This is a genomic window from Mycolicibacterium aurum (assembly GCF_900637195.1).
Taxonomy (GTDB): Bacteria; Actinomycetota; Actinomycetes; order Mycobacteriales; family Mycobacteriaceae; genus Mycobacterium; species Mycobacterium aurum.
Genome location: NZ_LR134356.1, coordinates 5,720,660 through 5,777,295, shown reverse-complemented (window position 1 = coordinate 5,777,295; position 56,636 = coordinate 5,720,660). Strand labels below are relative to the sequence as shown.

Annotated in this window: 55 protein-coding genes (2 of these 55 running past the window's edge); 28 read left to right on the top strand and 27 right to left on the bottom strand. The window is 68.3% G+C overall.

The window, feature by feature from the left end; translation table 11 throughout:
* Positions 1-847: the 5' portion of an LLM class F420-dependent oxidoreductase gene (locus tag EL337_RS27415; RefSeq protein ID WP_048630781.1), read on the bottom strand. Its footprint begins 20 nt before the window's first position; only the first 847 of its 867 coding nucleotides appear in the window; the start codon lies at positions 845-847; its stop codon lies off the left edge, out of view.
* 23 nt (positions 848-870) lie between these two features.
* On the opposite strand from EL337_RS27415, the gene EL337_RS27410 reads away from it, so the two are divergent.
* Positions 871-1,581, top strand: a complete 711-nt coding sequence (locus EL337_RS27410; RefSeq protein ID WP_048630780.1) for a beta-phosphoglucomutase family hydrolase — start codon at positions 871-873, stop codon at positions 1,579-1,581.
* Positions 1,581-3,941 carry a glycoside hydrolase family 65 protein gene (locus tag EL337_RS27405; RefSeq protein ID WP_048630952.1) on the top strand — a complete coding sequence of 787 codons (2,361 nt, stop codon included), beginning with the start codon at positions 1,581-1,583 and terminating at the stop codon, positions 3,939-3,941. Before EL337_RS27410 ends, EL337_RS27405 begins: the two co-directional genes overlap by 1 nt.
* Here EL337_RS27405 and EL337_RS27400 read toward each other — a convergent pair.
* Positions 3,924-5,894 carry a potassium transporter Kup gene (locus EL337_RS27400; RefSeq protein WP_083442958.1) on the bottom strand — a complete coding sequence of 657 codons (1,971 nt, stop codon included), beginning with the start codon at positions 5,892-5,894 and terminating at the stop codon, positions 3,924-3,926. The two genes, EL337_RS27405 and EL337_RS27400, sit on opposite strands and share 18 nt — an antisense overlap.
* On the opposite strand from EL337_RS27400, the gene EL337_RS27395 reads away from it, so the two are divergent.
* The 4 genes from EL337_RS27395 (at position 5,893) to EL337_RS27380 (ending at position 9,387) form a co-directional block, all read left to right on the top strand.
* Positions 5,893-6,714: a TolC family protein gene (locus EL337_RS27395; RefSeq protein ID WP_048630779.1), complete on the top strand. Its 822-nt coding sequence runs from the start codon at positions 5,893-5,895 to the stop codon at positions 6,712-6,714. The genes EL337_RS27400 and EL337_RS27395 overlap by 2 nt on opposite strands.
* Before the next feature lie 95 nt (positions 6,715-6,809).
* Entirely contained in the window at positions 6,810-8,108 is a 1,299-nt protein-coding gene (locus tag EL337_RS27390) for an MFS transporter (RefSeq protein ID WP_048630778.1), read from the top strand.
* Positions 8,109-8,145: 37 nt separating this feature from the next.
* Positions 8,146-8,421, top strand: coding sequence for a hypothetical protein (locus EL337_RS27385; protein WP_048630777.1), 276 nt, complete (start codon positions 8,146-8,148; stop codon positions 8,419-8,421).
* Positions 8,422-8,481: 60 nt separating this feature from the next.
* Positions 8,482-9,387 (top strand): DMT family transporter, encoded by a 906-nt coding sequence (locus EL337_RS27380; RefSeq protein WP_048630776.1) that lies wholly within the window; start codon positions 8,482-8,484, stop codon positions 9,385-9,387.
* Here EL337_RS27380 and EL337_RS27375 read toward each other — a convergent pair.
* Positions 9,363-9,965, bottom strand: a complete 603-nt coding sequence (locus EL337_RS27375) for a sigma-70 family RNA polymerase sigma factor (RefSeq protein WP_048630775.1) — start codon at positions 9,963-9,965, stop codon at positions 9,363-9,365. The genes EL337_RS27380 and EL337_RS27375 overlap by 25 nt on opposite strands.
* 119 nt (positions 9,966-10,084) lie before the next feature.
* Positions 10,085-10,513 carry a TIGR03668 family PPOX class F420-dependent oxidoreductase gene (locus EL337_RS27370; protein WP_048630774.1) on the bottom strand — a complete coding sequence of 143 codons (429 nt, stop codon included), beginning with the start codon at positions 10,511-10,513 and terminating at the stop codon, positions 10,085-10,087.
* A 119-nt stretch (positions 10,514-10,632) separates the two neighbouring features.
* Here EL337_RS27370 and EL337_RS27365 point away from each other — a divergent pair, with 119 nt between their 5' ends.
* The 4 genes from EL337_RS27365 to EL337_RS27350 are packed head-to-tail and all read left to right on the top strand — an operon-like array spanning position 10,633 to position 14,433.
* The gene (locus tag EL337_RS27365) at positions 10,633-11,760 is read left to right on the top strand and encodes an ABC transporter substrate-binding protein (protein ID WP_109519760.1); all 1,128 of its coding nucleotides are present in this window, start codon (positions 10,633-10,635) and stop codon (positions 11,758-11,760) included.
* On the top strand, positions 11,760-12,611 hold the full coding sequence (locus EL337_RS27360) for an ABC transporter permease (protein WP_048630772.1): 852 nt from the start codon (positions 11,760-11,762) through the stop codon (positions 12,609-12,611). Before EL337_RS27365 ends, EL337_RS27360 begins: the two co-directional genes overlap by 1 nt.
* On the top strand, positions 12,608-13,393 hold the full coding sequence (locus EL337_RS27355) for an ABC transporter permease (protein WP_048630771.1): 786 nt from the start codon (positions 12,608-12,610) through the stop codon (positions 13,391-13,393). Before EL337_RS27360 ends, EL337_RS27355 begins: the two co-directional genes overlap by 4 nt.
* A complete protein-coding gene (locus tag EL337_RS27350) occupies positions 13,390-14,433 on the top strand; it encodes an ABC transporter ATP-binding protein (RefSeq protein ID WP_048630770.1) in 1,044 nt (347 codons plus the stop codon). Before EL337_RS27355 ends, EL337_RS27350 begins: the two co-directional genes overlap by 4 nt.
* On the opposite strand, the gene EL337_RS27345 is transcribed toward EL337_RS27350, so the two are convergent.
* Positions 14,430-15,008, bottom strand: a complete 579-nt coding sequence (locus tag EL337_RS27345) for an orotate phosphoribosyltransferase (RefSeq protein WP_048630769.1) — start codon at positions 15,006-15,008, stop codon at positions 14,430-14,432. The two genes, EL337_RS27350 and EL337_RS27345, sit on opposite strands and share 4 nt — an antisense overlap.
* Positions 15,009-15,013: 5 nt before the next feature.
* Positions 15,014-15,826, bottom strand: coding sequence for a HugZ family pyridoxamine 5'-phosphate oxidase (locus EL337_RS27340; RefSeq protein WP_048630768.1), 813 nt, complete (start codon positions 15,824-15,826; stop codon positions 15,014-15,016).
* A 222-nt stretch (positions 15,827-16,048) separates the two neighbouring features.
* On the opposite strand from EL337_RS27340, the gene EL337_RS27335 reads away from it, so the two are divergent.
* Together EL337_RS27335 and EL337_RS27330 are read left to right on the top strand one after the other, a co-directional pair.
* On the top strand, positions 16,049-17,074 hold the full coding sequence (locus EL337_RS27335) for a hypothetical protein (protein WP_048630767.1): 1,026 nt from the start codon (positions 16,049-16,051) through the stop codon (positions 17,072-17,074).
* 50 nt (positions 17,075-17,124) lie between these two features.
* Complete coding sequence (locus tag EL337_RS27330; protein ID WP_048630766.1) at positions 17,125-18,450, top strand: maltokinase N-terminal cap-like domain-containing protein; 1,326 nt, start codon at positions 17,125-17,127, stop codon at positions 18,448-18,450.
* Between the two features lie 3 nt (positions 18,451-18,453).
* Here EL337_RS27330 and EL337_RS27325 read toward each other — a convergent pair whose 3' ends face one another.
* The 11 genes from EL337_RS27325 to EL337_RS27280 form a co-directional block, all read right to left on the bottom strand.
* The gene (locus tag EL337_RS27325; RefSeq protein WP_048630950.1) at positions 18,454-19,200 is read right to left on the bottom strand and encodes an ABC transporter permease; all 747 of its coding nucleotides are present in this window, start codon (positions 19,198-19,200) and stop codon (positions 18,454-18,456) included.
* A 67-nt stretch (positions 19,201-19,267) separates the two neighbouring features.
* Complete coding sequence (locus EL337_RS27320) at positions 19,268-20,095, bottom strand: ATP-binding cassette domain-containing protein (RefSeq protein ID WP_048630765.1); 828 nt, start codon at positions 20,093-20,095, stop codon at positions 19,268-19,270.
* Positions 20,092-20,547 (bottom strand): MarR family winged helix-turn-helix transcriptional regulator, encoded by a 456-nt coding sequence (locus EL337_RS27315; RefSeq protein ID WP_048630764.1) that lies wholly within the window; start codon positions 20,545-20,547, stop codon positions 20,092-20,094. The genes EL337_RS27320 and EL337_RS27315 overlap by 4 nt, the downstream gene beginning before the upstream one ends.
* 263 nt (positions 20,548-20,810) lie before the next feature.
* Positions 20,811-22,985 carry a glycogen debranching protein GlgX gene (gene glgX / locus EL337_RS27310; RefSeq protein ID WP_048630949.1) on the bottom strand — a complete coding sequence of 725 codons (2,175 nt, stop codon included), beginning with the start codon at positions 22,983-22,985 and terminating at the stop codon, positions 20,811-20,813.
* A 217-nt stretch (positions 22,986-23,202) separates the two neighbouring features.
* Positions 23,203-23,778, bottom strand: a complete 576-nt coding sequence (locus EL337_RS27305) for an isochorismatase family protein (protein WP_048630763.1) — start codon at positions 23,776-23,778, stop codon at positions 23,203-23,205.
* Positions 23,775-24,452, bottom strand: a complete 678-nt coding sequence (locus tag EL337_RS27300; protein WP_048630762.1) for a PAS and ANTAR domain-containing protein — start codon at positions 24,450-24,452, stop codon at positions 23,775-23,777. The genes EL337_RS27305 and EL337_RS27300 overlap by 4 nt, the downstream gene beginning before the upstream one ends.
* 26 nt (positions 24,453-24,478) lie before the next feature.
* Positions 24,479-25,765, bottom strand: a complete 1,287-nt coding sequence (locus EL337_RS27295; protein ID WP_048630761.1) for a hypothetical protein — start codon at positions 25,763-25,765, stop codon at positions 24,479-24,481.
* A complete protein-coding gene (locus EL337_RS27290) occupies positions 25,762-26,175 on the bottom strand; it encodes a sporulation protein (RefSeq protein WP_048630760.1) in 414 nt (137 codons plus the stop codon). The genes EL337_RS27295 and EL337_RS27290 overlap by 4 nt, the downstream gene beginning before the upstream one ends.
* Positions 26,172-26,321, bottom strand: a complete 150-nt coding sequence (locus EL337_RS28850; RefSeq protein WP_170216940.1) for a hypothetical protein — start codon at positions 26,319-26,321, stop codon at positions 26,172-26,174. Before EL337_RS28850 ends, EL337_RS27290 begins: the two co-directional genes overlap by 4 nt.
* Positions 26,318-28,174 carry a hypothetical protein gene (locus EL337_RS27285; protein ID WP_048630759.1) on the bottom strand — a complete coding sequence of 619 codons (1,857 nt, stop codon included), beginning with the start codon at positions 28,172-28,174 and terminating at the stop codon, positions 26,318-26,320. The genes EL337_RS28850 and EL337_RS27285 overlap by 4 nt, the downstream gene beginning before the upstream one ends.
* 141 nt (positions 28,175-28,315) lie before the next feature.
* A complete protein-coding gene (locus EL337_RS27280; RefSeq protein ID WP_048630758.1) occupies positions 28,316-29,710 on the bottom strand; it encodes an acyl-CoA dehydrogenase family protein in 1,395 nt (464 codons plus the stop codon).
* An 84-nt stretch (positions 29,711-29,794) separates the two neighbouring features.
* Between EL337_RS27280 and EL337_RS27275 the strand changes: the two genes are divergently transcribed.
* Positions 29,795-30,319: a hypothetical protein gene (locus EL337_RS27275; protein ID WP_048630757.1), complete on the top strand. Its 525-nt coding sequence runs from the start codon at positions 29,795-29,797 to the stop codon at positions 30,317-30,319.
* On the opposite strand, the gene EL337_RS27270 is transcribed toward EL337_RS27275, so the two are convergent.
* The gene (locus EL337_RS27270; protein ID WP_048630756.1) at positions 30,259-30,897 is read right to left on the bottom strand and encodes an FMN-binding negative transcriptional regulator; all 639 of its coding nucleotides are present in this window, start codon (positions 30,895-30,897) and stop codon (positions 30,259-30,261) included. The genes EL337_RS27275 and EL337_RS27270 overlap by 61 nt on opposite strands.
* A gap of 53 nt (positions 30,898-30,950) precedes the next feature.
* Positions 30,951-31,259 carry a hypothetical protein gene (locus tag EL337_RS27265; protein WP_048630755.1) on the bottom strand — a complete coding sequence of 103 codons (309 nt, stop codon included), beginning with the start codon at positions 31,257-31,259 and terminating at the stop codon, positions 30,951-30,953.
* 48 nt (positions 31,260-31,307) lie between these two features.
* Between EL337_RS27265 and EL337_RS27260 the strand changes: the two genes are divergently transcribed.
* The 4 genes from EL337_RS27260 (at position 31,308) to EL337_RS27245 (ending at position 34,969) form a co-directional block, all read left to right on the top strand.
* Entirely contained in the window at positions 31,308-31,763 is a 456-nt protein-coding gene (locus EL337_RS27260) for a PPOX class F420-dependent oxidoreductase (RefSeq protein ID WP_048630754.1), read from the top strand.
* Between the two features lie 185 nt (positions 31,764-31,948).
* Positions 31,949-33,184 carry an MMP alpha-(1->4)-mannosyltransferase gene (locus tag EL337_RS27255; protein WP_048630753.1) on the top strand — a complete coding sequence of 412 codons (1,236 nt, stop codon included), beginning with the start codon at positions 31,949-31,951 and terminating at the stop codon, positions 33,182-33,184.
* Positions 33,178-33,903, top strand: a complete 726-nt coding sequence (locus EL337_RS27250; protein ID WP_048630752.1) for a class I SAM-dependent methyltransferase — start codon at positions 33,178-33,180, stop codon at positions 33,901-33,903. Before EL337_RS27255 ends, EL337_RS27250 begins: the two co-directional genes overlap by 7 nt.
* On the top strand, positions 33,896-34,969 hold the full coding sequence (locus EL337_RS27245; RefSeq protein WP_048630751.1) for an MMP endo-(1,4)-3-O-methyl-alpha-D-mannosidase: 1,074 nt from the start codon (positions 33,896-33,898) through the stop codon (positions 34,967-34,969). Before EL337_RS27250 ends, EL337_RS27245 begins: the two co-directional genes overlap by 8 nt.
* On the opposite strand, the gene EL337_RS27240 is transcribed toward EL337_RS27245, so the two are convergent.
* Positions 34,966-35,640 carry a class I SAM-dependent methyltransferase gene (locus EL337_RS27240; protein ID WP_048630750.1) on the bottom strand — a complete coding sequence of 225 codons (675 nt, stop codon included), beginning with the start codon at positions 35,638-35,640 and terminating at the stop codon, positions 34,966-34,968. The genes EL337_RS27245 and EL337_RS27240 overlap by 4 nt on opposite strands.
* Before the next feature lie 65 nt (positions 35,641-35,705).
* Here EL337_RS27240 and EL337_RS27235 point away from each other — a divergent pair, with 65 nt between their 5' ends.
* Entirely contained in the window at positions 35,706-36,275 is a 570-nt protein-coding gene (locus EL337_RS27235; RefSeq protein WP_048630749.1) for a TetR/AcrR family transcriptional regulator, read from the top strand.
* 2 nt (positions 36,276-36,277) lie between these two features.
* Here the strand turns inward: EL337_RS27235 and EL337_RS27230 are convergent, their stop codons facing one another.
* On the bottom strand, positions 36,278-36,871 hold the full coding sequence (locus tag EL337_RS27230) for a TetR/AcrR family transcriptional regulator (RefSeq protein ID WP_370737119.1): 594 nt from the start codon (positions 36,869-36,871) through the stop codon (positions 36,278-36,280).
* A 57-nt stretch (positions 36,872-36,928) separates the two neighbouring features.
* On the opposite strand from EL337_RS27230, the gene EL337_RS27225 reads away from it, so the two are divergent.
* The gene (locus EL337_RS27225) at positions 36,929-38,284 is read left to right on the top strand and encodes a cytochrome P450 (protein WP_083442956.1); all 1,356 of its coding nucleotides are present in this window, start codon (positions 36,929-36,931) and stop codon (positions 38,282-38,284) included.
* Between the two features lie 19 nt (positions 38,285-38,303).
* Here the strand turns inward: EL337_RS27225 and msrA are convergent, their stop codons facing one another.
* A complete protein-coding gene (gene msrA, locus EL337_RS27220) occupies positions 38,304-38,813 on the bottom strand; it encodes a peptide-methionine (S)-S-oxide reductase MsrA (RefSeq protein WP_048630747.1) in 510 nt (169 codons plus the stop codon).
* Positions 38,810-39,289 (bottom strand): peptide-methionine (R)-S-oxide reductase MsrB, encoded by a 480-nt coding sequence (msrB, locus tag EL337_RS27215; protein WP_048630746.1) that lies wholly within the window; start codon positions 39,287-39,289, stop codon positions 38,810-38,812. The genes msrA and msrB overlap by 4 nt, the downstream gene beginning before the upstream one ends.
* Positions 39,290-39,357: 68 nt before the next feature.
* Between msrB and EL337_RS27210 the strand changes: the two genes are divergently transcribed.
* The 3 genes from EL337_RS27210 to EL337_RS27200 are packed head-to-tail and all read left to right on the top strand — an operon-like array spanning position 39,358 to position 41,387.
* Positions 39,358-39,771, top strand: a complete 414-nt coding sequence (locus EL337_RS27210; protein ID WP_048630745.1) for a hypothetical protein — start codon at positions 39,358-39,360, stop codon at positions 39,769-39,771.
* A gap of 45 nt (positions 39,772-39,816) precedes the next feature.
* The gene (locus EL337_RS27205) at positions 39,817-40,323 is read left to right on the top strand and encodes a YybH family protein (RefSeq protein ID WP_048630744.1); all 507 of its coding nucleotides are present in this window, start codon (positions 39,817-39,819) and stop codon (positions 40,321-40,323) included.
* A complete protein-coding gene (locus EL337_RS27200; protein ID WP_083442955.1) occupies positions 40,293-41,387 on the top strand; it encodes an NAD-dependent epimerase/dehydratase family protein in 1,095 nt (364 codons plus the stop codon). The genes EL337_RS27205 and EL337_RS27200 overlap by 31 nt, the downstream gene beginning before the upstream one ends.
* A gap of 40 nt (positions 41,388-41,427) precedes the next feature.
* Here EL337_RS27200 and EL337_RS27195 read toward each other — a convergent pair whose 3' ends face one another.
* Entirely contained in the window at positions 41,428-41,895 is a 468-nt protein-coding gene (locus EL337_RS27195) for a DUF4262 domain-containing protein (RefSeq protein ID WP_048630742.1), read from the bottom strand.
* Positions 41,896-41,977: 82 nt separating this feature from the next.
* Between EL337_RS27195 and EL337_RS27190 the strand changes: the two genes are divergently transcribed.
* The 4 genes from EL337_RS27190 to EL337_RS27175 all read left to right on the top strand — a co-directional run bounded on the left by EL337_RS27190 (position 41,978) and on the right by EL337_RS27175 (position 45,355).
* Complete coding sequence (locus EL337_RS27190) at positions 41,978-43,360, top strand: NAD(P)/FAD-dependent oxidoreductase (protein WP_048630741.1); 1,383 nt, start codon at positions 41,978-41,980, stop codon at positions 43,358-43,360.
* Positions 43,361-43,399: 39 nt separating this feature from the next.
* Complete coding sequence (locus EL337_RS27185; RefSeq protein WP_048630740.1) at positions 43,400-43,774, top strand: DUF427 domain-containing protein; 375 nt, start codon at positions 43,400-43,402, stop codon at positions 43,772-43,774.
* A gap of 9 nt (positions 43,775-43,783) precedes the next feature.
* Positions 43,784-44,728, top strand: a complete 945-nt coding sequence (locus tag EL337_RS27180; RefSeq protein ID WP_048630739.1) for a DNA-3-methyladenine glycosylase family protein — start codon at positions 43,784-43,786, stop codon at positions 44,726-44,728.
* Positions 44,729-44,806: 78 nt separating this feature from the next.
* Positions 44,807-45,355, top strand: coding sequence for a Dps family protein (locus EL337_RS27175; protein WP_048630738.1), 549 nt, complete (start codon positions 44,807-44,809; stop codon positions 45,353-45,355).
* A gap of 4 nt (positions 45,356-45,359) precedes the next feature.
* Here EL337_RS27175 and aqpZ read toward each other — a convergent pair whose 3' ends face one another.
* The gene (gene aqpZ / locus EL337_RS27170) at positions 45,360-46,139 is read right to left on the bottom strand and encodes an aquaporin Z (RefSeq protein ID WP_048630737.1); all 780 of its coding nucleotides are present in this window, start codon (positions 46,137-46,139) and stop codon (positions 45,360-45,362) included.
* Between the two features lie 110 nt (positions 46,140-46,249).
* Positions 46,250-47,053: a PaaI family thioesterase gene (locus EL337_RS27165; protein ID WP_048630947.1), complete on the bottom strand. Its 804-nt coding sequence runs from the start codon at positions 47,051-47,053 to the stop codon at positions 46,250-46,252.
* Positions 47,054-47,672: 619 nt separating this feature from the next.
* On the opposite strand from EL337_RS27165, the gene gltB reads away from it, so the two are divergent.
* Together gltB and EL337_RS27155 are read left to right on the top strand one after the other, a co-directional pair.
* On the top strand, positions 47,673-52,262 hold the full coding sequence (gene gltB, locus EL337_RS27160) for a glutamate synthase large subunit (protein ID WP_048630946.1): 4,590 nt from the start codon (positions 47,673-47,675) through the stop codon (positions 52,260-52,262).
* A complete protein-coding gene (locus tag EL337_RS27155; protein WP_048630736.1) occupies positions 52,255-53,721 on the top strand; it encodes a glutamate synthase subunit beta in 1,467 nt (488 codons plus the stop codon). The genes gltB and EL337_RS27155 overlap by 8 nt, the downstream gene beginning before the upstream one ends.
* Before the next feature lie 642 nt (positions 53,722-54,363).
* On the opposite strand, the gene EL337_RS27150 is transcribed toward EL337_RS27155, so the two are convergent.
* Positions 54,364-56,636, bottom strand: partial view of a putative Ig domain-containing protein gene (locus tag EL337_RS27150; RefSeq protein ID WP_126316706.1) — the 3' portion only. It continues 2,044 nt past the right edge of the window; 2,273 of the gene's 4,317 nt are visible here — the last part of the coding sequence; the start codon falls outside the window, past its right edge; its stop codon occupies positions 54,364-54,366.

The following is a 56,636-nucleotide window of genomic DNA, read 5'->3' as shown; positions in this document are numbered from 1 at the left end:
CGGCGACGGCCCCCAGCACCGCAAGATGGTCGTCGACGGTGCGCAGGCCGGCGCCCATCGTGTTGACCGACAGGTGGGTCGCACCGCGCTCGGACCAGCCGCGGATGTCGTCGGCGATGCGGCCGAGATCGCCGCGCCAACTCACGCGGCCCTCCATGCCCACCTCCGACGGATCGCGGCCGGCGTCGCGGGCCGCGGCGTCCACGATCGCCTTGGCCTCATCCAGTGCGGGTCCGGGCGGGTGCATCGGGAACCAGCCGTCGGCCAGCCGCCCCGCCCGCTCATAGCCGCGGGCCGCCGCGGCGCCGATCCACAGCGGGATGGGCCGCTGCACCGGAAGCGGGGCGATGCCCGCCCCGGTGAGTCGGTGGTGGCGACCGTCGAAGGACACCGACCGCTGCGTCCACAGCTGCCGCAGCACCGCGATCTGTTCCTCGGACCGGCGGCCACGGTTGCCGAACGTCTCGCCAAGAGCCTCGTACTCCACGGCGTTCCAGCCCAGCCCGATGCCGAACCGCAGGCGTCCGCCGCTGAGCAGATCGACCTCGGCGGCCTGCTTGGCAACCAGAGCGGTCTGCCGCTGCGGGAGGATGATCACGCCGGTCACCAGCTCCAGCGTCGTCGTCACCGCGGCCAGGTAGCCGAACATCACCAGCGGTTCGTGGAACGTGGTGTCGACGTCGTACGGACCCGACCAGCCTTCGTGCACCGCGGGGTCGGCGCCGAGCACGTGGTCGTAGGCCAGCACGTGCGCATACCCCAGCTCCTCGACCCGCTCGCCGTAGGCGCGGACGGCGCCCGGGTCGCCGCCGAGTTCCGTCTGGGGGAAGACCACACCGATGCGCATGCAAAAAAGGGTATGAGTGGAACATGCTCGGACTACCCGCGGGGATACGCGCGTGCCTTTTCGACCTGGACGGCGTGCTGACGGATACGGCAAGCGTGCACCGGCGTGCGTGGAAGGCGATGTTCGACGAGTATCTGCAGGACGCCGCAGGCGAAGGGGAGCAGTTCGTCCCGTTCGACTCAGGGGCCGACTACGAGAAGTTCGTGGACGGCAAGCCCCGCGAAGACGGGGTCCGCTCGTTTCTGCAGAGCCGCGGAATCAGCGTCGACGACGCGATCGTGACCGAGCTGGGGGATCGGAAGAACGAGATGTTCCAGCAGACACTGCACGAGGACGGGGTCGAGGTGTTCGACGGCTCCCGCCGCTACCTGGCCGCGGCCGCGGATGCGGGACTGCGGCGCGCGGTGGTGTCCTCGAGCGCCAACACCAGGGAGGTGCTGGAACTGACCGGGCTGGACTGGTACGTCGAGCAGCGGGTCGACGGTGTGACGCTGCGTGAGGAGAACCTCCCGGGCAAGCCGGCGCCTGACTCGTTCCTGCGCGCCGCGGCGCTGCTCGACGTCGCGCCGGCCGAGGCGGCCGTATTCGAAGATGCCCTATCCGGGGTGGCCGCCGGCCGCGCCGGTAAGTTCGGCGTTGTGGTCGGTGTGGATCGCGTGGGCCAATCAGATGCCTTGCGGGACAACGGTGCCGATATCGTCGTGACCGACCTCGAGGAGCTGCTCGACCGATGATGATCACCGACGACGCCTTCCCGGTGGAGCCGTGGCGGGTGCGCGAGACCGAGTTGCGGGCGGATCTGCTGCCGCAGACGGAGTCGTTGTTCGCGCTGTCCAACGGCCATATCGGGTTGCGCGGCAACCTCGATGAGGGCGAGCCGCACGGCCTGCCCGGCACCTACCTGAACGGCTTCTACGAGATCCGGCCGCTGCCCTACGCCGAGGCGGGCTTCGGGTATCCCGAAGACGGTCAGTCGATCGTCAACGTCACCAACGGCAAACTGATCCGGCTACTGGTCGACGACGAACCATTCGACGTGCGCTACGGCGAATTACATTCGCACGAAAGAACTCTCGATCTCAGAGCCGGCACTCTCACGCGTACCGCGGACTGGAGCACGCCGTCGGGCAAGCGGGTCACGGTGAACTCCACGCGGTTGGTGTCGCTGGCGCAGCGGGGTCTGGCCGCCATCGAGTACATCGTGGAGGCGGTCGACGACGTGCTGCTGACGGTGCAGTCCGAGCTGGTCGCCAACGAGGACCAGCCCGACGCGTCGGACGACCCGCGCGTCGCCGCGGTGCTCAGTCACCCGCTGGAGGCGGTGCAGCACGAGGTCAGCGAGCGCGGGGCGATGCTGATCCACCGGACCAAGGGCAGCAATCTGACGATGGCCGCGGCGATGGATCACATCGTCGAGTTCGACGACCGGGTGGACATCAGTGGCGACGCCGGCGAGGACTGGGCCCGCACCACGGTGGTCTGCGAGCTCAAATCCGGTGAACGCCTTCGCATCGTGAAGTACCTCGCGTACGGCTGGTCGAGCCTACGGTCTCGGCCGGCGCTGCGGGACCAGGTGGCGGCCGCCATCGCGGGTGCCCGGTTCACCGGCTGGCATGGCCTGCTCGACGCCCAGCGCGAGTACCTGGACGACTTCTGGGACAGCGCTGACGTGGAGGTGGAGGGGGACGCCGACTGCCAGCAGGCGGTGCGGTTCGGGCTCTTCCATGTCATGCAGGCCAGTGCGCGGGCCGAGCGGCGAGCCATCGCGGGCAAAGGTCTGACCGGGACCGGTTATGACGGCCACGCCTTCTGGGACACCGAGGGTTTCGTTCTGCCCGTGCTCACCTACACCGCGCCCCGCGCGGCGGCCGACGCGCTGCGGTGGCGTTCGACGACCCTCGACCTGGCGCGTGACCGGGCCCGCGAGCTCGATCTCAACGGCGCGAGCTTCCCGTGGCGGACCATTCGCGGCGAGGAGTGTTCGGCGTACTGGCCGGCGGGCACGGCCGCCTTCCACGTCAACGCCGACATCGCGATGGCGTTCGAGCGCTACCGCGTGGTGACCGGGGATGACTCGCTGGAGCGCGACTGCGGTCTTGCCGTCCTCGTCGAAACCGCACGGCTGTGGCTGTCCCTGGGCCATCACGACCGGCACGGCAGGTGGCGCATAGACGGGGTCACCGGACCCGACGAGTACACCGCGGTGGTACGGGACAACGTGTTCACCAACCTGATGGCGGCGGCCAACCTGCGCATCGCCGTCGCCGCGTGCCTGCGCCATCCCGAGGCCGCACGGGAGCTGGGTGTGAACACCGAGGAGGCCGCCGCCTGGCGGGACGCCGCCGACGCCGTGCACATCCCGTACGACGAGGAACTGGGTGTGCATCCGCAGTGTGAGGGCTTCACGACATTGCGGGAGTGGGACTTCACCGAGAACACGGAATACCCGTTGCTGCTGCACGAACCGTACGTACGGCTCTACCCCGCCCAGGTGGTCAAGCAGGCCGACCTCGTTCTCGCGATGCAGTGGCAGAGCCACGCCTTCACCCCGGAGCAGAAGGCGCGCAACGTCGACTACTACGAGCGCCGCACCACGCGGGATTCCTCGTTGTCGGCGTGCACCCAGGCGGTCATGTGCGCCGAGGTGGGACATCTCGAGCTGGCCCACGACTACGCCTACGAGGCTGCCCTGATCGATCTACGCGATCTGCACCACAACACCGGTGACGGACTGCATCTGGCGTCACTGGCAGGCAGCTGGACCGCACTGGTCGGCGGGTTCGGCGGTCTGCGCGACGACGAGGGGATGTTGTCGCTGGACCCACACCTGCCGTCCGGCATCAGCCGGATGCGATTCCGGTTGCGCTGGCGCGACTTTCGGGTCACGGTCGACGTCGACCACGAGCACGCCTGCTACACCCTGCGCGACGGGCCGCACTCGGCGCTGACCATCCGGCACGCCGGCGAACCCCTGGACCTCAGCACACACGGCCCGACCCGGGTGGCAGTGAAACCCGTGGTGCCCCTGCTGCGTCCGCCGCGACAGCCGCCTGGCCTGGAACCGCTGCGTCGGCACTCAGACCTGCAGTCGTGACCCGATGATCACCGTCCGGTCCAGCGGCAGACCGAAGGACGCCGCCGCATCGGCGGTGATGTAGGACGTCGCGATGAACAGGCGCTTGCGCCACGGCGCCATCGTCGGTGCATCGCCCTGGCACAGCTCAAGTTTGGACAGGAAGTAGGTGGCCCGGTCCAGATCCAGCGGGCCCTCGGTCTGCGACGGATCGAGCAGGCTCAGCGCGCGGGGTACGTCCACGCGGTCCATGTAGCCGAAATGGGCGAGCACGTGCACGATGCCGTCGTGTGCGGAGCCGAGCTCGTCGACGGTGACGCGCTCGGCGTCCGGCACCCGCGGGACAGGCTCGGTGTTCAGCGAGACGATCACCACGTGCTCGGCCAGCACGTGGTTGTGCTCGACGTTGGCTCGCATCGACAGCGGCGCGGTGTCGTCGCCCCTGTTGAGGAACACGGCCGTTCCCGGTAGCCGGATCAACGGCGGCTCCCGGGTGCTCAGCGAGTCGATGAACTCCCGCATCGGGCCCTCGGCCCGCCGCCGCGCCCGGGTGACGATCGCGCGTCCGCGCTGCCACGTGGTCATCACGGTGAAGGCACAGACCGCGATCAGCAACGGCAGCCACGCACCGTGCACGAGCTTGGTCATGTTGGCGGCGAAGAACATCAGGTCCACGAACAGCAACGCACCGCCGCCGATGACCACCAGCCACAGCGGCGCCCCGGCCCTGGTGCGCGCCAGATACAGGAAGAGCAGGGTGGTGATGGTGATCGTGCCCGTCACCGCCATGCCGAATGCGTAGGCCAGCGCCGACGAACTACGGAAGGCGAACACCAGGATCAACACCGCCACCAGCAGGACACCGTTGATCCAGGGGACGTAAACCTGCCCGATCGTCGACGCCGAGGTGTGCTGGACGCGCAGCCGGGGCAGATAGCCGAGCTGTGCTGCCTGCGAGGCCACCGAGAATGCGCCGGTGATCACGGCCTGCGATGCGATCACCGTCGCCGCGGTGGCCAGCAGGATCAGCGGGATGCGCGACCACTCCGGCATGAGCAGGAAAAACGGTGCGCGGACGGCGGATTCGTCGCTGAGCACCAGGGCGCCCTGGCCGAAGTAGTTCACCGTGCATGCGGGAAGCACCAGGCCGAGCCAGCCCAGTGTGATCGCCTTGCGTCCGAAGTGGCCCATGTCGGCGTAGAGGGCCTCGGCGCCAGTGACCGCCAGGACCACCGCGGCCAGGGCGAAGAAGGCGATGTGGAAGTGCCCGGCCAGGAAACCGAGGGCGTAGGTGGGTGACAGGGCGCGCAGGATCTCCGGCTCGCGGGCGATGCCCCCGACGCCGAGGGCGCCGATCGAGAGGAACCACAGGATCATCACCGGCCCGAAGAACCGGCCGACCACGGCGGTGCCGCGGCGTTGGACGGCGAACAGTGCGACGATGATCGCCGCCGTCACGGGCACGACGAAGTCCTTGAAGTCCGGGTCGACAATCTCCAGCCCCTCGACCGCGGACAGCACCGAGATCGCGGGCGTGATCATGCTGTCGCCGAAGAACAGCGCGGCGCCAAACACCCCGAGCGCCGCGAGGATCATCGAGGTGTGCCGGGTTTTCGGGGCGGACCACCTCCTGACCAGCGTGATGAGCGCCATGATCCCGCCCTCGCCGTGGTTGTCGGCGCGCATCACCAGTGTGACGTAGGTCAGCGTCACGATCGTCATCACCGACCAGAAGATCAGCGACACCACCCCGTACACGTTGTTCGGCGACACGGGCACCGGGTGCGCATCGTGGGGGTCGAACACGGTCGCCAGCGTGTAGATCGGGCTGGTTCCGATGTCGCCGAAGACCACCCCGAGTGCGCCGACCACGATCGCGGGTCGCAGCAGGTGTGTGCGTCTGGTGCCTGGGCTGTCGTCTATGCGGTCATTCTCGCTGACGCGACCAGGATTTCGCGTTAGAACTGACGTCATGGGGTTTGCGGTGGAGGAGGCGCTGGACCGGCTCTACGCTGCCAAGCCCGAGGACTTCACCGCGGTGCGCGGTGAGCTCACCGCCGCGGCCAAGGATGCGGGGGACCGCGACGCGGCCGCGCGCATCGGCGGCGCCCGCAAGCCGACCGCGGCGGCGTGGGTGGTCAATGCCCTGACACTGGGCGGGTCGGCCAAGGACACGCTGTCGGATCTGGGGTCCCGGCTGCGTGAGGCCCACGGGGCGATGGACGGCGAGGCCATCAGGGCGCTGACCGCCGAGCAGCGCAAGGTCGTCGACGATCTCACCCGTACCGCCATGAAACAGGCGGGGATCCGATCGCCGTCGGCCGCGCTGCGCGACGACGTCACCGCCACGCTGCAGGCCGCGATCGCCGACCCCGACGTCGCCGGGCGCCTCGGCCGGCTCACCAAGGCCGAGCAATGGTCCGGATTCGGTGAATTCGTGTTCACCGCATCGGTTTCCACCGCTGCCAAGAAGAAGGCGGCCGCGCCCAAGCCGGAACCGCCTGCGCGGCCCCCCGCGACAGACCGGCAGGATCAGAAGGCCCGCGCCGCCGTCGCGGCTGCCGAACGGGCCAAGGCGGATGCGGACCGGGCCCTCGGTGAGCTGCAGTCCGATCTGTCCACCGCCCGGCTCAGGCGCCAGGACGCACAGCGCCGGCTGGCCGCCGCCGAGCAGGCCATGGCCGCCGCCGAGCAGGCATTCACAGCCGCCGACGACGCCTACACCGCGGGAAAGAAGGCGGCCAAGGAGGCAGCCGAGCAGCTCAAGACCGCGAAGCGGGGCCTGCGCACCTGACCCGGCTGCCGCGCGCTATGTTGCCCACAGCGCCGCGATAACCGTCGCGCGATAAGCGAAATGCTCAGCGCCACGCTTAATTTCGGGAGTTCGACATGCACACGGGGCAGGAATCCGACATTCGCCGGGTGGTGACCGGGGCGTCGATCGGCAACGCGGTCGAGTGGTTCGACTTCGCCATCTACGGCTTCCTCGCGACGTTCATCGCCGCCCACTTCTTCCCGTCGGGCAACGAGACCGCCGCCCTACTCAACACGTTCGCCATCTTCGCCGCGGCGTTCTTCATGCGCCCACTCGGCGGCATCGTGTTCGGGCCGCTCGGCGACCGCATCGGCAGGCAGAAGGTGCTGGCGATCGTGATCCTGCTGATGTCGGCAGCCACGCTGTGCATCGGTCTGTTGCCCACCTACGACGCGATCGGCCTGGGCGCCCCGCTGTTGCTGCTGCTCTTCCGGTGCCTGCAGGGCTTTTCGGCGGGCGGCGAGTACGGCGGCGGCGCGGTGTACCTGGCGGAGTTCGCCGGTGATGCGCGCAGGGGCCTGACCGTCACGTTCATGGCGTGGTCCGGTGTCCTCGGCTTTCTGCTCGGCTCGGTGACGGTCACCGTGCTGCAGGCTGTGCTGTCCACGGAGGCGATGGACAGCTACGGCTGGCGGATCCCGTTCCTGATCGCCGGGCCGCTCGGTCTGGTGGGCCTCTACATCAGGCTCCGGCTCGGCGACACCCCGCATTTCGCCGAACTGGACGAGGCCGACGAGACCGCCGACTCACCCCTGCGGGAAGCCGTCACCACGTCCTGGCGGCAGATTCTGCAGGTGATCGGCCTCTTCGTCGTGTTCAACATCGGCTACTACGTCGTATTCACCTTCCTGCCAACATATTTCATCAAGACGCTGAAGTTCACGAAGTCGGACGCGTTCGTGTCCGTCACGCTGGCCTGCCTGGTGGCGCTGATCCTGATCCTGCCCATGGCCGCACTGTCGGACCGGGTCGGCCGACGGCCGCTGCTCGTCGGCGGCGCGGCGGCGTTCGCGGTGCTCGGCTACCCACTGTTCGTGCTGCTGAACTCCGGGTCGCTGACCGCGGCCGTCATCGCGCACTGCGTGCTCGCCGCGATCGCGTCGGTGTACATCTCGTCCGCGGTGTCGGCCGGGGTGGAGCTCTTCGCCACCCGGGTCCGGTTCAGCGGGTTCTCCGTCGGCTACAACGTGTGCGTCGCGCTCTTCGGCGGCACCACGCCCTACGTCGTCACCTGGCTGACCGCCGGCACCGGCAACCCGATCGCGCCCGCCTTCTACCTGATGGGGGCGGCCGTCATCTCGCTGGTCACGGTCCTGACCGTGAAGGAGACCGCGGGGCGCGCACTGGTGCAGGTTGCGCGGGCTCCCCGCTAGGCTGGGCGCAGGCATCCACGAAGAGGGGGACGCGCACATGAAGCTTCAGGTGTTGCCCTACGTCAGCGTCGAGATCGACGACCGGCTCCGTCGCAGGTTGCGCATCGCGGGCGAACGGCTCCGGGTCAACGTCCGCGCCTACCTGCGCAGCGCCGCCGACGACGTGGACGCCGCGGGGGACCGGGTGAGTGGCCTGTGTGACCGTGCCGTGCACCGGGTGGACTCGGCGGTGGCCCGGGTCAACGACAAGATCGCGCCGACGAGCGCTCCGCAGCCCACCTCGCCCCCGCATCTGCGCGTCGTCGGGCAGTGAGCCTGCCGCGCTGACCGGCCGGACTGGGCGAGGCACCGCGATGTGTGCTGTCCTTGTCGGGTGATCGGCCATGGTCTTACCGTGCTGCTGGCGTTCCTTGCCGCGGTCTTCCTCGCCGTCGGCATCGTGGTGCGGCAGCGGGCGACACTCGACGTACCCGCCGAACTCGGGGTCAGCCCGGTGATGTTCACGACCCTGGTGCGCAGGCCGTTGTGGTGGGCGGGTACCGCGTCCGCGATCGCCGGGTTCGTGTTCCAGGCACTGGCGCTGGCCAACGGGTCGTTGCTACTGGTGCAACCCATCCTGGTGTCGGCGCTGCTGTTCGCGCTGCCGCTCAGTGCCCGGCTGGCGCACCGGCGGGTGACGCGCGCCGAGTGGGGCTGGGCCGTGCTCCTCACGGTCGCGCTCGCCGTGTTCGTCCTCCTCGCCAAGGCGAGTCCGGGCGATTACGAGGCGTCGCTGTCCACCTCCGCGGTGGTGGCGGTGGTGTGCACCGCCGCGGTGGCGGCGTGCGTGATCGTCGCGACCCGGATCGTGGGGTGGATCCGCGCGGTCCTGCTGGCCGTCGCGGTCGGCGTCCTGTTCGGCGTGGTGGCGGTGCTGACCAAACTCGTCATGCACGTGCTGACCCACGAGGGCCTCGGCGCCGTGCTGGCCACACCGGTGCTCTACCTGCTCGCGCTCCTGGGCGTGGTGGCCATGCTCTTGCAGCAGTCGTCGTTCCACGCCGGCTCGTTGCAGACCTCGGTGCCGACCATGCTCGTGCTCGAACCGATAGTGGCCGTGGTTCTCGGGGCGGTGGTGCTCGGCGAACACCTCAACGTGGGGACCTGGGACGCGGTCGCGATCGGGATCTCGACGCTGGCGATGGCGGCGGGAACGATCGCGCTGGGGCGTGACGAGGGCGCCTACGAGGAGCAACTCAGCGCGGCCGAATCAGCTCACGCCGCCTCGGGGAGCAAGTAGCCCCGGTCCTTGGCCACGTCGGTCAGCACGCTGCGCAGCTGCTTGCGGCCCCGGTGCAGCCGGGACATCACCGTGCCGATCGGGACGTTGGTCAGCGCGGCGATCTCCTTGAACTTGCGGCCCTCGATATCGGCGTAATACACCGCGGTCCGGTACTTCTCCGGAAGGGCGCGCATCGCGGACACGATCGCCGGGTCGCTGGTCCCGGCGAGCGCGATGTCTTCGGCGGCGCCAGCGGTCCCGGTGATCCCCGCGCCGCTGGAGCGGCGGCTGTGGGCCAGCAGCTGTCCGTCGCTGAACTGGTCGGTGAACTGCAACGCGGGACGGTGCTGCTGCTTGCGGTAGGCGCTGATGTGGGTGTTGAGCATGATCCGGTACAGCCAGCCGGCCAGGTTGGTGCCCACGCGGAAGCTACCGAACGCCGCGTACGCCTTGGCGGCGGTCTCCTGCAGCAGATCCTCGGCGTCGGCGTGGTCGCGGGTCAGTTTGAAGGCGTGGCGGTACAACTCGGCGATCAGGGGGATGGCGTCGCGTTCGAAGCGGTCGGTGAGCTGGTCGTCATCGGGGTCGGTGATCATGAGTGGCTCCTGCAGAAGGGGGGGCGGCGAGGTGCTTCAACTGTCGCCCCGGGCGGGCCGGTGAGTCTGCCCGGCTGGCCCCCAGATGCATTCCGGAGAACCGCAGCGCCGACTACCGGTTAACCCCCATGCCAGGACGACCAGCGGCGTATCTCGACGGTCACCACCGGGCCGTCGAGCTCGACGCGCCGGTACTGCGGGTACTTCGCGCGGAGGAGGGCGTACCCGGTCGCCATCTCGACGCCGTCGTGGTGGATCGACGCCGCGCCGTCGGCGCGCACCCACCACAGTTTCGTCCAGTCGTCCTCGTAGTGGTCGACCATGAGGCTGACCGCGGGGTTGTGCTCGATGTTGGCGAGCCGGCGCAGCCGCTGGGTGGTCTTGGGTTTGGCGTCGACGGCCGTGTACAGGATGTCCGTGCGGTGCTCGGGCATCGCGAACACGACCGGAACCAGGTGAGGCACCCCGTCGGCGCCTGCCGTGGCCAGCATCGCCACCGGAGCGGCCACGAAGGACAGGAAGGCGTCGAAGCTATCCGGTACAGCCATGTCGCCAGGGTATGTTTCAACCGCTGGCTGGATTCATTCACTCCTGAGTCGCCATCCGGTAAACGTTGGGCTACCGGACGGCCTCCTCCTCATCGGAAGGTTCGGCAATGACGTCGGTAATGACACTGTCCCGAGCTCTGACCGCGGCGACGACCGCACTGCTGGTCGCGTCCGCCGTGGCCTGCGCGCCCCCCGAACAGAAGAGCTCGGGCGGCGAGACCGAATCGGGCGTGAACGCGGCGGAGGCCACCTCGGCGCAGGACTTCGGTGGCCTGGAGGGCCTCGTCGAGGCGGCCAAGGCCGAGGGCGAGCTGAATGTCATTGCACTGCCCCCGGATTGGGCCAACTACGGCGCGATCATCACGGCGTTCTCCGACAAGTACGGCATCAAGGTCAACTCGGCGCAGCCGGATGCATCCAGCCAGGACGAGATCAACGCCGCCACTCAGCAGAAGGGCCGCAGCACCGCCCCCGACGTCTTCGACCTCGGGCAGTCCGTGGCGCTGGCCAACACGTCGATGTTCGCGCCGTACAAGGTCGAGACGTTCGACGACATCCCCGCGGCCTTCAAGGATGCCGACGGCACCTGGGTCAACGACTACGGCGGCTACATGTCGATCGGCTTCGACTCGTCCAAGGTTCCAGCGGTGACGAACGTCAACGATCTGCTCAAGCCCGAATACCAGGGCAAGGTGGCACTCAACGGCGATCCCACGCAGGCCGGCGCAGCGTTCTCCGGCGTGCTGATGGTGGCACTGTCCCAGGGCGGGTCGGCCGACGACATCGCGCCCGGCGTCGAGTTCTTCCGCAAGCTCAAAGAGGCGGGCAACTTCCTGCCCGTGGACCCGACGCCGGCCACCATCGAGTCCGGGCAGACGCCGGTGGTGATCGACTGGAACTACACCAACGCCAGCGAAACCAAGAAGCTGCCGTCCTGGCAGGTCCTGGTTCCGCCGCAGAGCGCTGTCGCCGGGTACTACTACCAGGCGATCAACAAGGACGCGCCGCATCCCGCGGCGGCCCGGTTGTGGCAGGAGTTCCTCTACAGCGACGAAGGCCAGAACCTCTACGCCCAGGGCGGGGTACGGCCGGTGCGCGCCGACAACATGCTCGCCGACGGCACCATAGACGAAGCCGTTGCCGCGGCCCTACCCGTGGTCGACGGGCCGGTGACCGTGCCGACGCCGGAGCAGACCGAGGCGGCATCGAAGTACCTCGCGGAGAACTGGGCTGCGGCGGTGGGCTGATGCGTGCCGGCCGCCGACTTCGTGAGGCGCTGCCACTGCTGCCGTTCCTGGCCGTCGTCGTCGTCTTCCTGATCATCCCGACGGTCACCGTGGTGGTGAGCTCGGTGTATCTCGACGGGGTCTTCACGCTGGATCGGATCGCGGCGCTGTTGCGCGGCACCGCACTGTCGGCGCTGATCGACAGTGTGCTGCTGTCCGGGGCGACGGCGTTGCTGGGCGCGTTCCTCGGCGCGGTGATGGCGTGGCTGATCGTCAGCAGCCCGCCGACGTCGATGGTGCGGCGCGCCGTGCTGTCGCTGTGTAGCGTGCTCGCCCAGTTCGGCGGCGTCGCACTGGCATTCGCGTTCCTGGCGACCATCGGGCTCAACGGCGTGCTGACCCTGTGGGTGCAGCAGGCCTTCGGCTTCAACCTGGCCGGCTCGGGCTGGCTGTACAGCCTGTCCGGGCTGATCCTGGTGTACACGTACTTTCAGATCCCGCTGATGGTCATCGTGTTCATCCCCGCGCTGGAGGGGCTGCGGGAGCAGTGGCGCGAGGCGGCGGTCAGCCTGGGTGCGTCCACGTGGGCGTACTGGCGGGAGGTGGCGATCCCGCTGCTGACACCGGCGTTCCTGGGATCGGCACTGCTGTTGTTCGCCAACGCGTTCGCCGCGTACGCCACGGCTGCGGCCCTGGTCAGCCAGGGCAGCCCGATCCTGCCGCTGTTGATCCGGGCGTCGCTGGTCAGCGAGGTGGTGCTGGGCCAGGCCGGGTTCGCCTACGCGCTCGCGCTGGAGATGATCGTGGTGGTGGCGCTGGTGATGCTCGCCTACAACCTGCTGGTGCGGCGCACCGCGCGGTGGCTGTCATGACCCCCAGAACGCTTGTGCGCGGCACACTCTGGGTACTGTTCGGCCTGTTCTTCCTCTTCCCGCTGTATGCCATGGCCGACTTCTCCACCCGGAACCTGCTCGCCGGCGGGCGTACCGGGCAGGCCTGGGCCAACCTGGTGGCCGACGAGGCGCTGTACCGGGCGATCGTGGTGTCGCTGTTGCTCGCCGTGTTCACCGTGATCGCGATGCTGGTGCTGCTGGTCCCGACGATGATCTGGGTGCGACTGCGGGCCCCCTGGGCGAAGGGACTGGTGGAGTTTCTGTGCCTGCTGCCCTTGACGATCCCGGCCCTGGTGATCGTGGTGGGGCTGCGCAACGTCTACCTGTGGGTGACGTACCTGCTCGGTGAATCCGCGCTGACGCTGACGTTCGTCTATGTGATCGTCGTGCTGCCGTTCGCCTACCGGGCGCTCGACGCCGCGCTGTCGGCGATCGACCTGCAGACGCTCTCGGAGGCGGCCCGCTCGCTGGGCGCAGGCTGGCTGACCACGATCGCCCGCGTGGTGGTCCCCAACATCTGGTCGGGAATCCTCTCGGCCGCTTTCATTTCCATCGCGGTGGTGCTCGGTGAGTACACCATCGCATCGCTGTCCGGCTACGACACCCTTCAGGTCCAGATCGTCCTGATCGGCAAGAGCGACGGACCGACCTCGGTGGCAGCGTCGCTGGCCACCCTGCTGTTCGGTTTCGTGCTGCTGCTGATCCTGTCGCTGGCGACCCGGGGGCGCAGGGGCGGACGAACACCGGGGGTGACTACGTGAGCAGTCCAGGTGTGGCTGTCCAGTTGACCGATCTGACCCGGGTGTACGGCACCACCCGTGCACTCGACGGGCTGACCCTGCACATCGAACCGGGCGAGCTGGTGGCGCTGCTCGGCCCGTCGGGGTGCGGGAAGACCACGGCGCTGCGCATCCTGGCGGGGCTCGACGAGGCCACGTCGGGCACCGTGTCGGTGGGCGGCGTCGACGTCGGCAGGATGCCTGCCAACAAGCGCGACATGGGCATGGTGTTCCAGGCCTACAGCCTGTTCCCGCATCTGACGGTGCTCGACAACATCGCTTTCGGCCTGAAGATGCGCGGAAAATCCAAGCAGGACAGGATGTCCCGCGCTGTCGAGATGCTCGAGTTGGTGGGGCTGGCCGCGCACAGGGACAAGTACGCGAACGAGTTGTCCGGTGGGCAGCAGCAGCGGGTGGCGCTGGCCCGCGCGCTGGCGATCCAGCCTCGGGTGCTGCTGCTGGACGAACCGCTGTCGGCTCTGGATGCCAAGGTGCGCACGCAGCTGCGCGACGAGATCCGGCGCGTGCAACTGGAAGTGGGGACGACGACCCTGTTCGTCACCCATGACCAAGAGGAGGCGCTGGCCGTCGCCGACCGGGTCGGGGTGATGAACCAGGGCAGGCTGGAACAGCTGGCCGCCCCCGCCGAGCTCTACGCCAACCCGGCCACGCCGTTCGTCGCGGACTTCGTCGGGCTGAACAACAAGGTCCCGGCGACGGTCTCGGGCGGCACCGCCCGGCTGCTCGGGGTCGCTGTGCCGGCGCTGCCGGGATCGGTCGAGGGGGACGGGGTGGCGATGGTGCGGCCCGAAACCGTGACCGTCACCGCAGATCCCGACGGCACGTCGACCGTGCGCTCGGTGTCGTTCCTCGGAGCCATCACGCGGATCAACGTGGGTGTGCCGGACGGCTCGCTGATCAGCGCTCAGATGGGCAGCGCTGCGGCGCGGGCATTCGCACCCGGCGACCGCGTCACGGTGGGAGTGGAGCCGGGCGGAGTGCTGGTCACACGTCGTCCCTAGACGTCGGCGACGGGCTCGATGCCGAGGTCCCGGTAGGTCACCAGGGCGTGGAACGGCACATTGCGCTTGGCGAAGCGGGCAGCGGCGATGTCGCCGCGGTCGACCATCGGGATCACCCCGACGACCACGACACCCAGCGGAGCGATCCGTTCCAGCGCGAGCTCGGTGGAGCCGCCGGTGCTGATGACGTCGTCGACGAGCAGCACCCGCGTGCCCGGCTCCAGCCGGGTTCCCTCGACCCACTGCTCGCGGCCGCGCTGCTTCTGTTCCTTGCGCACCGAGAACCACGCCTTGCCGGTCACCATCGCGACACCGTGCGCGAGCGGGTCGGCGCCCATGGTCAGGCCGCCGACGGCGTCGAACTCGATGCCGTTGGCCGCGGCGAGATCGGCGACCGCCTTGGACACGATGGTCAACCGCTCCCCGGTGTCCACCGCGTACTTTCCGTCGATGTAGTCGTGGCTCAGTTGACCGCTGGCCAGCTTGAACGGTTCGTCACGGCGCTCGTGTCCACGGGTGCGGATCAGGTCGAATGCGGCGTGCCAGGTCTGCGGACGGTCGGTCATTCCTGTCATCCTATTCAGGCTCCCCGGGCTCGATGCGCCAACTCGACCGTCGCCGAACGCAATTCGTCGATCGAGTCGATCGGGGACGCGTAGCCGATCCTGGTGTAGGCCACCCCGCGCTCGGTGTTGACGCGGAGGTCCAGGCCGTAACGGTCGGCGCCCGTGCACAGCGCCGACGTGGTGTCGGGGTACCCGCCGAGGGTCCGCGCCATCGCCGCGAGGGACTCCGCGTGATCGGCGTTGAGATGGGCCACCGCGCCGGCCGACCGCAGGGTCACCGGGTCGGGTGCGGCGGCGGAGTAGGCGTCACCGCTCGTCGAGTCCATGCGGCCGTACCCGCCCACCCAGCGCACCCGGGAGACCCGCAGCACCCACAGCGTGAAGTCGCTGTAGTCGATGTAGTACTTCGCCGCGTCGACCGCCGCCAGGTGCGCCTCCCGCGCCGCGTCGCGTTCGTCGCCGGTAGGCGACTCCACCCGGCCTGCGAGGGTGATCCGCGCGTTGGCCAGCGGATCGGACTCGGTGGCCGGTGCGACGACGGCGATGCTCGCCCTCGGATCACCCGCCAGGTTGCGGCCGTGTTCGGCGAGGTTGGACACGCAGAGCACCGGGGCGCCGTCGAGCAGGCCGTACGTCACGAAGGACGCCCACGGGTCACCGTCGGCGGTGAGCGTCGCCAATGTGCCGGTGTTCGTCGACGCGGCGATGGTGCGCGCTTCCTCGGCGGCGGACGGCCGGACGGCAGCCACCGGTTCGGTCAGCGGCGGCGGCGCCGACGGGGCGTCGCCCGGGTCACCATGATCACGAGTCGAGCCTGCGGACGTCACGACGGCACCCTATCGTCTCGTGACCGCCTTCGACCTGCCGTTCTCGCGCCGGGCCGGGTAACTGACGGTGACGTCGATTCAGGCGGTTTGCGCGGCACCCGCGATCATGGCATCTGCGTGGGCAGATGTGCGAGAATCGGGGTGGCTGGACACTTCGTCAACCACTTGTCGACCACTCCTCAATACTCGGTCCCACCCGCGATTTCCGGAATTGATGGCACCATGCCCGAGCCCGCTCTGCGTTCACTCGTAGTAGCCGGTGCGCTGGCGGCCGCCGTGGTGCTGAGCGGTGTGGGCGCGGCATCGGCATTCGCCGACGACCCGGGCGACTCCGACGGTTCCAGTCAGGAATCCGCCGGCTCCGGCGCCGGCTCGGAGGACCCGGGCGGCAGCGAGCCCGCACCGGACGACTCCGATGACGCCGGTGAACCGGCCGACCGCAGTCCTGCCGAGGAGGCCAAGGAAGCCGAGGACACCGGCGCGCCCGAACCCACCGAACCCGTGGATCGAGGCGACTCCGGCGGCCGCGACGCCCCCGTGGACGAACCTCCCACCCGCGCACCCGCCCCGCAGTCGCCGTTCAGCAACTCGATCACGATCCCGTTCTTCCGGTTGCCGGCCCCCGGGGAGATCCCCGCGGGTAGCTGGCCCACCGTGTCGACGTTCTACACCACCATCGACATTCCGGTTCCGACCCTCGGAGAGTTCCTGAGGTCCCTGCAGGCCGTGCCGACGCCGGCGCCGGCGCCCGGACCGCAGTTCCGCACGCAGGAGGAGGCGCCCGTCGCCGATGCCACCACCGGGACCACCACCGGTTCCGGCGGTGGCGGCAACGTCATGTCGGACCCCGCGGTGTTCCGGGCGCCGCTCGTGACGGTGCCGCGCGCAGTGACGGTGGCAGGCAAGCCGCCCCGGGCCGCCGTCGGTGGGCCGGCGGGAGCTGCAGGTCCATCCGGTGTCACGCAACCCGGCGTCGCCGGGGTGCGCACGCCGGCGATTCGCGGCTCGGTGGCACCCACGCCGGGCGTGTCCTCACCTCCGGCGGCGACACCGATGGGCGGCTCCTCCAGCGTGGGCGCCTATCCGCGCGGTGTGATGAACCCGACCATCACTCAAATCGCTGCGGTGGCCCTGCCCGGGGTGGCCGGTCTACTGGTCCTGACCTTCAGCGGCGGCCTGATCGGCTACCGGCAGGCCAACAGCGTCCGCTACGTCCGGACCGCGGGAGCCGACCGCTTCCTGCCCTAGGGCACGCAGGCGGTGATTCCTTTCGCGCCGGGCTGGGTAGGTTGCAGACCATGACGCTGGCATTCAGCGAGTGGATCACCAACCGGCGCTGGTACGCCGGCCGCAGCCGCCAACTCGCCTCGGCTCGACCGGCCGTGGTGACGCCGCTCGGCGACGACCTCGAACACGTACTGCTCGACGTCACCTACACAGACGGGTTCACCGAGCGCTATCAGGTGCTGGTGCGGTGGTCCGACGACTCCGTCCCCGGCTTCCCCGACGCTGCCGTCATCGGCACGGAGTCCGGACCCGGCGGCACCCGCTTCGCCTACGACGCGCTCTACGACCCGGAGGCGGCCCGCCACCTGCTGTCGCTGATCGACTCCTCGTCGACAGTCGGGGGTCTGCGCTTCAGCCGGGAGCCCGGGGTGACGCTGCCGGTCGCCGCGCCGCCCAAGGTGTCCGGCGCCGAGCAGAGCAACACCAGCGTGATCTTCGGCAAGGACGCGATGCTCAAAGTGTTCCGCCGGGTGTCGCCCGGCATCAACCCCGACATCGAGCTCAACCGCGTGCTGGCGCGCGCAGGCAACCGGCATGTCGCGACGCTACTCGGCTCGTACGAAACCTCCTGGGAGGGAACAGGATCCGAGCCATGCGCGCTGGGAATGGTGGCTGCCTTCGCAGCGAACAGCGCCGAGGGCTGGGACATGGCCACCGCCAGCGCCCGCGATCTGTTCACCGGCGAGGTGGGCGGGGACTTCGCCGCCGAGTCCTACCGGCTCGGCGAGGCCGTGGCGTCGGTGCACACCACCCTCGCCGAGACGCTCGGCGTGGCAGGTGACCGATTCCCGGTCGACACCGTGTTGCACCGGTTGGCGGCGGCCGCGCAGGCCGCACCGCAACTTGCAGAGCTCGTCCCGCAGATTCAGCAGCGCTACCGCGCCCTCGCAGGGCACGCCATCTCGGTGCACCGCGTGCACGGCGACCTGCACCTGGGACAGGTGCTGCGGACACCCGAGAGCTGGCTGCTGATCGACTTCGAGGGTGAGCCGGGCCAGCCCGTCGAAGAGCGGCGACGCGCGGACTCACCGCTGCGGGACGTGGCCGGTGTGTTGCGGTCCTTCGAGTACGCGGCGTACCAGAGACTGGTCGATCTGGGCCCGGACGACGACCGCGACGGGCGCCTCGCCGACCTGGCGCGCGATTGGGTGGCACGCAACAGCGCGGCGTTCTGCGACGGCTACGCGTCGGTCGCCGGTGCGGACCCGCGCGATTCCGGTGACGTGCTTGCCGCCTACGAACTGGACAAGGCCGTCTACGAGGCGGCCTACGAGGCCCGCTTCCGGCCCACCTGGTTGCCGATCCCGATGCGCTCCATCGAGCGCATCCTCGGGTGAGGCTCAGCGCACCAGCCTGCGCAGCAGCACTGACGCCACCGCGATCCCGGCGATTGCGGACACCAGCAGCACCGCCACGTCGAGCGCGCCGTTGGACGGGGTCCCGATCAGCAATCCGCGCAACGCGTTGACTTCGTAGGACAACGGGTTGACCGCCGACAGCCAGCGCAACCACTGCGGCATCACGTCGACGGGATACAGCGCGTTCGACGCGAAGAACAAGGGCATCGTGATGGCCTGGCCGATACCCATCAACCGGTCGCGGTTGCGCACCAGGCCGGCCAGCGACATCGACAGGCACGCGAAGAACGTCGAGCCGAGGACGACGACGCCCATGGCGGCCATGATCTTCAGCGGGTTCGCCGTCATCTGCACGCCCAGCACGAACGCCAGCCCCACCACGCCGATCACCTGCACCACCGACCGCGTCCCCGCCGCGAACGCCTTCCCGGTGACGATGGCCGACGCCGGCGCGGGCGTCACCATCAGCTTGGCCAGGATGCCCGCGTCGCGGTCCCACACGATCTGGATGCCGTAGAAGATCGAGATGAACAGGGCCGATTGGGCGATGATGCCCGGCGCGAGGAAAGCCAGGTACGGCACGCCACCGGTGTCGATGACGTCCAGCCGCGAGAACGTCTGGCCGAAGATCAGCAGCCACAGCGCGGGCTGCACCATCCGGGTGAACAGCTCGGTGCGGTCATGACGCAACTTCTGCAGTTCGACGAGCGCGAAGGCGCCGATGCGCATCGCGAGGCCGCGCACTCTGCGCCAGCCCCGCGGGGCCAAGACGAGCGCGACCTGGGGGACGCGCGGCTCAACCGACACGGCGGGCCGTCCGGCGACTGCTGCGGACGGCGCGGAATCCGGCCGCGGTCGAATCCTCGGCGAAGTCCGATCCGGCGAAGTGCCGGAAGACGTCTTCGAGGGTGGTCTCCCGGGTGTCGCCGGGTGCGGCGATCTGACGTTTCAGCTCGGCGGGTGTGCCGACCACCTGCATCTCGCCGTGGTGCATCAGCGCCACCCTGTCGCACAGCACGTCGGCCTCCTCCATGTAGTGGGTGGTCAGCAGCACGGTCATCCCGTACGCGTCCTGCATGCCGCGCACCTGGCTCCACACGCTTTCGCGCGCAATCGGATCCAGTCCGACGGTGGGCTCGTCGAGAATCAGCAGCGACGGCCGGTTCACCAGTGCCTGCGCCAGCTCGAGCCGGCGCACCATGCCGCCCGAGAATGTCCCGGCGGGTGCATCGGCGACGTCAAGCAGCTGCATCGCCTCCAGTGCCTCGTCGACGCGGCCGCGCCGTTGCCCGCGCGGCACGTCGTAGAGCCGGGCGAACAGGTCGACATTCTGGCGCCCGGTCAGTGCCGACTCGATCGAAAGTTGTTGGGGCACATAGCCGATGTTGTGCCTGATATCCATGGTGCGACGCCGCGAATCCATCCCGAAGATGGCGACCTCGCCGTGCTGGACAGGTGTGAGGGTGGTCAGCACCCGCACCACCGTCGTCTTGCCTGCCCCGTTGGGGCCGAGCAAGCCGACGGTCTCGCCGGCGCGCACCTGCAGCGACAGGTCCGCCACCGCGGTGAACGTGCCGTAGCGGTGGGTCAGGTGCCGGCAGTCGATGGCCAACTCGGTGCTCATGGCGTCGTCTCCTTCTGCAGCATGCGCGTGATCTGCGACAGCACGGCCAGCCCGCGAGCCAGGTCGGCGCGCTCGTCGGCGTCGAGCCGGTCGAGCACCTCTGCCAGCGCGGCCCGGCGCGCGGCGCGGGACTCGTCGGCGATCTGCTGGGCGGGCTCGGTGAGCTGCAGCCGGCCCACTCTGCGGTCGGCCGGGTCCACGGTGCGCACCAGCATGCCGTCGCCCACCAGTCTGGACACCAGTGTCGAGGCGGTGTTGGGCGCCAGGGCCAGCTCGGCGGCGGCCTCCCGGACGGAGATGCCCGGCTGGCGCCCGACCAGGCGCAGCAACTCCACCTGCGATTGAGTCAGCCCGTCGGTGTCGAAGCCGCCACGGGTGGAGCGGCGCAGCTGTCGCCGGAACCGCCCCACGATGCCGAACAGCTGTCCGGCGAGATCGGTGTGCACGTCCACCCCACCGACGATACCTCTGTAACAGAGGTTATTGGATTCGAGGGGGTTCAGGCTGGCAACCGTGGCCACCCAGGTAGGTCGCCGCCGCTCGTCGGCTCCTACACCGGCCCGCCCGGCCGGTGGCACACAGGGAACACCCGGTGCCAGCTCGGTGGCCACGGTTGCTACAGCACCCTCAAGTTAACACACTGTTACGCCGAAACCGGGTCAGCTCGGCGGTAAGCGTGGTGCCGCACAAGGGGTTTCACCGCGGTGCAGCGGTGTCAGCCCTCGGTGGGGTGTTCCACGGCCTGCAGCACGATGACCGCGCGGGCTTCCACCGTGAGGCTGGCACCCGCGGACACCGGTCGGGAGCCCTCCATGACGGCGCCCTCGACCGTGTAGATCACCGGCTGCCATGCACTGCCGAACTCCTTCGGCGGCAGGGTGAAGTCGATCGGTTCGTGATGGGCGTTGAAGCACATCACGAACGAGTCGTCGGTGACGCGGTGACCTCGTGGGTCGAGGTCGGGGATGCCCTGGCCGTTCAGATACACCGCGATCGACTTGCCGAAACCCGAGTCCCAGTCCTCGTCGCTCATCTCGGTGCCGTCCGGGCGGAACCAGGAGATGTCCGGCAGCCGGACCGAGCCGCGCTGGCGCACCGGCCGGCCGTCGAAGAACCGGCGGCGGCGGAACACCGGGTGCGCGGCACGCAGTGCGGAGACCGAACTGGTGAAGTCGATCAGCGACTGGTCCGCGTTGGCCCAGTCGATCCAGGTGATCTCGTTGTCCTGGCAGTAGCCGTTGTTGTTTCCGCCCTGGGTACGGCCGAGCTCGTCACCGTGACAGATCATCGGCACGCCCTGGCTCAGCACGTTGGTGGTGATGAAGTTGCGGACCTGCTGCGCGCGCAACGCGAGGATCTCGGGATCGTCGGTCTCGCCTTCGACCCCGCAGTTCCAGGACTGGTTGTTGCTCTCGCCGTCGTTGTTGTCCTCGCCGTTGGCCTCGTTGTGCTTCTCGTTGTAGGAGACCAGGTCACGCAACGTGAATCCGTCGTGCGCAGTGACGAAGTTGATCGAGGCCACCGGTCGGCGTGCGGTGTGCTCGTAGAGGTCGGCAGAACCGGTGAGCCGGGAGGCGAACTCGCCGAGGCTGGCGTCCTCGCCGCGCCAGAAGTCGCGGACCGTGTCGCGGTACTTGCCGTTCCACTCCGTCCACTGCGGCGGGAAGTTGCCCACCTGGTATCCGCCGGGGCCGACGTCCCACGGCTCGGCGATCAACTTCACCTGGCTGACCGTCGGGTCCTGCTGGACGAGTTCGAAGAAGGTCGACAGTCTGTCGACGTCGTAGAACTCGCGGGCCAGGGTGGAGGCCAGGTCGAAGCGGAAACCGTCGACGTGCATCTCGGTGACCCAGTAGCGCAGCGAATCCATGATGAGCTGCAGCGCATGGGGGTGGCCGGCGTTGAGGCTGTTACCGGTGCCGGTGTAGTCCATGTAGTACCGCTTGTCGTCGTCGACGAGCCGGTAGTAGGCCGCATTGTCGATGCCACGCATGGACAGCGTCGGCCCCATGTGGTTGCCCTCGGCGGTGTGGTTGTAGACCACGTCGAGGATCACCTCGATGCCCGCTTCGTGCAGGGCCCGGACCATGGCCTTGAACTCCTGAACCTGACCGCCGGGAGTGGCGCTCGCCCCGTACTTGGAGTCCGGTGCGAAGAAGCCGATGGTGTTGTAGCCCCAGTAGTTCGACAGACCCTTGTCGATCAGCGTCGAGTCGTTGGCGAAGTGGTGGACCGGCATCAGCTCGATGGCCGTGATCCCGAGCTCCTTGAGGTGCTCGATGATCGCCGGATGCGCGATGGCCGCGTACGTGCCGCGGCTGCGTTCCGGGATGTCGGGGTGGGTTTGGGTGAGGCCCTTGACGTGCGCCTCGTAGATGACCGAGTCGGCGTACTCGTGCTGCGGTGGACGGTCAGTACCCCAGTCGAAGAACGGGTTGATGACCACGGACTTCGGCATGCTGGCCGCCGAATCGTCGTCGTTGCGGCTGTCCGGATCGCCGAAGTTGTACCCGAACAGCGACTGGTCCCACTGGAATATGCCGTCGATGGCCTTCGCGTACGGGTCGAGCAGCAACTTGTTCGGATTGCAGCGCAGACCCGACGCCGGATCGTACGGACCGTGCACCCGGTAGCCGTACCGCTGACCGGGCTCGACATCCGGGACGAAGCCGTGCCACACGAAACCGTCCACCTCGGGCAGCTTCAGGCGCGTCTCGTTGCCGTCGGCGTCGAACAGGCACAGCTCGACCATCTCTGCCACCTCGCTGAACACGGCGAAGTTGCTGCCCGAACCGTCATAGGTCGCGCCGAGCGGGTAGGCCTTGCCCGGCCACATCTCGGTGAAGGCCGACTCCACATTGGGCGCGGTGGCGGGCTGCTCCGCGGGCATGACGGCGGGCGATGCGGTGTCCTTGGAACTGGCGGCGTTGGCCAATGTGCACACTCCGGGTTATCGAACTACTGAACAGATTGACGATACGGTGCGCGCGGGTGCCCGAGCATGGCGAGCGAGACGGCCGGATCAGGGGTGTGGCGCGTGACCACGTCCGCTGAACTGCCCCGTTACGAGCGGTCGCAAACATGCCCTGGTGACGGTGTGGTCACGATCACCCGGAGCTGCCGACCAGCTCGACACCCGCGGCGCGCATCGCGTCGACGGCGTCTGCGCTCGTCGCCGGGGACACCCCCGCGGTGAGGCCCAGCAGCACTCTGGTGGCGAACCCTGCGGCGGCCGCGTCGGCCGCGGTGGCCTTCACGCAGTAGTCGGTCGCGATTCCGACGATGTCGACGGAATCGATTCCCCGCGCGCGCAACCAGTCCGCCAGTGAGGTGCCGTCGTCGAGGGTCCCTTCGAAGCCGCTGTAGGCAGCCGCGTAGCGGCCCTTGGTGAACACCGCCTCGATGGGCATGACGTCGAGGTCGGGGTGGAAGTCCGCGCCGTGCGTCTCGGCGACGCAGTGCACCGGCCAGGAGTCGACGTAGTCGGGATCGGGAGAGAAGTGCGTGCCCGGATCGATGTGAAAGTCCTTGGTGGCGACCACATGTGCGTAGCCGGGGGAGTCGCGGAGCAGCGCATTGATGCCCTGCACCACCGTGGCGCCGCCGGCCACGGCCAATGAGCCACCCTCGCAGAAGTCGTTCTGCACGTCGACGATGATCAGCGCGGTGTGTGGCTCGGTCACCCTTCCACGGTATCTGCGCTGCGGTCGGCCCGCTGGTGAGCGGTGAGTAACAGATGGTCGAACGTCGCACGCGGTGGCAGTACGTCGTCGTAGACCAGCGCGGCGTAGTCGACCACCAGCTGCTCGGCGAGCGCCCGCAACTTGACGTTGGTCTCCTGGGAACGCCACCGCAGCAGCTCGAAGGCGGAATCGGCATCAATGCGGTAGATCAGCATCAGCATGCCTTTGACCTGCTCGATCGCGGCCCTGGACTCCGCGATGTCGCTGAGCGCCGCGGTGAAGTTCGCCTGCGTCATCGCGGCCGACGGGGTGACGTCGACGTAGAACCCGTGGGTTCCGATCAGGCGACCCGACTGGTCTTCGAGCCGGTCGCCGATCACGACGACGTCGTGGGTCTCGCCGCGGGTGTCGATGATCCGGTGCCGGGTGGAGAAGGCGCCGTGACCCCGGCGCAGCTCGTCGAGGGTGGCAGCCACCTGGCGTCGGTCGTCGGGGTGCTTGTGCGAGAACACCAGCTCGGTGGTGGGCGTCACCGACCCCGGTTCGTAGCCGTGCATGAGCTGCACCTGTTCCGACCACTCCCACCGTTGGTCGGCGTAGTAGAAGCGGAACGAGCCGACGCGCTGGGGCGCTCCGCCGGTGAGCGCCTGCTCCAGTGGGTCATCGCTTGGCACAGAACGTCCCTGGCGTCATGGTGTGATCATCCTCCGAACAGCAGATACAGGCCGGTGAAGGTGTAGCCGACCATGACGAGCATCATGGCGAGCTGACCAGTGAGTTGATGGCGCTCGGGCAGGACCTGCAGCGCCCTGTCGTGCGCCGCAACGACTCCGGCGACGTGGCCGGCGACCACGAATCCGACCTTGCACGAGGCCAGCACCGCGGGGTGCATCGACAGCACGTACACCACCTCGGTGTCCGGTATGCCGAACAGCCGATAGACGGTCTGCTGACCACGTTCGACCAGATATGTCAGATAGTGCGCGAACACGTAGCCGATCACGATCGGGATCAGTGAGTGCGCCAGCAGTCCGGGCAGTTCACGCCGTCGACGTGCGTCGACCCCGCCGGTGCACCGGGCCGCCGCGCAGAAGGTGACCGCCACGATGCAGACGAATGCCGCGAGTCCGCCGGTGCGGATCAGGGTGGCCGTCGCCTCTGACTGTGCGACGTCGTCGACAAAGCCGCGCCACCGTGGCATCGCCGAAAAGCTGTCGAAGGCCGTGGAACCCAGCAGCACCGACAACACCGCCACTGTTCCCGGCCGGATCGGCAGCGACAGCAGGTTGTCGAAGGGGTTCCCGATCACGATGCGGCCGTTCATGTTTCGGCGAAACGGTGACAGCCGCGACGCGACGACGCTGTACACCTCGAACGGATCGGCGCGGGCGCACCACCGGGTTCCGCAGCAGATGGTGCCCGCCAGCGTGAGCGCGAGGTAGACCAGCAGCCAGGTCCGGATGGCAGCGAGCGATCCGGGGTCGGCACTGGCCAGCTCGAGCCAGACGAAAGCGAACAGGCCCGCGGCGGCGGGCCAGTAGCCCAGCGCTGCAGGATAATTGCGGCCCAGGTCACGCCGTCCGGTGAACCGGTGCACAGCCCGCACGGGGGACATCACCTTCCACACCGGGCCCGCCGCGACCGACAGCGCCACCAGGCCGACCCACAGGAGCACATAGAACACGCCGGGCAGCGCGTTGCCGGAATCCTGCGGACCGGTGAACGTGGCGATGGCCACCCATGCGGTGGCCAGCAACGCGAGCCCGGCCAGGACCCACCGGGTGGGCGCCGCATCGACTGTGCGGGTCACCCAGTCGGGCAGCGGGTGTCCGGGTGCGGCGGCGTCGAATCGCGGCTTGCGCCACGCGAGCGCCACCACCGCGAAGGTGAACGTGAGCGCCCACGCGGCTCCGATGAGGGCGTACGTGAACGGAATCGGGAGATCCGTCGAACCGCCGAGACCGTGGGCGAGGACTTGTGACGTCACCGCACCTGGATCGTTGCGATCGTCGTGTGCGCCTCATGTAACTCGATGTCGACGCGGCCGGGAACCGTCACGGTGAACTGGAACGACTGCGCGGGCCCGACCCCGACGTCGAAGCTGTGCTCGGGGGTCGAGTGCACGTGCAGCTCGTCGGTGGCGTCGCTGTCGACGCGGACGACGATCGGCTCGTTCACCTCGGCCTGCAGCTGTTCGTTGGTCGGGGTGACCGTGCCGCCTTTGATGGTGACGTCGATGACCAGCTGCTGCGGCGGCGCCTGGGCCTCGGTCATCGCGGACGGGTCGACCGTCGCCGACCCCGATGGCGTTGCGGTGTCGGCGGATTCGCCGGAACCGCAGGCGCTCAGCAGGATCGCCGCCGCGGCGACGGCGAGGCATCTGTGTGCGGTGCTCACTGTTCCCTGTCGTTGTCGGGTTTCCGTCGGTTCTTGGCTGCGATGTAGACGACCACCGCGGCGACGACGATCGCGGGTGCGAACGCCGGCACCGCCAGCCAGATCGGGTGGTCGGCCAGCACCACCACGTCCGGTGGTGACGTCATGCCTGAGTCGAGGGTTGGAACTCGGCTTCGCTGTCGGTGGGTTCGGTGTTATTGATTCGCCCACCGCCCCAAGTGATTCCGGCGATCATGGCGAGGGTGCAGACGAGCACCACCAGACAGCCGATCAGCCAGAGCGACTGCGGGATGTCAGGGCTGCGTTCGCGCTGGAGAATGGTGATCTCGGCGACGAACGGGCGGGTGAACTGCGCCTCGGCGGGCACTTCCTCCGCCCCGATGCCGGGGTCGCCGGCGAGGTAGATCGGTACCGCGGTGAACGTCCTGCCGTCGTGCACACGCAACAGGGTCTTCCAGGTGCCGGAGACCGGCATCGGCTGGGTCGATCGGAAGTGTCCCGGTCCGACGTTCTCCAGGCTGTCGTGGAAGATGCCGCGTTCGTTCGCCAGACCTCCCTGCCAGCCCAGCACCGTCACCCAGTTGGGGTTGTCGCTCAGGACGTCGGGTGGATTGAACCGCACGTCCGCAGTGACGAAACGCTGGCCGTCGACAGGCGGGGCCTCGGTCAGCGTCACCGACGCGGTGGCGTTCGGTGGGACGTCGTAGCGCAGGCCGTTGGCCGCGGCGCCGCCGATCGCCAGGATGGTCAACGCCACCAGGCTCACCCCGACGGCCCGGCGGGGCAGTCGCTTGCCCGTCAGCACCATGCCCACCATCGCCCCGCAGCCGCCGGTGAGGACCGCAACGGGTATCGCCATGGCCAGCGCCTCCGGCCAGATGCTGGTCGGCCACGTCAGCGGATAGACGGCGTTGATCCACAACGACTCGATCCACAGGCCCACGGTGCCGATGCCCAGACCGGCGACGAGCCCGAAGACCACGGGTCGCTTGATCAGCGGCGTCAGCGCCAGGAGTTCGACGACGACGGCCGCTCCGAGATAGAGGGCGAACCAGTTGACCGGTGCATCGAGGACGGGCGCCACCAGGAAGGCGACGATGCCGCGGAGACCGATGGCGACGACTGCCGCGATGAGGGCGGCGCCGCGGCCCATGAAGACGCGGGCGGCAACCAGCGCCAGCCCGGCCGCGGCGGCGATCAGCATGGGCTGGAACACCTGACGGAACTGCGGGACACCGAAGTCGAACTCGATCTGGTAGACCGACGCGCCGATCAGGACGCCCGCGAACGCCAGGTATTGCACGAACCGCAGGCCGAACCCGTCGGGTGGGGTGTCGGCGGTCCTGACCCGGCGGCCTTCGTACTCCAGGTAGAGCGCAGAGAGCGTGGAGAAGCCGGCGCCGCCGATCATCATCAGGTGGGTGGGACCCCACAGCGTCACGTCCTGTCCGAAGATGCGGTGCCACATGTCGTCGAGCGGGAAGCCCATCAGCGCGTAGAGGCCGCAGCCGGCCATCACGATGCCGCCGACGGGGGCGTACCAGTCATCGGTGATGCGGACCGCCGACGGGCCCGGCTTGTTCTCCTCGCCCAGGGGCAGCACCATCGCGGTACAGCCCGCCACGAAGATTCCGAACAGGCCGATCAGGATGAAGTAGTGGGCGGGGTTGGCCAGCGCGCCGTCGTCTCGGCCGTTGCCGATGTGCAGGCTGACGTCCCAGATGAAGCCGAACAGCGCACAGATGATCGACGTGATGAACATGGCGATGGGCAGTGCCACCCACGGCGGGCGTTTGAATCGGTGTCCCGTCCACTCGGCCAGCCGAGTCAGCCAGGTGATCTTGTGCGTGCGGTGCATCCAGCCGATCCACAACAGCACCGCCGCGACCACCGCGCCGGCGGCGGACAGAGCGATGATCTCGCTGAGAGCGGCGCCTCCACCCTCGTCACCGCCCGACGGCTGCGCCAGCACCGACACCGCCTGCACAGGAAACTCCATCGTTGTCCCTTCCCCACCCGTCGCGAATACCTTACTCGTCGGTAATGTTGCCAGATCATGCCTAGGTGAAACCAGGGGTACCGGGTTTTTTTCCTGCTCGCCGGTCGTTGAACTGCGGGTACGCCTGGCCGTCGGTGAGCGTCACCTCCGCGGCGGGCGCAGCACTTTCATTGCCATCTTCATCACTGGGGCCGGAACGCGGTCCTTCATCGACAGGGCCGAGGCGCCCATCTGGGTGCGGGCCGGGGTGCCGCGGCCGAGCACGCGGTTCAGCGGGCCGCCCGTGGGCTCGAGGTCGACGTGCAGGGGCGGCTTTCCGTCTGCGGCCCCGAGGGCGTTGCCGATGACCATCCGCTGGATCTCGCTGGTGCCCTCGAAGATGGTGTACAGCTTCGCGTCGCGGTACCACTTCTCGACGGGGTGATCCTTGATGTAGCCGTAGCCGCCCATCGTCTGAATGGCGCGTTCGGTGGTCCGCACCGCGAGTTCGCTGGCCGCCAGTTTGGACATCGAGCCCTCACCTCGTTCGAAGGGGATGCCCGTTGCCGCCATCCAGGACGCCCGCCACGTGAGCAACCGCGCGGCATCCAGTCCGGTGGCCAAGTCGGCGAGCGGGAACGAGATGCCCTGGTTGTCGATGATCGGCGCACCGAAGGCTTCCCGGCGGTTGGCGTATTCGGTGACGTATTCCAAAGCGGCCCTGGCGATTCCGAGCGCCTGCGCGGCGACCATCGGCCGGGTCTGTTCGAAGGTGCCCAACGTCGCCGACCCGGAGTGCTTGGCGCCCGCGACGGCTTCGCGGGCGCGGGCGAGTTTGTGGTCGAGTTTCTCCTGCCCGCCGAGCAGGTGGTCGGCGGGAATCCGGACACCGGTGAATTTCAACTCGGCGGTGTGAGAGGCGCGGCAGCCGAGCTTGTCGAGCTTGCGCACCATGTCAAGGCCGGGGGTACCGCCAGGCACGATGAACAGCGCCTGGCCCTTGTGGCCGAGTTCCTGGTCGACGACGGCGTTGACGACGTGGACGTTGGCGATGCCGCCGTTGCCGATCCACATCTTGTGGCCGTCGATGATCCAGTCTGCGTCCGGTCCCGAGCCGTCGCGGCGGGCGGTGGTGCGCAGATTCCGGACGTCGCTGCCGCCTTCCGGCTCTGAGATCGCGAGCGCGGCGAGTTTGAGGTCGCCTGGTGTGCCGAAGCATTCGGGCGCCCACTGCAGCATCTGCTCGGGCGAGGCCGCCTGCCCGATGGCCGACAGGGCCAGCGCGGGCATCACCACGGCCAGTCCGATGCCGGCGCAGCCCCAGAACAGTTCCTCCATGAACATCGGCAGTGACAGCCCTGTCGGGTCGCCGATCAGGTCGCGGTAGAACAGCGGGCTGTAGAAGCCGCGCGCGGCCGCTTCTTCCAGTACCGGCCACGGAAACTCCTGGCGCTGGTCGTAGTCGGCGGCGACGGGGCGAACGACCTGCTCGGCGAACTCGTGGGCGCGCCGGGCGAGGTCGTGCTGGGCTGCTGTCGGCGTGATGTCGAAGGTCATGACGGACTCCCGGATTGAGTGCACATGTGTTCACCGATACCCACTTCGCTGCCGGAGGAATCGGGGTCGGCCTACCGTGGACCGATGCGGATTGCCGCGCTCCGCCAACGTGACGGCACCACGTGTGGGCCCTCGGTCGCCGTGATGGCCGGCGCTCTGCTCGATCCCTCCTACGGGGCGGAACCGACGCAGGAATGGTTCGCGAGGGAGCAGGGTCGGGTGCATGCGCGGATCAACCGCGTGTGGCCGCGGATGCTCGGCACCACGCCGATGGGGATGGCGCGGGCGATCACGGTGCACTCGCGGGAGCGCGCGGTGCGCTACCGATGGCGGCTGTGGCGGGGGCGTAGCGACGGGCTCGCCGACGTGCTGGCGGTGGTCGACGCCGGCTGGCCGGTGGCGATGCTGGTCGGCCGTCTTCTCCCGAGACACTGGGTGCTGATCGTCGACGTCACGGCTGACCGGTTGCGCTGCTACGAGCCGTCGTCGGGTGAGATGCGCTCCGTCGAGCTCGAGGCCGTCCGGTGCGCGCGGATGACGGGTGTGGGCTACCCGCGGGTGTTCGCCCTGGTGCTGCCGAAGCTCTCGACGCGCTCGGCCACGGCATGATCGCCGGGGTGGGATGACGTGCGCAGGCCGGCGACGACGCCGTCGCGGTTGCGATCAGGCTGGTTCTGCGACATCTTCGCCTTGCCCTCGACCGACGTGATGCTCAGCTCCACCCCGACGATGCCCGCGAGCTGACCGGAGACATAGGACTCCGGTGCGTCGGTGACCTGCCACGGCTGGTCGCGGTTCTGCTCATGACGCTCGGTCAGCATGCTGACGAGATCGCGCAGCCAGTCGGTGTCGTCGTGGGCGAGGAGATGTCCGTGCACGGTCAGCACGTCGTAGTTCCATGTCGGGACGACCTTCCCGGTCTCACCCTTGGTGGCATAGAAGCCGGGCGAGATGTATGCCTGTGGTCCGGAGAAGATCGCGACGGACGTGGCGCCGACGGCCAACCAGTGCGGGTTGGCGCGGGCCACGTGCCCGATGAGGGAGTGCCGGACCGGGTCGTAGAGAAGCGGCAACGGGGTGACGAGCATCCCGTCGTCGGTGTGGCTCACCAGGTTCGCGAAGCCGGCGCGCGCGAGGGCGGCGCGGGTGTCGGCGTCCGGCAGCGCGAACTTCGGCGGGATGTACATGGTGTGCTCAGCCTAGAGAGGGCCGTCCCCGTCCCGGCTGCGCAACCGCGGCCTCACGCCGCGCCGGCCGCCGCCCCGGCCTCGGCGATGCGGCGGTGCGCTTCGCCCTCCGAGATGCGCAGCCGGCGCGCCAGGACCTTCGCCCACGGGGCACCCGCGAACTCGACCGGTGGCGGGCCGGCGATCAGGTGGCCGAGCAGGCTGCGCTGCGTGGCCGCGAGCAACTTCTCCAGTGCGTCCAGCCGGACCAGAAGGGCACGCTGGTCGGCGGGCTGGAGTGTGTGGAAGGACAGGTCGGCCACCTGCCGGTATGCGCGGTCGACGGTGTCGAGGGCCTCAGCCCAATCATTCTTCGAACTCATGTTCGACACGCTACGGAGGGGGTCCGACACATCGATACGCTGGCGAACATGGCCAGGAAATTCGCCACCGCCGACGTGGTCACACTGCCCGAACTGCTCGACTTCATCCGGCCACGGCACCACATGGTGCTGACGACGTTCCGGGCGGGCGAGTCGCTGCAGACCTCCCCGGTCACCGGCGGCGTGGACGGCGAGGGCCGCATCGTCGTGGCGACCTATCCCCAACGGGCCAAGACCGCCAACATCCGGCATCGGCCCCGCGCCAGCGTGGTCGTGCTGTCCGACGACTTCACCGGCCCCTACGTGCAGGTCGACGGCCACGCCGAGGTCGTCGACCTGCCCGACGCCCTCGAGCCGCTCGTCGAGTACTTCCGGTCGGTGGCCGGCGAGCATCCGGACTGGGACGAGTACCGCCAGGCGATGCTCGATCAGCGCAAGTGCCTGATCAGGGTCACGCCGCAGCGCTGGGGCCCGGTGGCCACCGGGGGCTTCCCGCCCTCGTAAAACCGGTGGTCCGCCGAGGTCGAACAGGACGTTCGGCGGCGACTGTGGTAGTCAGAGCAAGCGGGCGGATTGCGTCAGCTAGCACGTCAAACTATAGTCTGGACACATGTCCAGGAGGGTTCGGATTACTTGCGTCACACGATTCGGGCAGCTCAGGGCCGCCCTCCAGGTCCAGTGAGCTGACCATGCGTATCGCCTTGCTGTCGTATCGGAGCAAGACCCATTGCGGTGGCCAAGGGGTTTACGTCCGGCATCTGAGCCGCGGACTCGTCGAACTCGGCCATGACGTCGAGGTCTTCTCCGGCCAGCCCTATCCCGGCGGCCTCGACCCCCGGGTTCGGCTGACGAAGGTGCCGAGTCTGGACCTGTACCGCGAGCCGGACCCGTTCCGCGTGCCGCGTCCCAGCGAGATCACCAGCACCATCGACCTGCTCGAGCTGCTGACGACGTGGACCGCCGGGTTCCCCGAACCCAAGACCTTCAGCCTGCGGGTGGCCCGACTGCTCGCCGACCGGCTGGACGACTTCGACGTCGTGCACGACAACCAGTGCCTGGGCACCGGGCTGCTGCGGATCGCGGATTCGGGACTGCCCGTGGTGGCCACCGTGCACCACCCGATCACCCGGGACCGCGTGGTGGACGTGGCGGCGGCCACATGGTGGCGCAAGCCGCTGGTGCGCCGGTGGTACGGATTCGCCGAGATGCAGAAGCAGGTAGCGCGCCGGATCCCGGAGCTCGTCACCGTGTCCTCGACGTCGGCGGTCGACATCGCCGACGACTTCGCCGTCAGCCCCGACCAGTTGCACGTCGTCCCCCTTGGGGTGGACACCGAGCTGTTCCAGCCCTCGCAGACCCGGGTCCGCAACCGCGTCATCGCGATCGCCAGTGCCGACGTTCCCCTCAAGGGTGTCGCCCATCTGCTGCACGCCATCGCGCGACTGCGCGTCGAGCGCGACCTCGAACTGCAGTTGGTCGCCAAGCTGGAACCCAACGGACCCACCGAGAAGCTGATCGCCGAGCTGGGCATCTCCGACATCGTGCACAGCTCCAGCGGGCTGTCCGACTCCGAGCTGGCCGAGCTGCTTGCCTCGGCCGAAGTGGCCTGCATCCCTTCGCTGTACGAGGGTTTCTCGCTGCCCGCGGTCGAGGCCATGGCCAGCGGAACCCCGATCGTCGCGAGCCGGGCCGGGGCCCTGCCCGAGGTCGTCGGTGTCGACGGGGAGTGCGCGCGGCTGGTGAAGCCGGCCGACGTCGATGAGCTGACCGCCGTTCTCGGCGAATTACTGGACTCGCCGAGGGAACTGCGCAGGCTCGGCGACAACGGCCGTCGCCGCGCACTCGAGGTGTTCAGTTGGGAATCTGTCGCCGCGCAGACCGTCGCGGTGTACGAGAAGGCTTGTGAAAGGGTCGCGACATGCTGACCGTGGACTTCGACCGGCTCGGTGTCGGCGCGGGCACGAAGGTGATCGACGTCGGCTGCGGCGCCGGACGGCACACGTTCGAGGCGTTCCGGCGCGGTGCCGACGTCATCGGATTCGACCAGAGCGCATCGGATCTCAACGATGTGGACGAGATCCTGCAGGCCATGCAGGCTCAGGGCGAGGCGCCGGCGTCGGCCAAGGGTGAAGCCGTCAAGGGTGACGCGCTCGACCTTCCCTACGACGACCGCACCTTCGACTGCGTGATCGCCTCGGAGATCCTCGAACACGTCCCCAACGATGATCAGGCCATCGCCGAACTGGTGCGAGTGCTCAAACCCGGTGGTGCACTCGCGATCACGGTGCCGCGCTGGCTTCCCGAGCGGGTCTGCTGGGCGCTGTCCGACGAGTACCACGCCAACGAGGGTGGGCACATCCGCATCTACCGGGCCGACGAACTGCGCGACAAGGTGCTCGCCCACGGCCTTGCGTTGACCCACACCCAGCATGCGCATGCCCTGCACTCGCCGTACTGGTGGCTCAAATGCGCTGTGGGAACCGAGAAGAACAACCACCCCGCGGTGGCCGCCTATCACAAGCTGCTGGTGTGGGACATGATGAGTCAGCCATGGCTGACGCGCACCGCAGAAGCTGTGCTCAACCCGCTGATCGGCAAGAGCGTGGCCCTCTATTTCAGGAAGCCCGACGCCGCTGATGCATGACATTCCCGGGGTGCCGGGTGTGTTCACGCCGGCCCAGTGCCGGCAGACGGCAGAGTCGATCGCTGCGACGCAGGAGTCCACGGGCGCCATCCCGTGGTCGGTGGGCGGCCACACCGATCCGTGGGACCATGTCGAGAGTGCGATGGCGCTGACGGCAGCGGGTCTGCTCGAGCCTGCACGCGCGGCCTTCGAATGGTCGCGCACCACGCAGCGGCCCGACGGCACCTGGCCGATCCAGCTGCGCAACGGCGTCGTCGAGGATGCCAACAGCGACACCAACTTCTGCGCCTACATCGCCACCGGCGTCTGGCATCACGTGCTCGTCACCGGCGACCGCAGATTCGCCGAGGCCATGTGGCCCGTCGTCGCCAGTGCCATCGACTTCGTCCTGGAGTTGCAGGGTGCCACCGGCGAAATCACCTGGGCGCGTGGCCCTTCCGGTGACGCCGACGAGGCACTGCTGACCGGTTGCGCCAGCATCCACCACAGCATCCGCTGCGCGTTGGCCCTCGCCGACTACGTGGGCGCTCCGCAGCCCGAATGGGAGGTGGCGGTCGGGCGGCTCGGCCACGCGATCGCGCATCACCCGGAGGCCTTCGTCACCAAGGATCGCTGGTCGATGGAGTGGTACTACCCGGTTCTCTGCGGTGCGCTGCGCGGGCCGCGGGCGCAGGCCCGCATCGACGAACGGTGGGACCACTTCGTCGTCCCCGGACTGGGCATCCGCTGCGTGGACGACAGGCCGTGGGTGACAGGGGCCGAAACCTGCGAATTGGTCATGGCATTGGATGCGATCGGCAACCGCGACCGCGCACACGAGCAGTTCGGGGCCATGCACCACCTGCGTGAGGAGGACGGTTCCTACTGGACGGGGCTGGTCTACTCGGACGGGAAGCGCTGGCCCGTCGAACGAACCACCTGGACCGGTGGCGCCGTCATTCTCGCCGCCGACGCTCTCTCGGGAGCGACGCCGGGAAGCGGAATCTTCCGCGGCACGGATCTGCCGAGAGGCCTTGAGGGCGAATACGACTGCGAGTGCGCCACCAGCGAGCGCCGGGAGCGCTAGGCGCCGAGAGTGCCGGGCTGGCCGGACACCCGCTCGAGCACACGCATCGACCCCGTCGCCCGGACTTCGGTGAAGTCGCCGATGTCGAGCGCCCGTCGGTAGATCAGGTACGGCGCCTGCCCGCCGTCGGCGGGATCGGGGAACACGTCGTGAATGATCAGGGCCCCGCCCACGTCGACCCACCGGGCCCAGCCGTCGAAGTCGCGGTTGGCCGCCTCCTCGGTGTGCCCGCCGTCGATGAACAAGAGCCGCAACGGAGTTCGCCAACCCCGCGCGACCACGGGGGAGCGCCCGACGACGGCGACGATGTGGTCATCGAGGCCGGCGGCATCGAGGTTGTGGCGAAGCGCCGGGAGCGTGTCGAACAGGCCGGTGACGGGGTCGACCATCGAGGTGTCGTGGTACTCCCAGCCGACCTGATGTTCCTCGGACCCGTGATGGTGGTCGACGGTGTAGACCAGGCCGCCGGACTGCTGTGCGGCGGCGCCCAGCATGACGGTGGATTTGCCGCAGTACGTACCGATCTCGACGCCGACTCCGTCCCCGAGATAGCGCAGGGCGGTGTCGTAGAGCGCCCGGCCCTCGTCGGCAGGCATGAAGCCGGTGACGCTCTCGGCGTGTTCGAACAGGGCCGCAGCGGCGGGCGGCAGCGCAGTCTCGGAGTCATTCATCGCGGTCCAACTTACCGCTGCCGGACCCTAGTGGATCACCATTGGTTGTAGTAGCGTCCGGACATGTGTCCGATCCGGCTCTGGAGTCGACTCGGCGTCGCCTGACGGCCCGACAGGCCGACACGGTGGACCGGTTGGGTCGGGCGGCGGTTGATCTGCTCAGACGGGAAGGCTTCAGCGGCCTGACCGTTCGGCGGGTGGCCGCCGAGGCCGGCGTCGGAGCCGCCACGGCCTACACCTACTTCTCCTCCAAGGAACATCTTGTCGCCGAGGTGTTCTGGCGGCGGCTGGCGAATTCGCCGTGTGCCGACCATGGGTCGGACGACCCCGCCACGCGCGTGACCGAAGTGCTCGCGCACATCTGCCTGCTGGTCGCCGACGAGCCGGAGTTCGCGGGTGCGGTGACGACCGCGCTGCTGGGCAAGGATCCCGACGTGGAGGTGCTGAGGCTGCGCATCGGCCGCGACATCCGCGACCGGTTGTCGGCGGCGTTGGGCCCCGAGACCGACCCCGATGTCATCGACGCGCTGGAGATGCTCTATTCGGGGGCGCTGGTGCGCGCGGGCATGGGCTACGCGTCCTACGAGGAGATCGCCGCGAAGCTGGAGAAGTCGGCCCGGTTGATGCTCTTCTGAGCTCAGCGCGGCCCGAGGAGGGCCGTCGCCGCGGTGATCGCGGGTTCGCCGATGCCGGCCATGTCGCGGCCGTCCTCCACGAAAAGCGCGGTGAGTTCCCGTAATCCGCCGAGCAGAATGAGCGCTATCGGCGCGGCGATCGGCTCGAGGCCGGCGCGCCGGAAGCCGGGGCTGCTCGTCAGGGTCACCAGCATGCCGGTCAGCTCACGCATGACCTGCCGGTGCAGTGGCCGTGCCACCGCACCGAGTGCGGGCGCCTCGCGGATCCAGCAGAGCGTGATCGCGGGTCTGGCCTGGATGTGGTCGACGTAGGCGCGCACCGCCTGCCGGATCTGCGACTCCCAGTCGGACTCCGGGTCGACGGTGGCGGTGATCCGCGCGATCAGATCGACGTTGTTCCTGCGCAACAGCTCGATCAGGCACGCTTCCTTGCTGGCGAACTGCTCGTAGAAGGTGCGCTTCGACGTGCGCGCGTGGCGGACCACGTCGGCGACGGTGGTGTCCCGGTAGCCGCGCTCGACGATCGACGCCGCGAGGCCGTCGAGCAGTCGATCGGCCACCGAAATAGCCACCGGTCCCGAGGTCACCGTCGTCACGCCCGGGCTCCCTTCTGCTCTTGCCTCCTGCTGGTACCAACCGGTACCGTACCCGACATGACTGCGGTACACGGTAGTACCACACCCGATCTGGTTCCAGCGGATGTCCCGACGGTGGCCCCGCCGGTGCGTCTTCCTCCCCGCCCCGCCATCCCCAGGTTTCTGCAGGCGATCGGCTTCTCGGTGTCCCGGAAGTGGACCGTCGCCCAGATCGTGCGCCGATACGGCGACACCTTCCTGATGACACTGCCGGTGTTCGGCCCGACCGTCATGGTGACCGATCCAGCGCTGGCCAAGCAGCTGTTCATGGCCAACACCGACGACGTCGGGAACATCCAACCCAACCTGTCCCGCGTACTGGGGTCGGGTTCGGTGTTCGCGCTCGATGGCACCGACCATCGGCGCAGGCGCAAGCTGCTGACACCGCCGTTCCACGGCAAGAGCATCAAGAACTACGAGAAGATCTTCGAAGAGGAGACGCTTCGCGAATCCGAGAGCTGGCCCGAGGGACGGGAATTCGAGACCCTCGAGCCGATGATGCGGATCACGCTCAACGTCATCCTGCGGGCGGTGTTCGGCGCCGACGGAGCCCACCTCGACGAGCTGCGCCGCATCATCCCGCCGTGGGTCACTCTGGGCTCGCGCCTTGCCGTCCTCCCGACCCCGCACCGGACCTACGGCCCTCTCAGCCCGTGGGGCAAGCTGGCTGCATACCGGCGCAAGTACGACGAGGTGATCGGCCGGCTCATCGACGCGGTGCAGTCAGATCCCAACTACGAAAGTCGCGACGACGTCCTGGCGCTGCTGCTGCGCAGCACATACGAGGACGGTTCCACGATGTCGCGCAAGGACATCGGCGACGAGTTGCTGACGCTGCTGGCGGCCGGCCACGAAACCACCGCGGCGACGCTGGGCTGGGCGTTCGAGCGCCTCAGCAGGCACCCCGAGGTGCTGGCCGAGCTGGTCGCAGAAGCCGACACCGACGGCAACGAGTACCGGCAGGCCACGATCCTGGAAATCCAGCGGTCGCGCACCGTCATCGACTTCGCCGGCCGGCACGTCTACGCCCCCACCTTCGAGCTCGGCGAATGGGTCATCCCGCAGGGATATTCGATCGTGGTCGCGATCGGGCAGGTGCACCATCGCGTGCAGGACTTCCCCGATCCGGACCGTTTCGACCCGCAGCGGTTCGTCGGTCAGCGCCCGACCACGCTGGCGCACATCCCGTTCGGCGGGGGCACCCGCCGCTGCGTCGGTGCGGCGTTCGCGAACGTCGAGATGGATGTGGTGCTGCGAACCGTGCTGCGCCACTTCGTGATCGAGCCGACCACCGCCCCGGGAGAGAAGATGCACTCCCGAGGGGTGGCCTACACCCCCGCCCGCGGGGGCCGCGTCGTCATGCGTCGGCGGTAGCCGCGGGCGGAGCCGCGGCTCAGACTTCGGCGCGCTTGGGCAGCTTCCAGCCGGGTCGCGGGAAGTGGCAGGTGTAGCCGTTCGGGTAGTGCTCCAGGTAGTCCTGGTGCTCCGGCTCGGCTTCCCAGAAATCAGGTGCGGGACTGACGGCGGTCACGACCTTGCCCGGCCACAGGCCCGACGCGTCCACATCGGCGATCGTGTCCAGCGCGACCTGCCGCTGGTCGTCGTCGACGTAGAAGATCTCCGACCGGTAGCTGGTGCCGACGTCGTTGCCCTGGCGATTCTTCGTCGTCGGGTCGTGGATCTGGAAGAAGAACTCCAGCAGCGCCCGGTAGTCGGTCTGCGCGGGGTCGTAGACGATCTCGATCGCCTCGGCGTGGCCGGGGTGATTGCGGTACGTGGGGTGGTCGTTCTGGCCGCCGGTGTAGCCCACTCGCGTGGACACCACCCCCGGCTGCTTGCGGATCAGATCCTGCATGCCCCAGAAGCACCCACCCGCCAGTACCGCTCGCTTGTTGTCGCTCACGCTTGCTCCTCTCGGGCCGGCTCAGTGAATAACCCACGGTACTGCCCGTACCCCTCGGCCTCGAGATCGTCGAGGTGGACGAAGCGCAGCGCCGCGGAGTTGATGCAGTACCGCAGACCGCCGCGGTCGCGCGGGCCGTCCTTGAAGACGTGTCCCAGGTGGCTGTCGCCGTGCGTCGAGCGCACCTCGGTGCGCATCATCAGGTGGGAGAAGTCGCGCTTCTCGAAGACATTCCGGGTGCCGTCGGGCTCGCGGATGGGCTGGGTGAAACTCGGCCACCCCGATCCGCTCTCGAACTTGTCGACCGACGCGAACAGCGGCTCCCCGGAGACCACGTCGACGTAGATGCCCGGCTCGTGGTTGTCCCAGTACTCGCCGGTGAACGGCCGCTCCGTGCCGTTCTTCTGCGTCACGTGATACTGCTCGGGCGACAGCGCGTCCACAGCGGCGGGATTCTTGTTGTATTGCCGTGTCATAGTGCCTTTATAACCCCGTGGGCAGCGCATTTAATCCGCAGTCGCCCTCGGTCGCTAGGCTTTCGGCCATGCGTCTGCCGGCCGTTGCGATGGTGATCTGCGCGGTGTTCCTCGGCACGGCCGTACCCGGTTCCGCGCAGCCTCCGGCCCCTGTCCCGGTCCCGGAAAGTCCGCCGGGCACGCCGGCCGCGATGTTCGTCGACGACCCTGCCATCGTCAACGTCTACCCGACCCGGCCGCAGTCGTGGAGCCGTGTCGCCGACGACCGCCTGGTCCGCCTGCACTTCACCGTCGGCACCCCGGACTGCTACGGCGTCACCGCGGCCGTGCAGGAGTACCCCGACGTGGTGGTCGTCGACCTGAGGACCGGGACACTGCCCCAGGCCGTCGACCGCGCGTGCATTGCGATCGCACTGTTCGCCGGACTCGACGTGCCGCTGCAGGAACCCCTCGGTTCCCGGCGGGTGCTGAGCCTCACCTGAGCCGGCGCTCGACAAGCGCGGTTAGAACGTGTTCTATTTTCTGCTGTGACGGGCAACACTTTCACGCGGGACGAGCTTGTCGAGGCGTTCGCGGAGTTCGAGCAGACGGTCGACCGGGCAGCGCGCACACGCGACTGGGATCCGTGGGTTGACCAGTACAGCGACGACATCCTCTACATCGAGCACGCGGCAGGGACGATGCGCGGCCGCGAGGAGGTGCGACCCTGGATCTGGCAGACCATGGAAACCTTCCCAGGTAGCTACATGACGTCGTTCCCGTCCCGCTGGCGGGTGTACGACGAGGACACCGCCCGGGTGATCTGCGAACTCGACAACCCGATGCGCGACCCGGGCGACGGCACGATCATCAGCGCCACCAACATCTCGATCGTCACCTACGCCGGGGACGGCAAGTGGCGGCAGCAGGAAGACATCTACAACCCGCTGCGGTTCGTCAAAGCCACCGTGAAGTGGTGCAGGAAGGCCGAGGAACTCGGCACGCTGCCCGAGGTGGCCGCCGAATGGATGGCCAAGTACGGACCCGCGAAGTGACCGGCCCGGAAACACCTCCCGTCGCCCCGGAAACATCTCCCGTCGCCTCGGTACTCGTCATCGGCGCCAACGGCTACCTCGGCAGCCACGTCACCCGCCAACTCGTCGAGGGCGGCCGCGACGTCCGGGTGATGGTGCGCGACGGTGCCAACACCATCGGCATCGACGACCTGGCGGTGACACGTTTCGTCGGGGACATCTGGAACGACGAGGTGCTTCGGGAGGCGATGACGGGCTGCGACGTCGTGTACTACTGCGTCGTGGATGCCCGCGGCTGGCTGCGCGACCCGGCGCCACTGTTCCGCACCAACGTCGAGGGCACCCGCAACGTTCTCGACGTGGCGGTGGAACCCGCTGTGGCGCAGACGTTGCGCAAGTTCGTGTTCACCAGCAGCTACGTGACGGTCGGTCGCCGCCGCGGCCGGGTGGCCACCGAGTCCGACCTCATCGTCGACCGCGGACTGACACCATATGTGCGGTCCCGGGTGCAGGCCGAGAACCTGGTCATGGACTACGCCAGGGACCGCGGCCTGCCTGCGGTGGCCATGTGCGTGTCGACCACGTACGGCGCAGGCGATTGGGGGCGCACCCCGCACGGCGCGATCATCGCCGGCGCCGCGTTCGGGAAGCTGCCGTTCGTGATGGGCGGAATCGAACTGGAGGCGGTGGGGATCGACGACGCCGCGCGCGCCATGGTGCTGGCCGCCGAGCACGGCCGGACCGGCGAGCGGTACCTGATCTCGGACAAGATGATCTCGAACACCGAGGTGGTGCGGATCGCCGCCGAGGCCGCCGGGGTGGCCGCGCCGTCTCGGACCATGCCCCTGGCGCTGTCGTACACGCTGGCCGCGCTGGGAAGTGTGAAGGCCAGGCTCACGGGCACCGACGAGCGACTCTCGCTCGATTCACTGCGGTTGATGCGGGCAGAAGCGCCGGTTGATTGCAGCAAGGCGAAGCGCGAATTGCACTGGCAGCCAAGGCCCGTCGAAGAGTCCATTCGTGAGGCGGCGAAGTTCTGGGTCAGTCTGCGGGCAGCCAAGCGCGGGAGCACGCCGACCGGCTGAGCGTTGCGCCGTGGCGCGGGTGCACCGCGACGAGTTGTGATCAGGCGGCGCGGCCGCGAACTCCGAGAACCGGTTGGCGGCGTCGGCCGTCGCAGAAAGTCGCCGACCACGGCCAGCGTCCGTGCCCGTCGGCCCACACCACCTGCAGTGCCTGGATGGGCGCCTGCGCGTGGTTGACCGCCCAGCACAGATGAACATCGGGATGGTCCACGGTCACGAACTCCACCAGCGGGCCCCCGGTCACCTTGAGTTGGGCGCCCGGTTTCAGCGCGCAACCACGCAATGCCTCGCGGGCCATCGCACCGAGCAGTCGCGACGCCCGTGCCGGCGACACCCCGGTGATCAGCAGTTCGGGACGGCCCCAGTCGTGGAGGCCGACCGTGTAGGCGAACGGCGATCGGTCACTCTCGACGTACTGCACCGCCCACCCGTTCTGCCGTGCCTTGGTCCGCAAGATCCCCAGGTAGTCCTCCCGGGTGGCGGTGGGGTGGTCGCACAACCAACACATCGGCCGCACCTTCCTGTCGTCATACTTACGGCCACCCTGCACCGGGGCACCGACATCCCCGCCGGGCTGCCACAATCTGTCGGTGCCGACTCAAGCGCCCCTGAACGGGTACGTGTCCCACTGGTTCGACGAACTGCCGATCACCCGCGCCCCGCTGCCCGGCAGCCGTGACGCCGACGTCTGCATCGTCGGCGCCGGATACACCGGTCTGTGGACCGCGTACTACCTCAAGCGCGCCGATCCGTCGCTGCGGATCGTGATCCTGGAGGCCCGGTTCGCGGGCTACGGCGCCTCCGGCCGCAACGGCGGCTGGTTGTCCGGCCTGGTTCCCGGTGACCGCGAGCGGATGGCGCAGCAGTACGGCCGCGACGGCGTGGTGGCCTGGCAGCGCGCCCTCAACGACGCGGTGGACGAGGTCATCGAGGTTGCCGGCCGCGAAGGCATCGAGGCCGGCATCGTCAAGGGCGGCACGCTGGAGGTCGCGCGCAACCCCGCGCAGGCAACCCGGTTGGCGGCGGCCATGGCAGCCGAGCAGCGCTGGCAGATCGACGGCATCCAGTCACTGACGAAAGCGGAAGCGGCGCAACGTATTCAACTCGACGGCGTGGTAGCGGCCTACCACAACCCACACTGCGCCCGGATCCAGCCGGCGCAGCTGGCCCGCGGTCTGGCCGACACCGTCGAAAGGCTCGGGGTCGACATCTACGAACGCTCACCGGTGACCGACATCGCCTCCGGCCGCGCGACGACCTCGTGGGGCACCGTCACCGCTCCCGTCGTGCTGCGCGCGACAGAGGGTTTCACCGCCGGGCTGCCCGGCCTCAAGCGCCGCTGGTTGCCGATGAACAGCTCGATGATCGCGACCGACCCCATCCCCGAGCAGGTGTGGGCCACCATCGGCTGGCAGGGCAGGGAGACCCTCGGCGACACCGCGCACGGCTTCTTCTACGCCCAGCGCACCGTCGACGACCGGATCGCGATCGGCGGACGAAGCGTGCCCTACCGGTTCGGATCGCGCACGGATCGTGACGGGCGGGTGCCCGACCGCACCATCCGAAGTCTGACCGCGACCCTGCACGCGATCCTGCCGCAGGTGTCCGGCATCCCGATCGCCCACGGATGGTGCGGGGTGCTCGCGGTCCCGCGGGACTGGGAGGCCACCGTCGACTTCGACCGCGCCACCGGCCTCGGCTGGGCCGGTGGCTACGTCGGGCACGGGGTAACCGCCACCAACCTCGCGGCCCGCACGCTCACCGACCTGATCGTGGGTCGCACGTCCCCGCTCACCGAGTTGCCCTGGGTCGGCCATCGGTCGAAGAACTGGGAGCCCGAACCGTTGCGCTGGCTCGGCGTGCGCGGCATGTACCTGGCGTACAAGGCCGCGGACTGGCACGAGGCGCGGGGCACGGCGCGCACGTCTCCGATCGCCGTGGTCGCGGACAAGATCGCGGGCCGCCCGCATTAGTGCGGCATCATCCGGGCAGTCGCGGCGTTGAATGGTCGTATGACCGATCGACCCATCCTCGAGCCCACCCCGGCCCACCCGATCACCGTCACCCCGACCGGTAGACATGTCGTGGTCCGGGTCAACGGAGCCGTGGTCGCCGAAACCGATGCCGCCCTCACGCTTCAGGAGTCGACCTACCCCGCGGTGCAGTACATCCCGCTGGCCGATGTGGTGGCCGACAGGCTGCGGCCCAGCGACACCGAAACCTACTGCCCGTACAAGGGCGAGGCCGGCTACTACGACCTGATCGTCGACGGGGTGACCGTCGCCGACGCCATCTGGACCTACCGGACTCCGTATCCGGCCGTCGCGCAGATCGCGGGTCATGTCGCCTTCTATCCGGACAAGGCGGACGTCACCGTCGACGCCTAGGCTGGCCTGATGCGCACGACGGCCAGTGTGGTGTTCGCCGGGCCTGCCGGTCCCGGACACACGCTGTCTCCACTGCGTCGGGGCAGAGGAGATCCCTGCTACCACGACGCCGCTGACGGCTCGATCTGGCGCACCAGCCTGATGCGCAGCGGACCTGTCACCGCGCGGATCAGCCGCAGCGCCCCGGGAACCACCGACGAGCGCTCGCGCGAGGAGTCGACAACCGTGGACTGCGAAGCGTGGGGGCCGGGCGCTCCGGAATTCACCGAGGCGCTGCCCGCGCTGCTCGGCGCCGACGACGACGCGTCCGGATTCGATCCACAGAACCCGACGATCGCCGCCGCCCGCCGGAAGGTTCCACACCTGCGCCTGGGCCGGACCGGCCGGGTGCTGGAGGCGCTGATGCCCGCGGTGCTCGAACAGCGCGTGGTGGGCAAGGACGCGTTCCGCGCCTGGCGCACGCTGGTGACCAGGTACGGGGCCCCCGCCCCCGGCCCGGCGCCCGCACACATGCGGGTGCCCCCGACTCCGGAGGCCTGGCGACGGATCCCATCGTGGGAGTTCCACCGCGCCAATGTCGATCCCGGCCGGGCGCGGACGATGCTGGGCTGCGCCCAACGCGCGGACGCCCTCGAGCGCCTCGTCACCCGGTCCCCGGAAGCGGCACGCGCCGCGATGATGTCGCTGCCGGGGGTGGGGATCTGGACCGCCGCCGAAACCGCCCAACGCGCCTTCGGTGACGCCGACGCGCTGTCGATCGGCGACTATCACCTCGCCAAGGTGGTCGGCTGGACCTTGCTCGGCCATCCCATCGACGACCCGCAGATGGTCGAACTGCTGGAGCCGCTGCGTCCACACCGGCACCGGGCCGTACGGCTGCTCGAAGTCAGCGGGATGACGGTGAATCCCCGCTTCGGACCGCGGTTGGCCATCCCGCACCTCGCCGATCTGTGACCTGCACGTCACCCCTGATTACCTGCCTACGCGCCCGGGTACACGTCGCGGGACAGTCGATGTGCGAAGGAGCAATTAATGACTGCGTTCACCGTTCCCGGGCTCTCTGACAAGCAGGGCGCCGAAGTCGCCGAGCTGCTGCAGAAGGCGCTCAGCAGGTACAACGACCTGCATCTCACCCTCAAGCACGTGCATTGGAATGTGGTGGGGCCCAACTTCATCGGGGTCCACGAGATGATCGACCCGCAGGTCGAACTCGTCCGCGGGTACGCCGACGAGGCCGCCGAGCGCATTGCGGCGCTGGGCAAGTCGCCGCTGGGAACCCCCGGCGCCATCATCAACGACCGCACGTGGGATGACTACTCGGTCAACCGCGACACCGTCCAGGCGCACCTGGCCGCGCTGGACCTGGTCTACGTCGGCGTGATCGAAGACACCCGCAAGAGCATCGAGCGCATCGGCGAACTGGACCCGGTGTCGGAGGACATGCTGATCGGGCATGCCGCCGAGCTGGAGAAGTTCCAGTGGTTCGTCCGTGCCCACCTGGAGAACTCCGGTGGCGAGCTCGTCAACGCGGGGACGTCCACGGAGAAGTCCGCCGCCTCGAAGGCCAAGAAGGACTCCTAGCCGGTCACGATTCGGCACTGCCGCCGGGGAGCGCGTCGTCCCGCACCGGACGGTCGGCGAGCTCCTCGGCGGTGCCGAACAGATACGGGTAGGCGATGCCTGCGATGGCCGCGCCCACCAGCGGCGCCACCCAGAACACCCACAACTGGGCCGGGGCACCGTCGCCGTTGAAGAACGCCACGCCAGTGGAGCGCGCCGGGTTCACCGATGTGTTCGAGATCGGGATCGAGATCAGGTGGATCAGCGTCAGGCTGAGACCGATGGACAGCCCGGCGAAGCCCTTCGGCGCGCGGTCATCGGTGGACCCGAGGATGACCAACAGGAAAATGAAGGTCAGCAGCACTTCGGCGACCAGCACCGCGACCAGGGTGAAACCGCCCGGTGAGTGGTCCCCGAACCCGTTGGCGGCCATGTTCCCGGTGGCTGTCCACCCCTCACGCCCCCGGGCGATCAGGTAGATCGCGGCACCGGCGACCAGACCCCCGATGACCTGGGTGACCCAGTACGCCGGGACTGCCTTCCATTCGACGCGTCGCGCGAGCGCGGCACCGAGTGTCACCGCGGGATTGAAGTGACCGCCGGAGATGGTGCCGAACGCGTAGACGCCCGTCAGGACGGTCAAGCCGAACGCCAGCGACACCCCGAGAAAACCGATGCCGAGGGAGACCCCGTCGTCGGCCAGATACTTGGCGGCGAACACGGCGCTGCCGCAACCACCGAAGACCAGCCAGAACGTTCCGATGAACTCTGCCGCCAAGCGGTGCGGCATGGTGGGTGTACGCATGGGAGCCCCTTTCACGGCAGCGTTGCCGTGTGGACAGGGTGACACCGATCAAGATCGCCGGCGGGGTCCGTGGCCGAACCGATGCGACACGGCAACCGGGGTGAGACCGCTCACCGGTAGGCGGTCAGCCGGGCCAGAAGCGCCACTCGGCCATCGCGGCCCACGGCCTGGACCTCTGCGACACCGCTGCTGCGCCCCACGTGCGCGGTTGTGCCGCGGTAATGCGCCTCGCCGCCGCCGTGGAACGGGCGCAGGAAGTTCACCCGCAGTGACGCGGTGCGATAGGGCGGGGCGGAGAGGTCCCGGTTCACTACAGCAGAACCCACCAGTTCCAGGCCCATCGAGGACACTCCGCCGTGCACGGCACCCACGCTGTTGTTGAGCACCGGATCGTCCTTCTGCACCAATACCGAAGCGGCGCCACCACTTTCGCCGACCTCGACCGACATCAGAGCGCCGAGTCCGGTCCCCGGCAGCGAGCCGGCGGGCCCGTCCGGCCATGCCGTCAAGTCCGCCGGGGCGGCGATGTAGAAGGAGCGGACGGTCGCGGTCGCGATCACTTCGTCGCCCACGCTCAGTTCACACTGTCCCAGTGATGCGATGCCTTTGCGGCCCAGAGGGTGCGCGACGGCGACGACGTCGAGGTCGGGCGACGCGGCGATGACCTCGCCGGCCTCGGGCGCCACCTCAAGGGACAGCTCACTGGACACCGTCCATTCCCGGGGCCCCCGGCGAGCGTGGTTGATCAGGCCACCCGCGTGGTCGACGAGCATCGCCAGCGGTGCGACGGTCGGCAGGCCGGTCAGCGGATTGTGCAGTCCGTGGACCGGGATGGACGTGACACAGCGATCCCTGCTGTCCTCGAACGTGTCGATTCCGAAGCGGCCCAGCGGTGTGTTGAGCGGGTATGGCACCACTGCAGCCTGACGTGGCGCTACGGCCCGGCATACCCCAATGGGGTATCTGGGGTGGCCGGCGGAAGGCACGGCGCGCTTCCGCGGTGCGCAAAGGTGCTGTCACCCATCGGTTTCCGCGACGGCGGCGCTGTCGGAGGCCCGTTGTGGAGTTTGCCGGCGCGGTAGGTGGGCCGCCGAACCCGGCAGCGCGCTTTCTAAGAATCCGGAAAGGCTTTGTGCAAATTCCAACTGGACGATCGATGCAGTACAGCGCCTAGATTCCCGGACATGCAGCAAACTTCAGGTGGACGATGGTCCGGCATGTGACCCAGCACTCACTGCGGACGGACGGGTCCGGTCACGTCGAAAAGGGTGTCGCGGCAACGTTATTCACTCGTGATGTGGTGGGCGGGCCGACCGAGCGGCCGGGCATCGGGCGAACTTGGTTAGGTTGGGCTAAGTTGGCATGTCAGGGCCCCTTTGTCATATCGTTTTCACCACTCGTGGCGCGTGGGAAAAGGGCCGTCGTTCAGTGCTGCACGAAGGCGCCTCCACAGCCAAACCGGCTAACGCTCTCGGCAACGGTTGCCGTCTGTAATCCTCAGCTGAGGGCGTGTGCATCAAGAGGCAGGTGGGAATGACGCCCAGTCGTCAAGGGCTGTACAACCCCGCGTTCGAGCACGACGCGTGTGGCGTGGCCATGGTGGCCGATATCCACGGCCGACGAAGCCGAGACATCGTCGAGAAGGCCATCACGGCCCTGCTGAACCTCGAGCACCGCGGCGCCCAGGGTGCCGAGCCGAACACCGGCGACGGTGCGGGCATCCTGCTGCAGGTTCCCGACGAGTTCCTCCGGGCCGTGGTCGACTTCGACCTGCCCGAGCCTGGCAGTTATGCCACGGGCATCGCATTCCTGCCGCAGTCGGCCAAGGATGCGGCCGCCGCGTGTGAGTCCGTCGAGAAGATCGCCGAAGCCGAGGGCCTGCAGGTGCTCGGCTGGCGGGACGTGCCGACCGACGATTCGTCGCTCGGAGCGCTGGCACGCGATGCGATGCCGACGTTCCGGCAGGTGTTCCTCGGCGGGGCGCGCGACATGGACCTGGAACGGCGTGCCTTCGTGGTGCGCAAGCGGGCCGAGCACGAGCTCGGCACCAAGGGGCCCGGCCAGGACGGACCGGGCCGCGAGACGGTGTACTTCCCCAGCCTCTCCGGACAGACGTTCGTCTACAAGGGCATGCTCACCACGCCTCAGCTCAAGGCCTTCTACCTGGATCTGCAGGACGACCGGCTGATGAGCGCCGTGGGCATCGTGCACTCCCGGTTCTCCACCAACACGTTCCCGTCGTGGCCGCTGGCGCACCCGTTCCGCCGCGTCGCGCACAACGGCGAGATCAACACGGTCACCGGCAACGAGAACTGGATGCGGGCGCGCGAAGCGCTGATCAACACTGACGCCTTCGGTGGCCAGGACCTCGACAAGGTCGTGCCCATCTGTACCCCCGGCGCGTCGGACACGGCCCGCTTCGACGAGGTGCTCGAGCTGCTGCACCTGGGTGGCCGCAGCCTGCCGCACGCCGTGCTGATGATGATCCCGGAAGCCTGGGAGCGTCACGAGTCGATGGACCCCGCCCAACGGGCGTTCTACCAGTACCACTCGTCGCTGATGGAGCCGTGGGACGGCCCGGCGGCAGTCTGCTTCACCGACGGCACGGTGATCGGCGCGGTGCTCGACCGCAACGGCCTGCGCCCCTCCCGGATCTGGGTGACCAGCGACGGGCTGGTGGTGATGGCGTCGGAGGCGGGTGTCCTGGACCTGGATCCGAGCACCGTCGTCAAGAAGATGCGGCTGCAGCCCGGGCGCATGTTCCTGGTGGACACCGCGCAGGGCCGCATCGTCGACGACGAGGAGATCAAGGCCCAGCTCGCCGCCGAGCGGCCGTACCAGGAATGGCTCGACGCCGGGCTGTTCCACCTCGACGAGCTGCCCCAGGGTGACTACGTGCGCATGCCCCACCATCGCGTGGTCCTGCGCCAGCAGATCTTCGGCTTCACCTACGAGGAGCTCAACCTGCTGGTGGCGCCGATGGCGCGGACCGGTGCCGAGGCGCTCGGCTCCATGGGTACCGACACCCCCATCGCAGTGCTGTCGGCGCGGCCGCGGATGCTTTACGACTACTTCCAGCAGCTGTTCGCCCAGGTCACCAACCCGCCGCTGGACGCCATCCGCGAAGAGGTGGTCACCAGCCTGCAGGGCACCGTGGGCCCGGAGGGTGACCTGCTGAATCCCGACGCCGAGTCGTGTCGCCAGATCACGCTGTCCAACCCGATTCTGCGCAACGCCGAGCTGTCCAAGCTGATGTGCGTCGACCCCGACCACGAGATCCGCGGGCACAAGCACGGGATGCGCGCGGCCGTGATCCGCTGCCTGTACCCGGTCAACCGCGGCGGCCAAGGCCTCAAGGAAGCACTCGACAACGTGCGCGCGAAGGTGTCGTCCGCGATCCGCGACGGTGCCCGCATCATCGTGCTGTCCGACCGCGAGTCCAACGAACAGATGGCGCCGATCCCGTCGCTGCTGTCCGTCGCGGCCGTGCACCATCACCTGGTCCGCGACCGCACCCGCACCAAGGTCGGGCTCGTCGTCGAGGCCGGTGACGCCCGCGAGGTGCACCACATGGCCGCGCTGGTCGGCTTCGGCGCCGCCGCGATCAACCCGTACATGGCATTCGAGTCCATCGAGGACATGGTGGACAGGGGCGTGATCCCCGACATCAGTAGCGACCAGGCCAAGGCCAACTACGTCAAGGCCGCCGGCAAGGGTGTGCTGAAGGTGATGTCGAAGATGGGCATCTCCACGCTGGCGTCCTACACGGGTGCCCAGCTGTTCCAGGCCATCGGGATCAGCCAGCAGGTGCTCGACGAATACTTCACCGGCCTGTCCTGCCCCGTCGGAGGCATCGACCTCGACGACATCGCCGACGACATCGCCACCCGGCATGCGCTGGCCTACCTGGACCGCCCCGACGAGTGGGCGCACCGCGAGCTCGAGGTGGGCGGCGAGTACCAGTGGCGCCGCGAGGGCGAATACCACCTGTTCAACCCGGACACGGTGTTCAAGCTGCAGCATTCGACCCGCACCGGGCAGTACTCGATCTTCAAGGAGTACACGCAGCTGATCGACGACCAGAGCGAACGCATGGCGTCGCTGCGCGGGCTGCTGAAGTTCCGTGAGGGCGAGCGCACCCCGGTGCCGATCGACGAGGTGGAGCCGGCTAGCGAGATCGTCAAGCGGTTCTCGACCGGTGCGATGAGCTACGGCTCGATCTCTGCCGAGGCTCACGAAACCCTGGCCATCGCGATGAACCGCCTTGGTGGCCGGTCGAATTCAGGTGAGGGCGGCGAGAACGTCAACCGCTTCGAGTACGACGAGAACGGTGACTGGCGCCGCAGTGCCATCAAACAGGTGGCGTCGGGTCGCTTCGGCGTCACCTCGCACTACCTCACCAACTGCACCGACATCCAGATCAAAATGGCGCAGGGCGCGAAACCCGGTGAGGGAGGCCAGCTTCCGGGGCACAAGGTGTACCCGTGGGTCGCCGAGGTCCGGCACTCCACGCCCGGTGTCGGCCTGATCTCGCCGCCACCGCACCACGACATCTATTCGATCGAGGATCTGGCGCAGCTGATCCACGATCTGAAGAACGCCAACCCGCAGGCGCGGGTGCACGTGAAGCTGGTGTCCGAGAACGGGGTCGGGACGGTTGCGGCCGGTGTCTCCAAGGCGCACGCCGACGTGGTGCTGATCTCCGGTCACGACGGTGGCACCGGTGCGACCCCGCTGACTTCGATGAAGCACGCCGGCGCGCCGTGGGAACTGGGCCTGGCCGAGACTCAGCAGACGCTGCTGCTCAACGGATTGCGGGACCGGATCGTCGTGCAGGTCGACGGTCAGCTCAAGACGGGCCGCGACGTGGTGGTCGCCGCGTTGCTGGGCGCCGAGGAGTTCGGCTTCGCGACGGCGCCGCTGGTGGTGACCGGCTGCATCATGATGCGGGTCTGCCACCTGGACACCTGCCCCGTGGGCGTGGCCACCCAGAACCCGTTGCTGCGTCAGCGATTCAACGGTAAGCCGGAGTTCGTCGAGAACTTCTTCCTCTTCATCGCCGAGGAGGTGCGCGAGCTGATGGCGCAGTTGGGCTTCCGCACCGTCAACGAGATGGTGGGGCAGGTCGGGGCGCTGGACACCACGCAGGCCGCCGAGCACTGGAAGGCCCACAAGCTGGACCTGGCGCCGGTGCTGCACGAGCCCGAGTCGGCGTTCATGAACCAGGACCTGTACTGCAGCTCGCGTCAGGACCACGGTCTGGACAAGGCGCTCGACCAGCAGCTGATCGCACAGAGCCGCGAGGCCATCGATCAGGGAACCCCGGTGCGGTTCTCCACGACTATCGCCAACGTCAACCGCACCGTCGGCACGATGCTCGGCCACGAAGTAACGAAGATCTACGGCGGCCAAGGCCTTCCGGACGGGACCATCGACATCACCTTCGAAGGCTCGGCGGGCAACAGCTTCGGCGCCTTCGTTCCGCAGGGCATCACGCTGCGGGTGTACGGCGATGCCAACGACTACGTCGGCAAGGGTCTGTCCGGCGGCCGGGTGGTCGTGCGGCCGTCCGACAACGCGCCGAAAGATTATGTGGCAGAAGACAACATCATCGCCGGAAACGTGGTGCTGTTCGGCGCCACCAGCGGCCAGATGTTCCTGCGCGGCCAGGTGGGTGAGCGGTTCGCGGTGCGTAACTCCGGTGCCCATGCGGTGGTGGAGGGCGTCGGTGATCACGGCTGCGAATACATGACCGGTGGCCGCGTCGTCATCCTCGGCCCGACGGGCCGCAACTTCGCGGCAGGCATGTCGGGTGGCATCGGGTACGTGTACGACCCGCACAACGCGCTGCAGCACAACCTCAACGCCGAGATGGTGGAGATCGAGGACATGGGCGGCGTCGAGTCCGAAGACGCCCAGTTCGTCCACGACATCGTGACGGCGCATGTCGACGCCACCGATTCGGCAGTGGGTCAACGCATCCTGGCCGACTGGAGCACCGAGTTGGGTCATTTCAGGAAGGTCATGCCGCGCGACTTCAAGCGAGTGCTGGAAGCGATCGCCCAGGCAGAGCGCAACGGAGAGAATGTGGACGAAGCGATCATGGCGGCCGCGAATGCCTGACCCACGCGGATTTCTGAAGAACACCCATCGCGAGACCCCTGCGCGTCGGCCGGTTGATCTGCGCCTTCGTGACTGGAAAGAGGTCTACGAGGAGTTCTCCCACGACACGCTCAAGGCTCAGGCGAGCCGCTGCATGGACTGTGGGATCCCGTTCTGCCACAACGGTTGTCCGCTGGGCAACCTGATCCCTGAGTGGAATGACCTGGTGCGTACCGGGCGGTGGCGCGATGCGATCGAGCGACTGCACGCCACCAACAACTTTCCCGAGTTCACCGGCCGGCTGTGCCCGGCGCCCTGCGAGGGTTCGTGTGTGCTGGGCATCAACCAGGATCCGGTGACCATCAAGCAGGTCGAGGTCGAGATCATCGACAACGCCTTCGCCGAGGGCTGGGTGGTGCCGCTGCCCCCGACCAAGCTGACCGGCAAGAAGGTCGCGGTCGTCGGCTCGGGTCCGGCGGGGCTGGCCGCGGCGCAGCAGCTCACCCGTGCCGGGCACTCCGTGACGGTGTTCGAGCGCGACGACCGCATCGGCGGCCTGCTGCGTTACGGAATTCCGGAGTTCAAGATGGAGAAGCGCCACATCGACCGGCGTCTGGACCAGATGCGGGCCGAGGGCACCGAATTCCGCACCGGCGTGAACGTCGGGGTGGACATCACCGCCGCGCAGCTGCGGTCCGACTTCGACGCCGTAGTGCTCTCCGGTGGCGCGACCGCGCGCCGGGATCTGCCCATCCCCGGACGCGAGCTCGACGGTATCCACCAGGCCATGGAGTTCTTGCCGTGGGCCAACCGGGTGCAACTGGGTGACAAGGTCACCGACGACGACGGTCAGCCGCCGATCACCGCGAAGGGCAAGAAGGTCATCATCATCGGCGGTGGCGACACCGGTGCCGACTGCCTCGGCACGTCGCATCGCCAGGGCGCGGCCAGCGTGTACCAGTTCGAGATCATGCCGCGACCGCCTGAGACGCGTGCCGACTCGACGCCGTGGCCCACCTACCCGTTGATGTACCGCGTCACCTCGGCACACGAGGAGGGTGGCGAGCGCGTCTACTCGGTGAACACCGAGGAGTTCGTGGGCGAGGACGGCCGGGTCAAGGCTCTGCGTGGCTACGAAGTCGAGATGAAGGCCGGAAAGTTCGAGAAGGTCGAGGACTCCGACTTCGAGATGGACGCCGAGCTGGTGCTGCTGGCGATGGGCTTCACCGGGCCCGAGCGCGAGGGGCTGCTGACGGATCTCGGCGTCGAGTTCAACGAGCGCGGCAACGTCGGACGGGATGCGGCCTTCGCGACCTCGGTACCCGGTGTGTACGTCGCCGGCGACATGGGCCGCGGGCAGTCGCTGATCGTCTGGGCGATCGCCGAGGGACGCGCTGCTGCGGCGGCTGTGGACAAGTACCTGATGGGTAACTCGGCGCTGCCCGCTCCGATCAAGCCCACGGCGGCGCCTCAGCGGTAGTCGGCAGACCCCGCCGTCACGCTCAGTGACGGGCTGGGTAGTTAACTGGGAGCGCGGCTGTTCGTGCTGATGTCGTCCGCGCATGGTCACGAAAGCGTCTCGCGACGCCACATCCGTCACTCCAGTCACTTCAAAAACAGCCGATCTTTAATCGGCGTGGCTGCTTTTGTTTGCCAGGGGTCAGGTATCTAATGACTCGGTAAGGGCGCTGCGGTAAGGTAGCTCCCCGGTCAGCAAGTGGCATACCGCAGGAGTATTACCGTGCATACCAACCCGATCTCCCGGACACGGATTAGTCGAATCACCTGGTCACTGTTCCGCCACCCCGTCAAGAGCCGCGAATTTCCCGCCAAGGCCGAGCGGTTGATCACCGCTGATGAGCTTCTCCGGTACGGCGTTTAGCCAACTCGCCACCTGCGCGTTCCTCCGTGGTCGCAGTGTGAGACCCGGCGTTTGCTCAACCGTTATCGTTTCGTGACCACCTTCAGGCTTTGCTGTCTGCGATGCCGGTCGCAGGTGGCCCAGGATTCGGCACGACGCGACTTGGCGGCAGCTGTCGAGTACCTGTCAAGCATGTGATGAGCGATATCACCGGCGTGGTCGACAAGAATTGGCACAGGACGATTTTCAACAAGCGCTAGGTCACAGCGCGGTGGTTGATGCAACACCGGTCAGCAGCACCGTGTGCAATGCGCCCGGAGCAACCTGGGTGTAAATCACTCCAGCCGGCAGAGCGGGGATGGTGCTCTGCCCCTCGGAGTTTCGGCCGACGGCGATGGCGGTGCCGTCGGAGCGCAGCAGCACCGTATGGACAACGCCGGCGGCGACCTGGGTGTAGGTGATTCCGGCGGGTGGGGCGGGGATGGTGGTCTGCCCGTAGAAATTGGAGCCGGCGGCGATGGCGGTGCCGTCGGAGCGCAGCAGCACCGTGTGGTAGTTGCCGGCGGCGACCTGGGTGTAGGTGATTCCGGCGGGCGGGGCGGGGATGGTGGTCTGCCCTAAACCGTTGGAGCCGGCGGCGATGGCGGTGCCGTCGGAGCGCAGCAGCACCGTGTGGTAGTAGCCGGCGGCGACCTGGGTGTAGGTGATTCCGGCGGGTGGGGCGGGGATGGTGGTCTGCCCCTCGAAGTTTCGGCCGACGGCGATGGCGGTGCCGTCGGAGCGCAGCAGCACCGTGTGAACGTCGCCGGCGGCGACCTGGGTGTAGGTGATTCCGGCGGGCAGCTCGGGGATGTCGATCTGCCCGTAAAAAGAGTCGTCGCCGATGGCGATGGCGGTGCCGTCGGAGCGCAGTAGCACCGTGTGGAAAGCGCCGGCGGCGACCTGCGTGTAGGTGATTCCGGCGGGCAGCTCGGGGATGTCGTTCTGCCCCTCGGAGTTTCGGCCGACGGCGATGGCGGCGCCGTCGGAGCGCAGCAGCACCGTGTGATACTCGTTGGCGGCGACCTGGGTGTAGGTGATTCCGGCGGGCAGCGCCGGGATGGTGTTCTGCCCTTGGGGGTTACGGCCGAACGCCACCGCGTTGTTGACAGTCCCGATGGCCTCGGTGTGGGTGACCGAGTCGGCGGTGCCGTCGGTGACGGTGGCGGTGATGCTGATCTGTGCGCCGGGATGTGCTGCGGCCCATGAGGTATCGGTGACGGTGACGGTGTAGGTGCCGTTCGTGTTGGTGGTGACGCTGACCCGGGTGGGGTCGTCGGCCGTGAGGCCGACGGTCACCGGGTCGCCGTCGGGGTCGTGGGTGATGACGGTGACGACCCAGGTGTTCCCGGTTCCAGGGGTGGAGGTGACGCTGTAGATGACGGGGGCGTCGTTGGTCGGGGTGACGGTGGCGGTGAAGGTGTCGGTGACGCTTTGGCCGGCCTGGTCGGCGGCGGTGACGGTAACCGTCACCGTGCCGACGTTGGTGTTGGTGGGGGTGCCGGTGAAGGTGCGGGTGGCGGGGTTGAAGGTCAGCCAGCTCGGCAGGGTGCCGGTCGAATAGGTGAGGGTGTCGCCGGCGTCGATGTCGCCGAAAGTGTTGGCGGGCAGCGTGTAGCTGAATCCGGTGCCTTGGGTGGCGGTCTGGTCGGGGATGGGGTTGGCGACGGTGGGTGCGTCGTTGACGTTGGCGACGGCCAGGGCGAACGTATCGGTGACGGAGGCCCCGGACGCGTCGGTGGCGGTGACCGTCACGGAAACAGTGCCGACGTCGGTGTTGGTGGGGGTGCCGGTGAACGTGCGGGTGGTGGCGTTGAAGGTCAGCCAGCTCGGCAGGGTGTTGGTGGTGTAGGTGAGGGTGTCGCCGGTGTCGATGTCGCCGAAGGTGTTGGCGGGCAGGGTGTAGGTGAATCCTGCGTCTTGGGTGGCGGTTTGGCCGGGGATGGGGTTGGCGACGGTGGGGGCGTCGTTGACGTTCGCGACGGCCAGGGCGAACGTGTCGGTGACGCTCAGGCCGCTCTCGTCGGTGGCGGTGACGATGATGGCCACGGTGCCCACTGCAGCGTTGGTCGGGGTGCCGGTGAACGTACGCGTCGTGGCGTTGAAAGACAGCCAGCTCGGCAGGGTGCCGGTGGTGTAGGTGAGGGTGTCGCCGGTATCGATGTCGCGAAAGGTGTTGCCGGGCAGCGTGTAGGTGAATCCGGTGCCCTGGGTGGCGGTCTGGTCGGGGATCGGATTTCTGACAGTCGGGGCATCGTTGACGTTGGCGACGGCCAGGGCGAACGTGTCGGTGACGCTCAGGCCGCTCTCGTCGGTGGCGGTGACGGTGATGGCCACGGTGCCCACTGCAGCGTTGGTGGGCGTGCCGGTGAATGTGCGTGTGGTGGCGTTGAAGGACAGCCAGGCCGGCAGGGTGCCGGTGGTGTAGGTGAGGGTGTCACCGGCATCGATGTCGCCGAAGGTGTTGGCGGGCAGCGTGTAGGTGAATCCGGTGC

Coding starts and splice junctions, on each gene's coding strand:
- EL337_RS27280 (WP_048630758.1), bottom strand. CDS start 29,710: ATGACCTTCGACATCACGCCGACAGCAGCCCAGCACGACCTCGCCCGG.
- EL337_RS27375 (WP_048630775.1), bottom strand. CDS start 9,965: ATGATCACCGACCCCGATGACGACCAGCTCACCGACCGCTTCGAACGC.
- EL337_RS27250 (WP_048630752.1), top strand. CDS start 33,178: ATGCTGACCGTGGACTTCGACCGGCTCGGTGTCGGCGCGGGCACGAAG.
- EL337_RS27175 (WP_048630738.1), top strand. CDS start 44,807: ATGACTGCGTTCACCGTTCCCGGGCTCTCTGACAAGCAGGGCGCCGAA.
- EL337_RS27400 (WP_083442958.1), bottom strand. CDS start 5,894: ATGACGTCAGTTCTAACGCGAAATCCTGGTCGCGTCAGCGAGAATGAC.
- EL337_RS27370 (WP_048630774.1), bottom strand. CDS start 10,513: ATGGCTGTACCGGATAGCTTCGACGCCTTCCTGTCCTTCGTGGCCGCT.
- EL337_RS27325 (WP_048630950.1), bottom strand. CDS start 19,200: ATGCGCATCGGCGCCTTCGCGCTCGTCGAACTGCAGAAGTTGCGTCAT.
- EL337_RS27270 (WP_048630756.1), bottom strand. CDS start 30,897: ATGTACATCCCGCCGAAGTTCGCGCTGCCGGACGCCGACACCCGCGCC.
- EL337_RS27225 (WP_083442956.1), top strand. CDS start 36,929: ATGACTGCGGTACACGGTAGTACCACACCCGATCTGGTTCCAGCGGAT.
- msrB (WP_048630746.1), bottom strand. CDS start 39,289: ATGACACGGCAATACAACAAGAATCCCGCCGCTGTGGACGCGCTGTCG.
- EL337_RS27210 (WP_048630745.1), top strand. CDS start 39,358: ATGCGTCTGCCGGCCGTTGCGATGGTGATCTGCGCGGTGTTCCTCGGC.
- EL337_RS27405 (WP_048630952.1), top strand. CDS start 1,581: ATGATCACCGACGACGCCTTCCCGGTGGAGCCGTGGCGGGTGCGCGAG.
- EL337_RS27345 (WP_048630769.1), bottom strand. CDS start 15,008: ATGACAGGAATGACCGACCGTCCGCAGACCTGGCACGCCGCATTCGAC.
- EL337_RS27355 (WP_048630771.1), top strand. CDS start 12,608: ATGACCCCCAGAACGCTTGTGCGCGGCACACTCTGGGTACTGTTCGGC.
- EL337_RS27330 (WP_048630766.1), top strand. CDS start 17,125: ATGACGCTGGCATTCAGCGAGTGGATCACCAACCGGCGCTGGTACGCC.
- EL337_RS27285 (WP_048630759.1), bottom strand. CDS start 28,174: ATGGAGTTTCCTGTGCAGGCGGTGTCGGTGCTGGCGCAGCCGTCGGGC.
- EL337_RS27275 (WP_048630757.1), top strand. CDS start 29,795: ATGCGGATTGCCGCGCTCCGCCAACGTGACGGCACCACGTGTGGGCCC.
- EL337_RS27240 (WP_048630750.1), bottom strand. CDS start 35,640: ATGAATGACTCCGAGACTGCGCTGCCGCCCGCCGCTGCGGCCCTGTTC.
- EL337_RS27200 (WP_083442955.1), top strand. CDS start 40,293: ATGGATGGCCAAGTACGGACCCGCGAAGTGACCGGCCCGGAAACACCT.
- EL337_RS27390 (WP_048630778.1), top strand. CDS start 6,810: ATGCACACGGGGCAGGAATCCGACATTCGCCGGGTGGTGACCGGGGCG.
- EL337_RS27410 (WP_048630780.1), top strand. CDS start 871: ATGCTCGGACTACCCGCGGGGATACGCGCGTGCCTTTTCGACCTGGAC.
- EL337_RS27335 (WP_048630767.1), top strand. CDS start 16,049: ATGCCCGAGCCCGCTCTGCGTTCACTCGTAGTAGCCGGTGCGCTGGCG.
- EL337_RS27365 (WP_109519760.1), top strand. CDS start 10,633: ATGACACTGTCCCGAGCTCTGACCGCGGCGACGACCGCACTGCTGGTC.
- EL337_RS27255 (WP_048630753.1), top strand. CDS start 31,949: ATGCGTATCGCCTTGCTGTCGTATCGGAGCAAGACCCATTGCGGTGGC.
- EL337_RS27195 (WP_048630742.1), bottom strand. CDS start 41,895: ATGTGTTGGTTGTGCGACCACCCCACCGCCACCCGGGAGGACTACCTG.
- aqpZ (WP_048630737.1), bottom strand. CDS start 46,139: ATGCGTACACCCACCATGCCGCACCGCTTGGCGGCAGAGTTCATCGGA.
- EL337_RS27155 (WP_048630736.1), top strand. CDS start 52,255: ATGCCTGACCCACGCGGATTTCTGAAGAACACCCATCGCGAGACCCCT.
- EL337_RS27185 (WP_048630740.1), top strand. CDS start 43,400: ATGACCGATCGACCCATCCTCGAGCCCACCCCGGCCCACCCGATCACC.
- EL337_RS28850 (WP_170216940.1), bottom strand. CDS start 26,321: ATGACGTCACCACCGGACGTGGTGGTGCTGGCCGACCACCCGATCTGG.
- EL337_RS27245 (WP_048630751.1), top strand. CDS start 33,896: ATGCATGACATTCCCGGGGTGCCGGGTGTGTTCACGCCGGCCCAGTGC.
- EL337_RS27395 (WP_048630779.1), top strand. CDS start 5,893: ATGGGGTTTGCGGTGGAGGAGGCGCTGGACCGGCTCTACGCTGCCAAG.
- EL337_RS27265 (WP_048630755.1), bottom strand. CDS start 31,259: ATGAGTTCGAAGAATGATTGGGCTGAGGCCCTCGACACCGTCGACCGC.
- EL337_RS27320 (WP_048630765.1), bottom strand. CDS start 20,095: ATGAGCACCGAGTTGGCCATCGACTGCCGGCACCTGACCCACCGCTAC.
- EL337_RS27360 (WP_048630772.1), top strand. CDS start 11,760: ATGCGTGCCGGCCGCCGACTTCGTGAGGCGCTGCCACTGCTGCCGTTC.
- EL337_RS27260 (WP_048630754.1), top strand. CDS start 31,308: ATGGCCAGGAAATTCGCCACCGCCGACGTGGTCACACTGCCCGAACTG.
- EL337_RS27180 (WP_048630739.1), top strand. CDS start 43,784: ATGCGCACGACGGCCAGTGTGGTGTTCGCCGGGCCTGCCGGTCCCGGA.
- gltB (WP_048630946.1), top strand. CDS start 47,673: ATGACGCCCAGTCGTCAAGGGCTGTACAACCCCGCGTTCGAGCACGAC.
- EL337_RS27385 (WP_048630777.1), top strand. CDS start 8,146: ATGAAGCTTCAGGTGTTGCCCTACGTCAGCGTCGAGATCGACGACCGG.
- glgX (WP_048630949.1), bottom strand. CDS start 22,985: ATGCCCGCGGAGCAGCCCGCCACCGCGCCCAATGTGGAGTCGGCCTTC.